This window comes from Bifidobacterium aerophilum, from assembly GCF_010667685.1.
In the GTDB taxonomy this organism is placed as follows: domain Bacteria; phylum Actinomycetota; class Actinomycetes; order Actinomycetales; family Bifidobacteriaceae; genus Bifidobacterium; species Bifidobacterium aerophilum.
In genome coordinates this window covers 1-57,671 of sequence record NZ_WHZW01000008.1, presented here as the reverse complement: position 1 = coordinate 57,671, position 57,671 = coordinate 1, and the positions used below count along the sequence as shown (strand labels likewise).

The following is a 57,671-nucleotide window of genomic DNA, read 5'->3' as shown; positions in this document are numbered from 1 at the left end:
GGTCGCCGTCGCCGGTGCGGATATACGATCCGTTATACGGCCCCTGTTCGGTCAGGAAACACGGTTTGTCACGGGGCAGCATCTCATCCACGCGGGCGAACACGAGATTCGTGCCCTCGAACGGGCATGTCACGATCGTCGGACGCACGACCGGCGTCATCTTTTCGCACGCCTGGCTGAGCGACTCCTGCATGGCGCGCGCGTTGAAGCCCTCGACCGGCGTGAACCCCGCCTTTTCGGACAATCCCAGGATGATCCAGCCGCCCGAGCCGTTCGAGAAGGCGGACAGCGTGTCGGTGATCGTCGACGATATGCGCCGTTTGCATTCCTTGACCTCGCACTGCTGCGTATCGTTGCCGATCAGACGCATCAGTTCGATCAGTTCGGTCATCTTCGCGGTGTAGTCGTCGGTCATGGCCAGCCTCCTTGACACCATTGTGCCGCAGCGCTGGCCGCCGGAACGGTGGTTCATGGAGAATTCACATACAGGAAAGGCTTCCCGTCATCAATCGGCGGGAAGCCCTTAGGTGGTGATCATGCCTTGCGGTGAGCGGTGAAGCGGTGCCGTTTATTCCTTCGCGGCGGTAGCGCTCAGGAAGTGGTCCTCGCTCGGAAGGACGGCGTTGAGGATGACGGCGACGACGAAGGCGACGGCGATGCAGTTCGAGGCGAAGATCTGCTGGAAGAGGGCCGGGAACTGGCTGAAGATGTCGCTCACCTGCGTGAAGCCGATGCCGATCGTCAGCGACAGCGCGGCGATCGTGATGTTGCGCTGCGAGAAGCCGGCCTCGGCGATCATCTGGAAGCCGGAGAGGATGATGTTGCCGAACATCATGATCGTGCAGCCGCCGAGCACGGCCTGCGGCAGCGAGTTGAACACCTCGGCGATGGCCGGCACGAAGCTCGCCAAAATCAAAATCAGACCGCCGGAGAGGATCACCTTGCGGTTGACGACCTTGGTCATGGCCACCAGGCCGATGTTCTGCGCGAACGAGGTCAACGGCAGGCAGCCGAACAGGCCGGACACGGAGGAGATCAGGCCGTCGCCGGCGATCGCGCCCGCGGTCTCGCGTTCGGTGGGCTGACGGTTCAGGCCGACCTTGGTCAGTGCGGCCGTGTCGCCCAGCACCTCGACCGAGGAGACGACGTAGAGCAGGCCGAGCGAGATGATCGAACCCCAGTCGAACGTCGGCTTGAACGGCATGAACTGCGGCAGGGAGACGATCGCAAGGTTCTGGAAGCCGGAGAAGTCGACCTTGCCCATGGCAATCGCGACCACATAGCCCACGACGAGGCCGAACAGCACGGACAGCTGCTTGGCGGTGCCCTTCATGAGCAGCTGGAACGCGAGGCAGGCCACGAGAGAGATCAGGCCGAGCGTGAGGTTCTGCCACGAACCGAAGTCCTTCGCGCCCGAACCGCCGCCGAACGAGGTCGCGCCGACGTTGAGCAGCGAGAAGCCGATCGACGTGACGACGATCGCGGAGACGATCGGCGGCACGAACCGGCGCCAGTACTTGGCCGTCAGACCCAGCACGAGTTCGAGCAGACCGCCGACGATCACCGCGCCGACGACCGCGCCATAGCCTTTGTCGGCCGCGATCGCGCAAGCGGCCGCGACGTACGTGAACGAAATGCCGGTGACCATCGGGAGCCTCGAACCGATCAGCCACGCGCCGTACAGCTGCAGGCAGGTGCCGAGGCCGGCGACCAGGAGACCGGCCTGGATGATCGCGGCGGACTGGGCGGCATCCATCTTCGCCGCCGACGCGACGATGAAGATCGGGGCGAGGTTCGCCACGAACATGGCCATGACGTGCTGCAGGCCGAACGGAATGCCCTTCCAGAACGAGACGGGCGCGTCAAGACTGCTCAACGCCTCGAACGAGACGGCTTCGGTTTGCTTCTTCTCAGACAATGGGGTCCTCTCTTTTCGTCTTCTTGTTCTTCTCTTAGGAATCAGTGACGGAATTCGATGTCGCCGGTCTTCGGGTCCATCGATTCGACTATCGCCAGCGAATCCACGTCGTAGCCTTCCTCGCGCAGCTGGTCGCCGCCGCCCTGGAAGCCCTTCTCCACGGCGATGCCGATGCCCTCGACGGTCGCGCCGGCATGCTTGCAGATGTCGATCAGGCCGTGCAGCGCCTTGCCGTTCGCCAGGAAATCATCGATAAGCAGCACGTGATCTTCGGGGCCGAGATACTTGCGCGAGACGATCACCGGGAATTCGCGCTGCTTGGTGAACGAATACACGGTCGTCACGTACTGGTCTCCGTCGAGGTTGATCGACTGCGCCTTCTTGGCGAACACGACCGGCACGTTGCCGAAATGCCGCGCGGCCACGCAGGCCATGCCGATGCCGGATGCCTCGATGGTGAGGATCTTCGTGATCTGCCTGCCGGCGAAATGCTCGGCCCAGGCCTTGCCCATGGCGTCGTAGAGCGCCACGTCGCACTGGTGGTTCAGAAAGGCGTCCACCTTCAGCACGTTGCCTTCCTTGACGGTTCCTTCCTTGCGGATGCGCTCCTCGAGTTCCTGCATGCCACTCCTTTAAACGGTACGGTGGATGAAATATGACGTAAGCCGCCAGTCTACGCCGTCCAGATGACCGTGCCGTCGGCATGGCGGGGCGGACGCCGCGTGCCGAGCCGGACGGTTCTGTCCGCTCGCGTCGTAACATTACGGGGTGATGGAAACGCAAGAACAATCAATGCGGCAGCATTCCGCGTCCCGATACCGTTGCATGGACGGCATCAAGGGATTCGCGCTGATCGGCATCATGTGGTATCACCTTTCGCAAAGCACGTTGTCGGGCGGTTTCGTCGGCGTCGACGTGTTCTTCACCGTTTCCGGATTCCTGCTGGGCACGAGCCTGCTGCGTGAAATCGACCGTGACGGCGGAATCGACATCGGATGGTTCTACCTGCGCCGTCTGGCCAGGCTCTGGCCGGCCATGGCATTCATGATCCTCACATCGGTCGGTCTGGGATGGCTGGTCGACCGCGATACGCTGGTGCATGCAGGCGGGGCGAGCCTGTCCTCGGCGCTGTTCGCGACGAACTGGTATGAGATCGCCACGGGCGGCAGCTATTTCGACTCGACGTCGCCGCAGCTGCTGCGCCATCTGTGGTTCGTGGCGCTGCTTGCGCAGTTCACCATCATCATGCCGCTGCTGGTGTTGCTGCTGCACCGCATCCGTCCCTGTGCGCCCCGCGTGTGCGTGACGGTCGCGCTGGCCGTGCTGTCGGCCGTCGGCATGGCGGTGCTGTTCCGTCCCGACGCCGATCCGACCAGGGTCTATTTCGGCACGGACACCCATTGTTTCGGACTGTTCATGGGCCTGGCCCTGGCGATGTGCGTGCACCGGCTGGAGGAAGGGCGGGATGCGCTCGCCGTCGGCGATGCCCCGGCCGTGCCCGGCAGGACCGTAATGCGGTGGGCGCGCATGTGCGCCCCGTGGCTGGCGACGGTCGCCCTGGTGACGTTGATCGGCCTGATGATGCACGTCGGTCAGGATGCATCCGCCTTCCGGGGCGGCCTGTTCGCGGCCTCGGTCCTGTCGCTGGTCCTGATCGGCGGCAGCATCGTCGACGGATCCTGGATGGACGGCCTGTTCGCATGGCGGCCGCTGGCGTTGCTCGGCAAGTACTCGTACGGCGTCTATCTGTGGCATTGGCCGCTGTTCCTGCTCATCCAACTGTTGCTGCCGGCATGGCGTGGCGACGGCATCTGGCTGATCTGGTTGCTGACGCTGGTCGCCAGCGGACTCATGGCGGCGCTGTCATGGTGGATGATCGAACGTCCGATCGCCGAAGGACTCGCCTCGCTGCGCCGGCGTCGCGCCGACAGGGCCGAAGCGCCTGCGCAGGCGCGCATCGTGACCAACGTCGTCCCCCAGTCTTACGACGCGCCGGCATATGCGCCGCCGATGTTCGTGCAGGAGTCGGTTCCCGCGCAGGAGGATGCCGGCGCGCGGGCGGAACGCCCGGTTTCCGTGGGGTGGCTCCGGGCGACGGCCACGGTCGTCATCGTTGTCCTGGCGGCGGTCGGTTTCCTGATGGGCGTGAAGGACGCTCCCGCGAAATCCCGCATCCAGATGGAACTGGAACGCAACCAGGGCGCGCTCAACGCTCAGGCGGACAAGCGGCAGAGCGACGCCGAGGCCGCCAAGGCGGCCGCGGAGGCGAAGAAGCGGGCCGAGGAGGCCGCGCGCAAACGCGAACAGGCCAAGCAGGAGGAGCTGAAGAACCTTGACGGCAAGGACGTCACCGTGATCGGCGATTCGGTCACGGTCGGCGCCTCGCCTGCTCTTAACGAGCTGCTGCCCGGCATCGTCATCGACGCGCAGGTGTCCCGGTCCGTGCTGAAGGGGCCCGGCATCGTGTCCACACTCAAATCGCAGGGTCAGCTGCGCAAGTACGTGGTGATCTCGCTCAATACAAATTCGCAGACCTCCGCGGAGGACCTGGACGCCATCGTGAACGCGGCCGGCGACGGACATGTGTTCGTGCTCGTCACCGCGCACGGCGACAGGGCATGGATCCCGCCGGCGAACCAGGCGACGTTCGACTATGCGAGCTCGCATGCCGCCAACGTGACCGTGGCCGACTGGAACGCCGCCATCGGCGAACATCCCGAGATGCTCGGCAGCGACGGCATCCATCCGGGACCCGAAGGGCAGAAGATCTACGCGCAGACGGTCAAGGACGCGATCGCCGGCTGGATCGTCGACCACTGACCGCCGCCTGTGGTAGACAAGTAGGGCCGCACACGATCTGCGGCGACCGTCATCGACAGGCAAGGGGAGCAGCGTGCAACAGGATCCGGACCTCATCGTGACCAGCGCGGACGAACTCGTCGGCGACCTCAACCCGCAACAGGCCCAGGCCGTGCAATACCGCGGGCCGGCCCTGCTCATCGGCGCGGGCGCCGGCTCCGGCAAGACTCGCGTGCTCACCCGTCGCATCGCGTACATCCTCAGCCAATTCGGCGCATGGCCGAGCCAGATCCTCGCCATCACGTTCACCAACAAGGCCGCCGCCGAAATGCGCGAGCGTCTCGCCACGCTCATCGGCCCGGTCGCCGAACGCATGTGGGTGTCCACGTTCCATTCGGCCTGCGTGCGCATCCTGCGCCGCGACGGCAAATCCATCGGCCTGGCCTCCGGTTTCTCGATCTACGACACGGCCGACTGCGAACGGCTCGTCAAACTCATCGCCGCCGATCTCAACGTGGACGTCAAACGCTATACGCCGCGCGCGATCCTGAGCCGCATCTCGGACTACAAGAACAATCTTGAAGGCTGGCAGAGCCGTCTCAGGCAGCACGCGCCCGACTACAAGCCCGGCCAGCGCGGCTACCGGATCGGCAACCCCGGTGACGTCGAAGCGCTGTATGCGGTCGTCTACGCCGAATACCAGCACCGGCTCGCCGCGGCGAACGCCGTCGACTTCGACGACCTGATCGGCCGCACCGTCGAACTGCTGCGTACCGATCCGGCCGTCGCGGACTACTACCGTCACAAGTTCCGCTACATTCTCGTCGACGAGTACCAGGACACGAACCACGCGCAGTACGTGCTCGTACGCGAGCTGGCCGGCGTCGACGCGGCCCGGCAGACCGCTCCCGCCGCGCAGCCGACGGTCGGCGGAACCGCTCCCTCCGTCGCTCAGCCCATGCCGTTCCTGCCGCCGGCAGCGCCGCAGGACGAATGGGACGATTGGGGCGGCTGGGAGGATCAGGCTGATCTGCCGATGATGCCGGCCGTCGGCGGCATGGCGAACACCGCGCCCGCTCCCGTGCCCGCCATCCGGCCGCAGGCCGCGACCGAACCGCGCAACGCCGGACGCGACGGCCAGGCATGGATCACCGTCGTCGGCGATTCCGACCAGTCGATCTACGCGTTCCGCGGCGCCGACATCCGCAACATCCAGGACTTCGAACAGGACTTCCCCAACGCGAAGACCATCATGCTCGAACAGAACTACCGTTCCACGCAGACCATTCTCGACGCGGCGAACGCGGTGATCGCCCGCAACGAGGGCCGCAAGCCGAAGAAGCTGTGGACCGCGCTCGGCAAAGGCGAGCCGATCGTTGGCTACGCCGCCGACAACGCGCAGCAGGAGGCCGGCTGGATCGCCAACGAGATCGCGCGGCTGCACGGCGAGGAAGGCATCGCGTATTCGGACATGGCGATCATGTACCGCGCCAACGCGCAGTCGCGCTCGCTGGAAGAGGGGCTGATCAACGCCGGACTGCCGTACCAGCTGGTCGGCGGCACGCGCTTCTACGAACGCCGCGAGATCAAGGACGCGATCGCCTACCTGCAGGCCATCGTCAACCCGGCCGACAACGTGAACATGCGGCGCATCCTCAACGTGCCCAAGCGAGGGCTTGGCGCACGGGCCGAAGCGGTCGTCGCCGGATATGCCGATGCGAACGCGATACCGTTCTACGGGGCGATCGAACGGCTCGACCGGATCGAGGGCGTGCCGACCCGCACCGCGAACCAGTTGCGTGCCTTCCGCGATCTGATGGACGGATTGCGCAAATTCGCGGCCGAGCCCGCCAACAAGCCGAGCGAGATCGTGGCCGAGGTGCTCGCGAAGTCCGGCTTGCTCGACGAGCTGCGCAAGTCAGAGGACCCGCAGGACGCCTCACGCGTCGAAAACCTGTCGCAGCTGCAGTCCGTGGCGGCGGAATTCGAACAGAACACGCCGGACGCGACGCTGGCCGGATTCCTCGAGACCACCGCGCTCGTCGCCGACTCCGACCAGTTGCCGTCTGAAGGCGAGGATTCCGGCAAGGTGACGCTGATGACCCTGCACACCGCGAAGGGACTGGAATACCCGGTGGTGTTCCTCACCGGCATGGAACAGGGCACGTTCCCTCATTCGCGTGCCCTGGAGGATACGAGCGAACTGGCCGAGGAACGACGCCTCGCCTATGTGGGCATCACGCGCGCCAAGCGACGGCTGTACGTGACGCGCGCCGCCGTACGCGCCCAGTGGGGACAGGCCAACGACATGATGCCGAGCCAGTTCCTCGACGAGATCCCGGCCGAACTGATCGACTGGAAACGCCGCGAGGCCGGCGTCGAGCGTATGCGCGGCGGATGGCAGGGCGGCTTCGGCGACGATGACGAGTTCGGCGGCTGGGGCGACGACGATTTCGGATCGGACACCACATTCGGCGGGTCGACGTTCGGTGGATCATCCCGCGGCGGGTCATCCTACGGCAGGGGCGGCTCGTCGTACGGTTCCCGCGGATACGGTTCGTCGGGACGCTCCACCTACGGCGGATCCTCGTATGGTTCGGGATCGTCCTACGGATCCGGATCGACCGGCCGGTACGGCTCGGGGAACGGTTCTCGCTCGTACGGTTCCGGCTCGTCGTACGGTTCCCGGTACGGTTCGTCGTCCGGGTCGTCCTCGTCTCGCGGCGGCAAGGTGACCACGCGTCGCGTCGCGCCGAAAACCGGCGGTTCGTCGTCGGCCGGCGTGCCGTCGTCGTCGCTGAACAAGGACAACCAGCTCAACATCGCCGATTTCCATGTCGGCGACCGTATCACGCACGACCAGTACGGCCTGGGCAAGATCGTCGACACGCAGGACAAGGGGCGCAACTCGATCATCACCGTCGACTTCGGCTCCGCCGGCGTCAAACGACTCATGCTGCGCGTTGCTCCGATTGAAAAGCTCTGACGAGCGTTTCAATCGGAGCCTTCGCGGCGATGCCGCTCACTTCGCCTACGGACAGTCCGCCGGACTGTCCGCTTGACGGCTCAGCCATTGAAAAGCTCTAGCGAGTTTTCAATCGGAGCCTTCGCGGCGAAAGACGTAGCAGAAAAAGCGGATAAGTCAAGTCTTGTTTTTCCGTTTCGTTGATGGAATAATCTGCACAGTTCGCAGAGCAACAACGAGAGGAAGACATGACCCGCAAACTGTTCGCAACCCTGCCCGCCATCGTGCTCGGAGCGCTGATCGCCATCGCCCCGCAGACCTTCGCCTACGTGTGCAAGGTGGAGGACGGCATGAAGATGGCCTGCCACTACACCGCGCAGGCCGCGCTCGGCCTCGGCGTCGTCATCGCGCTGCTCGGCATCCTCGGGCTGTTCGTCGCCCCTCAGGTCCGAGCCGGTCTCAACATCGCGGTCATCCTCAATGCCGCGCTCGTCGTCGCCGTGCCGACCGTGCTCATCGGCGTGTGCAAGGGCGCGATGATGCACTGCCACATGGTCACCCTGCCCACGCTCATCGTGCTCGGCGTCCTTTCGGTCGTTCTCGCCGCCATCGCGGTCTGGTTCGACATCCGCGACACCAAGACGGCGCGGTGATCATGCCTCGCATCACCCTTGGGCGGCTGCCCTTCGAGAATCTCAGACGCAAGCCGTTCCGCACGGCCGCGCTCGTCATCGTCGTCACCATGCTCACCGTCGCGTTCTACGGCGGCGCATTGCTTGCGACGAACCTGAAAACCGGGCTGAACAGCATGCAGGAGCGCATGGGCGCCGACCTCATGGTCGTGCCGCAGAACACCGGCTCCAAGGCCGAGGCGCTGCTCACCAGCGGCACCTCGAGCACGTTCTATTTCACCAACGACATCGTGAAGCTCGTCGCCGGGGCCGACGGCATAGGACAGGCCACCAGCCAGACGTACATCTCGTCGCTCGCCGCCGCCTGCTGCGACGAAAAGGTGCAGATCATAGGCTTCGACCCGGCCACCGACTTTGTCATCGAACCGTGGATCACCTCGCAATACGACGGCACGCTGAAGGACGGCGAGGTCGTCGCCGGCGCGAACATCAACGTGTCCGAAAACGGCGCCATCAGGCTGTACAACCATGATTTCCCGGTCGCCGCGCAGCTTGCGGCCACCGGAACCAGCCTCGACAATTCAGTGTTCGTCAACGAGAACACCATCCCCGCGGTCGTCTCGTATTCCGCCAAGGTCGGCCACGCCGCCATCCCGCAGGAATACGCCGACAAGGCCGTCTCCGCCGTGCTCATCAAAACCGCGGACGGCTACGATGCGCACACCGTGGCGGGCAACATCGCCAAGGCGAGCGGCATAAGCACGCTCGGATACGTATATCCGGGCGGCGTGACGGCCTCGACCCGCGCCAGCCTCAACGCGCTGGTCGGCTATGCGGGACTGTTCCTCGCCGTGTTCTGGACGATGGGGCTGGTCGTGCTGTTCGCCGTGTTCGCCTCATCCATGAACGAACGCAAACGTGAATTCGCCGCCTACCGCATCATGGGCGCGACGCGCGGCATGCTCGTCGGCCTGATCGTCAGGGAATCCGCGACGATCGGCCTCATCGGCGGCGTGATCGGCATCGCAGCCGCATCGCTGGCGATCCTGCCGTTCAACACGCTGATCGGCAAGCAACTGCAGCTGCCTTACCTGCAGACCGGAATCGTGACCGTGCTCGCACTGGTCGTCGCCGGACTGGCGTTCGCCGTGGCGACCGGCCTGATCGCCTCGATCGCGACCGCCGTGAAACTGTCCGCGCCGGAAACCTATCTGACCTTGCGAGAGGGGGAGTGAGCCGTGGCGGTATTGGAGATTCATGACCTGACGCGCGAATTCAAACGGCGGGGAACGCCCTTCGCGGCCGTCGACCATGTGAACCTGAGCGTCGATGCAGGCCGGTTCGTCGCGATCGTCGGGCGATCCGGCAACGGCAAAAGCACGCTGCTCAACCTCATCACCGGGCTGCTGAAACCGACCTCGGGCACGGTGAGCGTCGACGGACAGGTGGTCGGATCGCTCGGAGACAGGGACATGGCGCGGCTGCGCAACCGCACCATCGGCTTCGTCACCCAGTCGGCGACGCTGCTGGCGAACCTGACGGTGCTGGACAATGTGATCCTGCCCGCCGTGATGATGGGGGAGCCGCTCGCCGAGGAGTCGTCGGATGCCGGTCGGGACGACTGCCATCCGACGCGGAACGGGAACGAATCGGATCTCGACATGCCCGACGTGATCGCGCCGGCGGAAGAGGAACCGGCGCATGAGGACGGGTTGGCTCGCCGTGCCCGTATGCTGCTCGAATCGTTGCAGGTGTCCGATCTCGCCGACTGCTATCCCAAGGAGCTGTCCGGAGGGGAGATGCGCCGCGTGTCGATCGCCCGCGCGCTGATGAACCGTCCGAAGCTGCTCATCGCCGACGAGCCGACCGGCGACCTTGACGCCGACAGTACGGCGATCGTCATGCGACTGCTGCGAAAGACGGCCGATTCCGGTGCGGCCGTGCTCATGGTCACGCATGATCCCGACGCGCTCGATTACGTCGACCTTACCTGGCGTATGGACCGCGGCATACTGACTGCCGTTTAGCCTGTCCGTACCCTGTGTGTATAGTTGACGATTGGTGTGTGCCGCGAGGCCATGCCGTCTGGGAGCCTTAGCCCGTCAGCGGGTCGGCGACCGGGAACCGCAAGATTCCCTGCCGTTCGCGCGTCGCGCGAGACAAGCGCTGGAGAGGCCGGCTCAGCGTGGGCGTCACCCGATGCCCGCGTTCCGTTCAGACAACGACAGAACAACCAAAGGATTACATCAATGACGAACGTTCAGCGTTCCCGCCGTCAGGTGCGTCTTTCCCGCGCCCTCGGCATCGCACTGACCCCGAAGGCTCAGCGCATCTTCGAAAAGCGCCCGTATGCCCCGGGCGAGCACGGCCGCACCCGTCGCCGCACCGAGTCCGATTACGCGGTGCGTCTGCGCGAGAAGCAGCGTCTGCGCGCCCAGTACGGCGTGTCCGAGAAGCAGCTGCGCCGCGCCTACGAGCAGGCCACCCGCACCGCCGGCCAGACCGGCAACGCCATGCTGTCCGATCTCGAGACCCGTCTCGACAACCTGGTCCTGCGTGCCGGCATCGCCCGCACCACCGCTCAGGCCCGCCAGTATGTCGTGCACCGTCACATCCTCGTCGACGGCAACATCGTGGATCGCCCGTCCTACCGCGTCAAGCCGGGCCAGACCATCCAGGTGAAGGCCAAGAGCCAGACCATGGTTCCGTTCCAGATCGCCGCCGAAGGCGTGCACCGCGACGTGCTGCCGCAGGTCCCGGGCTACCTCGACGTGAACATCGCCTCCCTGAAGGCGACCCTGACCCGCAAGCCTGAGGCCGAGGAGATCCCGGTGCAGGTCAACATCCAGTACGTCGTCGAGTTCTACGCTCGCTGATCTGGATCCTCTTCACACTGTAACTATTTACAGCTTAAGGACATACATACGCACGAACGCCCCGTGGCCTACGCCCGGGGCGTTCGTGTATCCGCGGTGTCCCGTGCGAGCCGCGACCATGCGCGGTGCCATAATCGAACCATGATTCTGCATCTGCATCTCGTCCGCCATGGACAGACCACATTCAACCGATACAACCGGCTGCAGGGATGGTGCAACGCGCCGCTCACCGAATCCGGACTCGCCGACGCCGACAAGGCCGGGCACAAGCTCCAGAGCTATGATTTCGCGGCCGCCTACTGCTCCGATACGTCGCGCGCTCAGATCACCGCGGCGCGCATCCTCGACATCAACGAAGCCGCCGGACACGTCCGCCCCGAACTCGTCTCGGACATGCATTTCAGGGAACAGTGCTACGGCTATTTCGAGGGACAGGACATGTCGCTCGCATGGACCGCGGCCGGAGGCCCCCATGGCGCCAAGAACTACAACGACATCGTCGCCAAGTTCGGGCTCGCCGCCACGCGTGACTTCCTCAAGGAGGCCGATCCGTTCCATGATGCGGAATCCGACGCCGAATACTGGAGCCGTGTCGAAGGCGCGTTCGCGCTGATCGCGGCGAATCCACGCCTTGCGGACGGCGATGACGTGCTGCAGATCTCGCACGGCAACACGCTGCTCAGCCTCGCCCATCGCTTCGGAGGCGAAGGACTCGACCTGAGCGAGCGGCCCGCCAACGGATCGGTGACCGACGTCGATTTCGATACGACGCAGCCGTTCGACCGGGCGTTGACGATCGTACGCTACAACCAGTGACCGGACGGCGTCGCTTGCGCGCGTCGCGACCGTTGGTTAGGCTTGTGCGGGTATTGTGTACACGGCCCTGCGGCCGTGATGCAGGAAAGAGGTTCAGATGGGTGTTGGAGAAATCGCCGGGCTGATCGCCGCGATCGCGTTCGCCGTGCTTGCCGGATTCATGATCTACCCGCTGATCCGCCTCGGCAAGCTGTTCGATCAGATCTCCGAGACGGTCAGGGAATCGGGAGAGCATGCGATTCCGGCGATCGACGAGGGCGTGACCACCGTCAAGCAGGTGAACAAGTCCCTTGAGGACGTCAACCGCATTTCCGCCGCGGCCTCCACCACCGCCAACAACGTCGGCGCGCTCACCGACCTGTATGGATCGTTCCTCGGCAAGCCCATCATCAAGATCGTCTCCGCCACCTATGCGCTCAAATCCACCGCGCGGTCCTTCCTCGCGAAGCAGACGGCCGGCAAGACGACCAAGGGGGAGTGATGTTCAAGCGACTCTTCTGGATCGGCCTCGGGTTCGCGGCCGGCGTGATCGCCGTGTCCAAGGCGAACGCCTACGTGAAGGCGAACACGCCCGACGCGATGCGCCAGTTCGTGCTCGGCCCCGATCAGGATCATGTGACCATGCGCACGCTCGAAGGGCTGGTCAACGAATTCAACGCGACCCGCCGAGCCCGCGAGGCTGAGCTCAACCAGGCGTATACGGAGCGTGCGGGCCGGTAGCCGCGCGCGAACGAACCGCCATCAGCACAGCCTATCGGACGGCAACGCAACCATTCGGACGGGCCGCAAGGGTTCTCGTCCAACGACAAGGAGTTCAAACCACCAATGCGCACTTCAGAAATCGCGAAGCGCTATCTTGACTATTTCGGCAAGCACGACCATCTCATCGTGCCGTCGGCGTCCCTGATCTCGCCGAACCCGACCACTCTGTTCACCATCGCCGGCATGGTGCCGTTCATCCCGTACCTCATGGGCGAGCAGACCCCGCCGAAGCACCGCATGGCCTCCAACCAGAAGTGCGTGCGCACGCTCGACATCGACGAGGTCGGCAAAACCACCCGTCATGGCACCTTCTTCCAGATGCTCGGCAACTTCTCCTTCGGCGACTACTTCAAGGAGGAGGCCATCCACTACGCGTGGGAGCTGCTGACCACCCCGCGCGAGCAGGGCGGCTACGGCTTCGATCCGGAGAAGCTGTGGATGACCACGTTCACCGACGACGAGGAAGCCCGTTCGATGTGGAAGAACGAGGGCGTCGACCCCGAGCACATCCAGATCATGGGCATGGAGGACAACTTCTGGACCACCGGCGGCCCCGGCCCCGGCGGCCCGTGCTCCGAGATCTACGTCGACCGCGGCCCCGAATACGGCGTCGAGGGCGGCCCGATCGCCGACGAGAACCGCTACATCGAGATCTGGGACCTCGTGTTCGAGAACTACGAGGTCGACAACGTCAAGTCGAAGACCGACCTGCACATCGTCGGCGAGCTCGAGAACAAGAACATCGATACCGGTGCCGGCCTCGAGCGCCTCGCCTACCTGATGCAGGGCAAGCAGAACATCTACGAGACCGACGAGGTCTTCCCGGTCATCGAGGCCGCCGAACGCCTGTCGGGCCGCAAGTACGGCGAGGACGAGAAGGCCGACGTGAAGTTCCGCGTCGTGGCCGACCACGTGCGCTCCGCCCTCATGATCATGTCCGACGGCGTGCGTCCGTCCAACGTCGGCCGCGGCTACGTGCTGCGCCGTCTGCTGCGCCGCACCATCCAGGCCATGCGCGTGCTCGGCGTGACCGATCCGGTCATCCCCGAGCTGCTGCCGGTTTCCAAGGACGCGATGGTCGCCAGCTACCCGGAGCTCAACGACACCTTCCACGACGTGTCCGAAGCCGCCTACGGCGAGGAGGACGCGTTCCGCCGCACGCTCGACAACGGCATCCAGATCCTCGACGTGGCCGTCAAGAAGGCCAAGGAATCCGATGCCGACGCCACCGTCTCCGGTGCCGACGCGTTCACGCTGCACGACACCTACGGCTTCCCGATCGAGCTGACCCTCGAAATGGCCGCCGACCAGGGCGTGAAGGTGGACGAGGCGAAGTTCCGCGAGCTGATGAGCGAGCAGAAGTCCCGTGCCCGTGCCGACGCGCTCAAGAAGCGTCACAACGTGGACCTGTCCGTCTACGACGACTTCAAGAAGACTCTCGCCAAGCCGATCGACTTCCTCGGCTATACCGAATTCTCCGCCCGCGGCACCGTGCTCGGCATCATGCAGGAAGGCAAGGGCTCGGTTCCGGTCGTCATGGCTCCGGCGAACGTCGAGGTCATCCTCGACCGCACTCCGTTCTATGCCGAGGCCGGCGGACAGCTCGCCGATCAGGGCGAGATCCTCACCGACGACGGCGCCGTGCTCGAGGTGGACGACGTTCAGAAGCCGATCAAGGGCCTGACGGTCCATCAGTGCCGTCTGACCGAGGGTACGCTGCGTGTCGGCGCACCGGTCAGCGCCAGCATCGACCTCGACCGCCGCGGTGCGATCGCCCGTTCGCACACCGCCACGCACATGGTGCACAAGGCGCTGCGCGAGGAGCTCGGCCCGCAGGCGACCCAGCGCGGCTCCGAGGATGCCCCGAACCGTCTGCGCTTCGACTTCCAGTGGTCCAAGGCCCCGTCGAAGACCGTGATGAACGCGGTCGAGGCCCGTGTCAACGAGAAGCTGCGCGACAACCTCGCAGTCACCACCCGCGAAATGAAGTTCGACGATGCGATCGCGCTCGGCGCGATGCACCTGTTCGGCGAGAAGTACGGCGACATCGTGCGTGTCGTCTCCATCGGCGAGGACGGATGGAGCCGTGAGCTGTGCGGCGGCACCCACGTCGATCACGTCGGCAAGATCGGCATGGTCAACATCATGTCCGAGGCCTCCATCGGCTCCGGCGTGCGTCGCGTCGACGCGCTCGTCGGCGCGGGCGCGTACGACTTCAACGCCCGCGAGCACGCGCTCGTCTCCCAGCTGAGCGACAAGCTCAACGCCCGCCCGGACGAACTGGCCGATCGCGTCAACACGCTGCTCGCCAAGCTCAAGGAATCCGACCGCCGTCTCGCGGCAATGTACGAGAGCCAGCTGGCCGCGGCCATGCCGGCGCTGGTGGCCGAGACCCGTGCCTCCGCGGCCCCGGTCAAGGTCGCCGCGAAGAACGTCGGTCACTTCGGCTCGTTCGACGCCCTGCGCAAGACCGTGCTCGACGTGCGCGCCCAGCTGGGCGATGAGGCCCCGGTCGTCGTGGCCCTCGCCGGCGTGTCCGAGGACGACAAGCCGATGGTCGCCGTGGCGACCAATGAGGCCGCCCGCGAGGCCGGCATCAAGGCCGGCGACCTCGTGCGCGGCGCGTCCAAGATCCTCGGCGGCGGTGGCGGCGGCAAGCCGGACTTCGCCCAGGGCGGCGGCGCCGACGCCTCGAAGATCGACGAGGCCGTCGCGGCGCTGAAGAACGAGGCGCAGAAGGGCTGAGTCGCCTAGTGGTATGGCTCGGCGTTGATCTGGGTGATGCCCGGGTCGGACTTGCTTTGTCCGACCCGGAGCTCACCCTTGCGCACCCGGCGGGCAATGTGCGGGTGTACGGAGATTCTTTTCAGGCCCTCGACGAGGTCATCGACGTCATCGAAGACGAATCGGTGGAGCATGTCGTGATAGGGCTGCCGTTGATGTTGGACGGTACGGAAGGCAAAAGCGCCAAGAAGGCACGTCGTTGGGCGTCGAATCTGACGACACGCATTCAGCGTCTGATCGACGACGGCGAAATCGCCCTCGATCGGGTTCCCCGGGTAACATTGCTGGATGAGCGGCTGACGACGGTCAGCGCGCATCGGCAACTGCAAGAGGCGCAGATATCCGGCAGGAAACATCGTCCGATCGTCGATCAGCAATCGGCGGTCGTGATTCTGCAATCGGCGTTGGACGGCCGCGGCTGAGGCGGCGCATAGAGGAAGACAGAGGAACGGAAGTGGCTGAGGATTTCGACGAATTCTTCTCCGACAACACCCAATGGGTCGAGGACCATGGTTCGGCGGTCAGCGCCTCCGCGCCGCCCCGTCCCCCGAAATCGCGTAAGGAAATGCGTCGCAGGCGTGCGCAACGCCGTCGCAGATCGCTGATCTCCGTCATCGTGACGCTCGTCGTGCTGGCGCTGATCGCAGGCGGCGTTCTTTTCGGATATCACAGGCTCAAGGCATGGAGCGAGGCGCGCGACACGACCACCATCGTCGAAGACTATGCCGGACCGGGTACGGGGGACGTCGCGTTCACCGTCGAATCCGGACAGGGGCCGGCCGAAATCGGACAGAACCTCGTCGATCAGGACATCGTCAAATCCGTCATCGCCTTCACCAACGCGGTGGCGTCCTCCAACGCCACGCTGTATCCGGGCACCTATCAGCTCAAGCAGCAGATGAAGGCTTCGGACGTGGCCGCCATCCTGTCCGATCAGACCAAGGCGGGAGGCTTCCTGGAGATCAAGCCCGGCGAGCGTGTGAGCACCGTACTCGCCAACGTGGCGAAGATCGACGGAGCCAACGTCGACGATTTCACGACCGTGCTCAAAGGCAAGGGCGACGGCATCCTGCCGAGTGAGGCCGCGGGCAGCTTCGAAGGATGGCTGGAACCCGGCGTCTACACGGTGACCAACCGCAGCGCCTCGGACGTCGTCAAGGACATGGTCGACGCCCGCGTCGCCAAGCTGGATGATCTCGGCGTCGCCGCGTCCGATCGCAAGCGCGTGCTGACCATCGCCTCGATCGCCGAGGCCGAGGTCAACAAGGACGAATACTACGGCAAGGTCACACGCGTGATCGAAAACCGACTGGCGAAGGACATGACGCTTGGCATGGACTCGACCGTCGCCTATGGCAACGACGTCGAGCCGTCCATGATCACGCAGGCCATGTTGGACGATGCGAGCAACCCCTACAACACACGCCAGAACAAGGGATTGCCGCCCACTCCGATCAGCAATCCCGCGGACAAGGCCATTCAGGCCGCGATCAACCCCGAGGACGGCGACTGGCTGTATTTCGTCACCGTCAACCTGACGACGGGCGAAACGAAGTTCACCACCGGCACGGTGGACGAACAGAACGCGCAGTTCGAACAGTACGTCAACGAATACAAGACCGGAAACGAGAACGCGAATTAGACCATAGTCGTCAGAGGAGCGATCAGGCCCGCGGCCACGATCACCGGAGCGAACGGCACCTTGCCCGCATACGGCGTATCGGACTGCGGGTCGAATCGTATCCACCACGCCATCCACGCCAGGCCGATCAAGCCCATGGCCAGCCACCAGGCCACCATGGCCGTCAGACCGAGCAGACCGACGCCGAGGCCGGTCATCAACGTGCATGTCACGTCGCCGAACCCCAGCGCGCCCGGTTTCGCCACGGCCAACAGACATTGCAGCACGGCCGCGATAGCCGCGAACAGCAACGACTGCACGACCACGAACAGGCTGTTGATCGCCAGCCCATAAACGACGTTTGCCGCCAGTTGCGCTAGAACACCGACCGCGATCCACGCACGCGGCACGCGGCGACGACGCACGTCTTCGACACCGACCGCCAGTCCACAAAGCAGACTCGGCAACAACGCAAGGTAAGGCATACCGCTATGCTAGTGCGAAGTCAATGACGGTGAGCAACCAAAAGGAGAACGGCATGTTGCGCTGGCAGACGGCGGGCGAATCACACGGCGAGGCGCTGGTCGCCATGATCGAAGGACTTCCGGCAGGCGTGGAGGTGGCCAGCGGCGACATCGTGGACGCGCTGGCACGCCGTCGTCTCGGATATGGCCGCGGCGCGCGCATGAAATTCGAACAGGACAAGGTTCGCCTGCTCACCGGCGTGCGCCACGGCAGCACGCTCGGTTCCCCGGTGGCCATCGAGATCGCGAACACCGAATGGCCCAAATGGACCGAAGTGATGAGCGCCGACCCGCTCGACCACGACATTCCGCGCGAAGGACGCAACGCGCCGCTGAGCCGTCCGCGTCCGGGCCATGCCGACCTGACCGGCATGCGCAAGTATGGCTTCGACGATGCGCGCCCTGTGCTGGAACGTTCCAGCGCGCGCGAGACCGCGTCCCGTGTGGCGCTCGGCGCGGTGGCCGCGAAGTTCCTCGAGCAGACGCTCGGCATCCGCACCGTCGCGCATGTGCTGTCGATCGGAGGCGCCGGCGTGGACGAGACGGCCGCGGGCCGCGTGCTGCCGACGCCCGACGACGTCGCCGCTCTGGACGCGTCTCCCGTGCGCACGCTGGACAAGGAGGCCGAAGAGCGCATGATCGCGCGCATCGACGAGATCAAGGCGAACGCCGACACCGTCGGCGGCGTGATCGAGGTCATCGCCTACGGCGTGCCCGCCGGCCTGGGCACGTATGTCGAATCCGACCGCCGCCTTGACGCGGCCCTGGCCGCGGCCGTGATGGGCATCCAGGCCATCAAGGGCGTGGAGATCGGCGACGGCTTCCTGGAGGCCGTGCGTCCCGGCTCCGCCGCGCACGACGAAATGGTGCCGGGCGAAAACGGTCGCATCACCAGACTCACCAACCGTGCCGGCGGCATCGAAGGCGGCATGTCGAACGGCGAACCGATCCGCGTGCGCGCCGCGATGAAGCCGATCCCGTCGATCCCGCGCGCGCTGCGCACCGTCGACGTCGCTTCCGGCGACGCGTCGTCCGCCATCAACCAGCGTTCCGACTCGACCGCGGTCCCGGCCGCGTCCGTCGTGGCCGAGGCGATGGTGCGGCTCACGCTGGCGCAGTTCGTGATCGAGAAATTCGGCGGCGACAGCGTGGCCGAGATCCGACGCAACGCCGAAGGCTATCTCGCCTCGTGGCCGGAGCACATGCGATGAGCGATGAGAGCGGTCGTCCCATCGCCGTCATCATCGGCATGATGGGAGCGGGCAAGACCCGAGTCGGACGTGAGGTCTCGCAGATGATGGGCGTGCCGTTCAAGGACGCCGACATCGAAATCGAGCACGAGATCGGCATGGGCATCCCCGCGTATTTCGAACGGTACGGCGAACAGGCGTTCCGCGACGTCGAAAGCACGCTGATCCGCAGGACGCTGGAAGGATTCGACGGCATCTTCGCGCTTGGCGGCGGAGCACCCATGACGCCCTCCACGCAGGAGGCGCTGGCCGACTACATCGCCGACGGCGGACGCGTGATCTACCTGCAGGCCGATCCCAAGGAGGCCATGGAACGAGCCAACCGCGGCGGCGGCAGGCCGATGCTCAACGGCGGCGACGCGAACGAACGCTGGATGCGCCTGTACGAGCAGCGCGACCCGGTATTCGACCGGATCGCCAACGTGCACGTGCGCACGCATGGTTCGACACCGCAGATGGCGGCGAGAAAGGTGATGAACATGATCGAGGAGAGGGTCGTCCACGTCGACGTCGTCGCATCCGACGATTACGACGTGCGTATCGGCGAGGGCGCGCTGAACCATCTCGCCGGCATACTCGGTTCCAAGCCGGTGCGCATCGCGCTGATCCATACGCAGCCCGTGCAGCGCCACTCCGACCGTGCCCGCGCGCTGCTGCGTCAGGCCGGTTATCAGGTGTCCGACATCGTCATCCCCGACGCCGAGGCCGGCAAGACCATCACCGTGGCGAACGGCATCTGGGAGCGGCTCGGCAACGAGGGATTCACCCGGTCCGACGCCGTGGTCGGCGTGGGCGGGGGAGCGGCCACCGATCTGGCCGGATTCGTCGCCGCGACCTGGATGCGCGGCATCCGCTACGTGAACTGCCCGACCTCGCTGCTGGCCATGGTCGACGCCTCCACCGGCGGCAAGACCGGCATCAACACGAAGGTCGGCAAGAATCTCGTCGGCTCCTTCTACACGCCGGCCGGGGTGCTTGCAGACACGACCACGCTCGCGTCCCTGCCGAACGACATCTTCATCGAAGGCCTCGGCGAGGTCGCCAAATCCGGATTCATCTCGGATCCTGAAATCCTGCACATCCTCGAAGAGCATGCCGGCGAGCTGCGCGCGTTCGACGGGGCGACGCTCATCGGCTCGCCGCTCGAGGACGTGGTGTCCGAGCTCATCGAGCGCACCGTGAAGGTCAAGGCGCGCCACGTCTCCGCCGACCTCAAGGAAGCGGGCCTGCGCGAGTTCCTCAACTACGGGCACACGCTCGCGCATGCGATCGAAAAGCTCGAGCATTTCCGCTGGCGGCACGGCAACGCGGTCGCGGTCGGCATGGTGTACGCCGCCGAACTGGCGTCGCTGCTCGGCTACATCGACCGCGATCTGGTCGACTACCACCGTTCGCTGCTCGCCTCGCTCGGACTGCCTACCTCGTGGAACGGCGGCTCGTTCGAGGACGTGATCGCGCTCATGCACCGCGACAAGAAGGCGCGCGGCAACAAACTGCGCTTCGTCGTGCTCGACGGCGTTGGTCATCCCGTGCATCTCGACGATCCGCCGGCGGACGCCGTCGAAGAGGCTTTCCGCCGCATTCAGCACTGAACCGCCAGTAACCCGTAAAAGGAGTCATCATGACCAAAGTCATCGTCGTCAACGGGCCGAACCTCGGACGTCTCGGCGTCCGTCAGCCCGACGTCTACGGACGTCAGGACCTTGAGGAACTGCGTCGTCTGTGCACCGGGTGGGGTGCCGAACTCGGCCTTGACGTCGAGGTGCGCCAAACGGACGACGAGTCCGAAATGGTGCATTGGATGCATCAGGCAGCCGACGAAAAGACGCCGGTCGTCATGAACCCGGCGGCGTTCACGCATTACTCGTACGCGCTGTCCGACGCCGCCCACATGGTCGGCGACGCCGGCCTGCCACTGATGGAGGTGCATATCTCCAACCCGTCCGCCCGAGACGAGTTCCGCAAGCGCTCCGTCATCAGCCCGGTCGCCACCGGCACCATCACCGGACTCGGCTTCTTCGGATACAAGCTCGCCCTGGAGGCCATCGCGCATCTCATCGCCGAATAGCCGGTGCAACCGTCGGCCGGTGAATTTCGGCCGAACGTCCTCGAACGGGCCGGTCCACATGCGTGTCTGCATGCGGGCCGGCCCGTTTCCGGTAACACGCCGGGTCATACGCGGATGATACAATGAAATTCCATGGTTAGAAGACAACATGGCAATTCCCAAGAACACGTCACCAAGCACATCTTCGTCACCGGCGGCGTGGTTTCCTCCCTCGGCAAGGGCCTGACCGCATCCTCGCTCGGCCGCCTGCTGCGCAGCCGCGGCATCCATGTCCTCCAGCAGAAGCTCGATCCGTACATCAACGTGGACCCGGGCACCATGAACCCGTTCCAGCACGGCGAGGTCTACGTGACCGAGGACGGCGCCGAAACCGATCTCGACATCGGCCACTACGAGCGTTTCCTCGACGTCTTCCTGTCGCAGAAGGCGAACGTGACCACCGGCCAGATCTACCAGGAGGTGCTGCGCAAGGAACGTGCCGGCGAATACCTCGGCCAGTGCGTGCAGGTCATCCCGCACATCACCAACGAGATCAAGTCCCGCATGCGCGCGCAGGCATCCGACGACGTCGACGTGATCATCACTGAGATCGGCGGCACCGTCGGCGACATCGAATCCCAGCCGTTCCTTGAGGCCGCCCGCGAGGTGCGCCGCGATCTCGGCGCCGAGAACTGCATGTTCGTGCACGTCTCCCTCGTGCCGTACATCTCCGCCGCCCACGAGCTCAAGACCAAGCCGACCCAGCACTCCGTCATGATGCTGCGTCAGCTCGGCATCACCCCGGACGCGCTCGTGCTGCGTTCCGACCGTCCGCTCAACAAGTCCATCAAGGACAAGATCTCCCTGATGTGCGACGTGGACGAGGAGGGCGTGGTCAACTGCGTGGACGCGCCGAGCATCTACGACGTGCCGAAGATCCTGTTCAACGAAGGACTCGACGCGTACGTCGTGCGCGAGCTCGGACTGCCGTTCCACGACGTCGACTGGGACGAATGGGCCGACCTGCTCGAACGCGTGCATCACCCGAAGCATGAGGTCAACATCGCGATCGTCGGCAAGTACATCGATCTGCCGGATGCGTACCTGTCCGTCACCGAGGCCATCAAGGCCGGCGGCTTCGCCAACTGGGCCAAGGTCAACGTCAAGTGGGTCGCGGCCGACAAGTGCGAGACCGAGGAAGGCGCGGCGGCCGCGCTCGACCAGGTGGACGGCATCGTGATCCCCGGCGGTTTCGGCATCCGCGGCATCGATGGCAAGATCGGCGCGCTCAAGTACGCCCGCGAGCACAAGCTGCCGGCGCTCGGACTGTGCCTTGGCCTGCAGTCGATGGTCATCGAATACGCCCGTCACGTCCTCGGCATCGAGGACGCGAATTCCACCGAGTTCGAGCCGGAGTGCGCGAACCCGGTCATCGCCACGATGGAGGAGCAGAAGGACATCGTCGCGGGCCACGGAGACATGGGCCACACCATGCGACTGGGCAGCTATCCGGCCGTGCTTGAGGAGGGTTCGCTCGTAGCTGAACTGTACGGCACCACGCATGTGACCGAACGCCACCGTCACCGTTACGAGGTCAACGTGGCGTACAAGGACCGTCTGCGCGAGGCCGGTCTGCGCATCTCCGGCCAGAGCCCGGACGGCGAGCTCACCGAGTTCGTCGAGCTGCCGCAGGACGTGCACCCGTTCTATGTGGCCACGCAGGCCCACCCGGAGTTCAAGTCCCGCCCAACCAAGCCGCACCCGCTGTTCGCGGGCCTCGTCAAGGCGGCCCTCGACCACCAGGAGGCCGGTCGCGCCTGAGCATGGTGCGTGTACCGGACGTGACCGGAACACGATGTGATGGGATTCACATAGAGGCGCGCTGATCGCATGGCCATGGACTCGTTCGAGTTCATGGCCATGTTGCATAATGAGGGGCAACGCATAACGGGCCGGCGGCGTCCGGCGACAAAGGGAATGAACAGACAGCATGAACGAGAATAACGAGATGAACAGGGCAGGCGCCTTCGCCGATGGCGAGGCGACGGCGGTGTTCGCGCCGCTGGACATGAGCGCCTTCGCCACTCCGGCATTCGAGGAGGGCGGCAGGTCTGCGAGCAGACGACGCAAGCGCCATGCCGTATGGCCGTGGATCCTGCTTGCCGTGGTTGTGGTGCTGGGTGCCTTCGTCGGCGGGGGCATCTGGTTCTTCCAGTCGCATGCGTTGCCGGGCGTCACCCTGTGGGGTCATTCGGTGACCGGCAGCTCGTATGAACGGGTGGTGTCCCGGATCGATGCCGCCGTTGACGATGCCACGGTGACCGTGTCCTATGACGGCAAGACCGCAAAGGTCTCGCTCAAGGATCTCGGACTTTCCGTGGACTCCGAGTCCATCGCCCGTCAGGTCATGGACGCCAAGCGCGACGAAGCCTGGTGGCAGCGCTACGCCTTCTGGAACACCGCCGATATCACCGTCGAGCCGGCCAATGCCAAGGCGGCGGTTTCCGACACGCTCAGCCAGAAGCTGTCGATCGACGAGGTCAAGGCGACCGATGCCTCCCTGCGGCTCAACGAGGACGGCACCGGCTTCGACGTGGTGTCCGGACAGCAGGGCCAGGGCGCCGACCCCGCGCCGGTGGCCAAGGCCGCGATCGCAGCCGTGGAGACACTCGGTTCGGCACCGGCGAAAACCGTGACGGTCGAACTCAAGGCCATCGACCCGTCCGTGACCGACGACATCGCCGCGAAGGCCAAGGCCACGCTCGACGGACTGGCGAACAAACCCGTCGACATCAAGATCGGCGACCATACGATCGCGACGCTCGGCGCCCAGGCACTGGCCGCATCCACGCGCATCGACGCCAACGAGAACGGCAAGCTGGCCGACAATGAGACGCGTAACGGCTATGTCGTGTTCGACGCGGACAAGTTGCAGAAGTATTATGACGACTCCGTCAAGCCCAACCTGCAGTCCGGCCGCGAGGACCGGGAGGTCATCGTCAACGGAGTGGGCGAGGAACTGAAGGTGCTCAAGGAGGGCCATGACGGCGTGACCGTGGCCGCCGGAGCGGATTCCTCGGTCGGCGCCGACGCCGTTCAGGCCTTCGCCAAGGGCGGCGGATCCGTGACCGTCGAAGGCACGGTCGACCCGATGAAGACCAAGTCCACCAAGCGCACCGTCGTCATCGACCTGTCCGATCACACGGTCACCGCATACGAAAACGGCAAGGCCATCATGAAGTTCAATGCCGGCATCGGCCGCGGCAACGATCCGACCACCGGCGAATGCACCGGCGAACTGTGCACGCCCACCTACTGCGATCCCAACACCTACGACAACTGCACCGAAAACGGCGACTTCAAGATCTGGCTCAAATACCAGAGCCAGAACATGAGCGGCAACCTGACGCTCAGCGACGGCAGCAACGAGACCTGGGACGCCAAGAACGTCGGCTTCGTCAACTACTTCTCGAAGACCGGATGCGCCATCCACCGCGTCGCCACCCAGACGGCCATGAACAATTCGCAGCTGGTCAAGGGCGGCGGATTGTGGTCCCATGGATGCGTCGGCATCGGCTGGGACGTCGCCCAGCAGTTCTACGAATGGGCGCTGATGGGCACCACCGTGCACGTGCAGGCATGACGGATAGGTTCCGATCCGTCGAACCATTATCATCGCAAACCCCGCTTCAGGCGGGGTTTGTTCGTAGAAGTCGCTGTTCGACGGCATGCTATCCCGCCATCTGCCGGCCGGTATTCGGTGTCGCGCGCATCACGTTTGCGCTGAGCCAATATTCGGCGCGGATACTAAAGTCGGACCCCGGTATCTGTTAGGTTTACGTAGGAACGTTGTGAAGTCGATTGGAGGGAAGCGTACGGTGAGCGAAAACCAAGCGCCAAACGCCGCGGCTGACGTGGAGATGAGCCAGTATGTGGCCGATCGCGCCCGCGTCAACGAGGAGAAAATCAAACAGGATGACGAGATCATCCAGCAGTTCGGAGACTACAGCTACGGTTGGCATGATTCCGACGCGGCCGGCGAGGCTGCGAAACGAGGCATCGACGAGAACGTCGTGAGAGCCATCAGCGCCGACAAGGGCGAGCCGGAATGGATGCTCGATATGCGTCTGCGCGGCTTCAAGGCGTTTCTCGACAAGCCGATGCCCGACTGGGGCGTCGATCTGTCCGGATTCAACGCCGATGACTTCAAGTACTACGTCAAGCCGATCGACAAGCAGGCCAAGACGTGGGAGGAGCTGCCGGACGACATCCGCTCCACCTATGACCGTCTCGGCATCCCCGAAGCCGAAAAGAAGCGTCTCGTCTCCGGAGTCGCCGCGCAGTACGAGTCCGAGGTCATCTACAACTCCATCCAGGAGGATCTCAAGAAGCAGGGCGTGATCTTCGTCGACACGGACACCGCCGTGCGCGAGTACCCCGATCTCGTCCGCAAGTACTTCGGCACCGTCGTCTCCCCGGAGGACAACAAGTTCGGCGCGCTCAACACCGCCGCGTGGTCGGGCGGCTCGTTCGTGTACGTTCCCAAGGGCGTGCACGTCGACATCCCGCTGCAGGCCTACTTCCGCATCAACACGCCGGCCATGGGCCAGTTCGAACGCACGCTCATCATCGCCGACGAAGGCTCCTACGTGCACTATGTCGAAGGCTGCACCGCACCGATCTGGTCCGAGGACTCACTGCACGCCGCCATCGTCGAGATCATCGTCGAAAAGCACGCCCGCGTGCGCTACACCACCGTGCAGAACTGGTCGAACAACGTGTACAACCTCGTCACCCAGCGCGCCTACGTGCGCGAGGGCGGCACGATGGAATGGGTCGACGGCAACATCGGATCCAAGGCCACGATGAAGTATCCGGCCTGCATTCTGGCCGAGCCGTATGCCACCGCGTCCACGATGTCGCTCGGCTTCGCCGGCAAGGGCCAGTACCAGGATACCGGCGCGAAGATGATCCACCTCGCTCCGCACACCAAGTCCACGATCGTCGCCAAGTCGATCTCGCGCGGCGGCGGCCGTTCCGCCTACCGCGGCCTCGTCAAGATCGTCGACGGCGCGTACGGCTCGTCGAACTCGACCGTGTGCGACGCGCTGCTCGTCGACGACTTCAGCCGTTCCGACACGTACCCGCATGTGGATGTGCGCGAGGACGATGTGACGATGGCGCACGAGGCGACCGTATCCAAGGTCTCCGAGGACCAGCTGTTCTACCTGATGAGCCGTGGTCTTGAGGAGAAGGAGGCCATGGGCATGATCGTTCGCGGCTTCGTCGAGCCGATCAGCCGCGAGTTGCCGATGGAATACGCGCTCGAACTGAACCGTTTGGTCGAATTGCAGATGGAAGGATCGGTGGGCTGATTCCCATGGCATCGAATACTGCTGAACTCAACATTCCCGTTGCGGATCCGAACGACCCGTATGCGATCCCGGCGGCCATGCCGTCGAGTGCCGACAAGGAGCCGCGCTCGTTCGACGTGGCCGATTTCCCGATGCCGACCCGCAAGCAGGAGGACTGGCGGTACACGCCGCTCGATCGCATCGAGGAATTCTTCGACGTGTTCAAGCCGAGCGGCGAGACCACGCTGGTGATCTCCAACGTCGACGGCACGCCCGTCGATCCGGAGCATGTGACCGTCAGCCAGACCAAGCTCGGCGAAGGCGGTTCCGGCACCGTGTCCAAGCCGAACGACCGCGCTTCCGTGGTCGAATGGAACTCGGGCCACACCGCCACCGTCGTCAACCTGACCGGCGAACTCGCCCAGCCCGTGCTCGTCCGCGTGATCGGCGGCGGCGAGGACCTCGACGCGCTGCATCTGGTCATCGCCGCGGCAGACGGCACGCACGGCGACGTCGTCGTCGAGCACAACGGCACCGCGCGACTCGCGGAAGGCGTCGAAATCACCACCGGCAAGAACTCCCACGTCTCCGCCACGTTCATCCAGGAATGGGACAAGGGATCCAAGCACGTCGGCAACCATCGCATCCATGTCGGCGAGAACGCCTCGCTGCGCCACTCCGTCGTCACCCTTGGCGGCGATGTCGTGCGCATCCGCATGGATCAGGACTTCGGCGGCCCGCAAGGCGACCTCAACATGCTCGGCATCTACTTCGTGGATCCGGGCGAGCACATCGAACACCGCACGATGGTGGTGCACAACCATCCCGAATGCAAGTCGCGTGTGGTCTACAAGGGGGCGCTCGACGGCAAGGACGCGCACTCCACATGGGTCGGCAACGCGCTGATCGCGCCCACCGCGCCCGGCACCGATTCCTACGAACTCAACCGCAACCTCGTGCTCACCCCGGGTGCCATCGCCGATTCCGAGCCGAACCTCGAAATCGAGAACGGCAACATCATCGGCGCCGGCCACGCCAGCTCCGTCGGCCGTTTCGACGACGAGGAACTGTTCTACCTGCAGTCGCGCGGCATCCCCGAAACCGAGGCCCGCAAGCTCGTCGTGCGCGGTTTCTTCGGCGAACTCGTCGAAGAGATCGGCGTGCCCTCCGTCGCCCAGCACCTCATGGACGTGATCGACCGCCGCCTCGCACGCGGCGAGGACGCGGCCATGCAGGCGGTGCTCGAAGACAAGTAACCCAATCACAGACTTTTCATCCGTAAGTAACAGGAGAATTCAATGTCCACTCTGGAAATCAAGGACCTGTACGCCTCCGTCGAAACCAAGGAAGGCCGCAAGCAGATCCTCAAGGGCGTGAACCTGACCGTCAACTCCGGTGAAACGCACGCCATCATGGGCCCCAACGGCTCCGGCAAGTCCACGCTCGCCTACACGCTCGCCGGCCACCCCAAGTACGAGGTCGACTCGGGCGAAGTGCTGCTCGACGGCGTCGACATCCTCAAGCAGACCCCGGACGAGCGCGCCAAGGAGGGCCTGTTCCTCGCCATGCAGTATCCGGTCGAGGTGCCGGGCGTGTCGATGACCAACTTCCTGCGCACCGCCAAGACCGAGGTCGACGGCAAGGCGCCGGCCATCCGCACGTGGACCAAGGAACTGTCCGAAGCCATGAAGCGCCTGCGCATGGATCCGAAGTTCGCCACGCGTTCCGTCAACGAAGGCTTCTCCGGCGGCGAGAAGAAGCGCGCCGAAGTGCTTCAGCTCGAACTCCTCAAGCCCAAGTTCGCGATCCTCGACGAAACCGACTCCGGCCTTGACGTCGACGCGCTGCGCATCGTGTCCGAAGGCGTGAACCGCGCCAAGGAGGCCAACAACTTCGGCATTCTCATGGTCACGCACTACACGCGCATCCTCAAGTACATCAAGCCGGACATCGTGCACGTCTTCGCGGACGGCCACTTCGTCAAGACCGGCGGCCCGGAGCTGGCCGACGAACTCGAGGAGCACGGCTACGACGCGTACCTGCCCGAAGGCGCCGATTCCGAATCCGCGCTGGCGTAAGTCGTGACCACGATTGCTTCGCGGTTTTGCTCGGAGCATATCGATAGGTTTCGACGATGACCGCGTGGGGCTGGGATGTTCTATTCCCGACACGCTCCGGGCCGCTCGGCCGAGTCATACGGTCGTGAACAGAACATCCCAGCCCCACGCTCGTGAGCGTGTATACGTTGCGTGATACAAGCGCAAGTTCTGCACGACGTAACGATGATACGCGAGGTAGCGTGGGGTGGCGGGATGCATGTTGAGACCGTAAAGACTTGGCCAGAGCGGCCCGGAGCGTGTCACAATATGCATCCCGCCACCCCACGCGGCAACGCTGGAACTCGTAGTGAAACGGAAAGCGCATAAATAAAAGGGGAATAATGGTTGATTTCAAGGTGATTCGGGAGCAGTTCCCGATTCTGGATCAGGAGGTGCACGGGCATCCGCTCGTGTATCTCGATTCGGCGGCGACATCGCAGAAGCCGCAGTGCGTGATCGACACGGAGGCGGACTTCTACCGCACGATCAACGCGGGCGTGCATCGCGGTGCGCATGAGCTGGCGGCCCGTTCGACCATGGCGTTCGAGGATGCGCGCGCCAAGGTCGCGCGTCTGGTCGGCGCGAACGCGGAGGAAGGACAGGAGGAGGTCGTCGTCACCGGTGGCGCGACCGCCGGCCTGAACCTTCTGGCAACCGCATTCGGCAACGCGAGCCTCGGACGCGGGGGAGAGGCGGCCAAGCGGTTCGCGTTGAAGCCCGGCGACGAGATCGTCGTGTCCAAGGCCGAACACCATTCGGTGCTGCTGCCGTTCCAGGAGCTTGCCTACCGCACGGGGGCGACGCTCAAATGGTTCGACCTGACCGAGGACGGACGCGTCCGCTCCGATACGGCCGATGAGGTCATCACCGAGCGCACCAGGGTCGTGGCGGTCACGCATGTGGGCAACACCACCGGCGCGATCACCGACATCGCGCCCATCGTGCGCCGAGCCCATGAGGTGGGCGCCGTGTTCATCCTTGACGCATGCCAGTCGGTGCCGCATCTCAAGGTCGATTTCCATGCGATGGACGTCGACTTCGCCGCATGGAGCGCGCATAAGATGTACGGTCCTACCGGCGTCGGGTTCCTGTACGGCAAGCGCGAACTGCTGGAGGCGTTGCCTCCGGCGAACTTCGGCGGATCGATGGTCGAACTGGCCTGGATGGATCAGCCGGCGCAGTACATGGAGCCGCCGGCACGCTTCGAGGCCGGTACGCAGCCCGTCGCGCAGGTCGTCGCCGCCGGCGTCGCCGCCGAATGGATGATGGGCATCGGCTTGGAGAACATCGAGGCGCATGAGAGGACGATCGCCGCCGAACTTCTGAAGCTCGGCGACATCGACGGCGTGCGCATCCTCGGCCCGCGCGAGAACGTGGACCGTATCGGTACCGTCGCATTCGACGTGGCCGGCGTGCACCCGCATGATGTCGGCCAGTTCATCGACGCGCAGGGCATCGCCATCCGTGTCGGCCATCATTGCGCCCAGCCGGTGCATCGTCATTTCGGCTTGTATGCGTCCAACCGCGCGTCCAGCGGCGTGTACAACAGCGTCGATGACGCGGCGGCCCTGGTCGAGGCCGTGGCGAAAGTCCGTCCGTTTTTTAAGGTGTGATGTATGAACGATTTTGGCATGAGTGGCGACGATCTGGAACAGATGTATCAGGAGGTCATTCTGGAGGCCGCGCGCGATCCGCACGGCAAGGAATCCTTCGCTCCGGATCTTGCATCGGAAGACAGTGCGGCGGCGGAGACGACGATTCGTGCGTCGCATGAGTATTGCACTCCGGGCGAATCCCACCAGTTCAACCCGACCTGCGGCGACGAGGCCACCGTCCATGTGGAGGTGTCCGACGCCGAACCGCATCGCATCGAACGTCTCGTGTGGGACGGGCATGGCTGCTCCATCTCGCAGGCGAGCCTGTCGGTTATGGTCGACCTGTGCGCCGGCAAGACCGTGGACGAGGCGATGGATCTGTTCCGTGACTTCCATGAGCTGATGGAGTCCCGCGGCGCCGGCCTGAACGACGACGCCAAGGAGGAGAAGCTCGAAGACGCGGTCGTGTTCCAAGGCGTCTCCAAGTATCCGATGCGCATCAAGTGCGCCCTGCTCGGCTGGGAGGGCATGCGCGACTCGGTGGCCAAGGCTCTGGCCGCGAAGTAATGGTCCGGCTCTCCCGCGGGAGAGCCGGGAGTATATTGGAAACCGATCTTTCAACGACGTTTGGAGTGATATGAGCGACAATCTGGTTCCCGAACCCGCGCCGTCGGTGTTCGATGCGGTGAACAAGGTGCTGGGAGATGAGGAAGCCGCACGTCGCGTGATGGCCAACCCGAATCTGGCCGCGGGATTCCCGGGCGGTCGTCCCGCGCCGGCCGCCGCGGACGGAGACACCGAGATGTGCGCGTGCGGCCGTCATCCGAAGAGCGAATGCGGCCATGAAGGCGAGCACAGCAGCGAGGACGACATTCCGCTCAAGGCCGTGGACGACATCGGCCGCGCCACTGCGGAGGACGTCAAGGAGGCTTTGCATCAGGTCATCGATCCCGAGCTCGGCATCGACGTCATCGATCTGGGCTTGGTCTACGGCATCGAAATCGACGAGCTGGGCCGTGCGATCATCACGATGACGCTCACCACGCCGGCTTGCCCTCTGACGGATCTCATCGAGGACGAATGCGCGAGCACGCTGGCCGGTCTGGTCGAGGAGTTCCGCATCGACTGGACATGGCAGCCGCGCTGGACGATGGACAAGATCACGCCGGAAGGCCGCGACCAGCTGGCCGCGCTCGGCTTCAACTTCGATAACCTGCCGAAGTACTGAGAATCTATCGCCCTGAACCGGATTCGGCGGTGTGACGGATGCGTATGTCCGTTACGCCGCCGTTTTTCATATCGAGTATCGGCGCAACAGGAAAGCCCCGACCTTACGCGGTCGGGGCTTTCCTGTTCGTTGGGATCTGTTTTCCGATCAGTCGTCGACGATCGTGCCCTTCGGCACGACGGTGATGCCTTCCGGAGTCACGGTGAAGCCGCGGGCGAGATCATGCTCGGTGTCGATGCCGACGGTCGAGTTCTCGGTGAGCACGACGTTCTTGTCGAGGATCGCCTTGTACACGCGGGCGCGACGGTTGACGATCACGCCGTCGAACAGCACCGAATCGACGACCTGCGCCCACGAGTGGATGCGCACGTTCGGGGAAAGCACCGAGTGGTGCACTTCGCCGCCGGAGACGATCACGCCGGGGGAGACGATGGAATCGGTCGCGTGGCCCAGACGGTCGCGGCCTGCGTGCACGAACTTGGCCGGCGGCAGGGTGCCGGAATCGGTGTAGATCGGCCACGCCTGGTTGTACAGGTTGAACTCGGGCACATAGGCGATCAGATCCATGTGCGCATCGTAGAACTGCTTGATGGTACCCACGTCACGCCAGTAGGCGTGATCGGTTTCCGTGGCGCCCGGAATGACGTTCGTGTTGAAGTCGTACACGCCGGCCTCGCCGCGCGCCGCGAAGTACGGGGCGATGTCGCCGCCCATGTCGTGCTTCGTGTCCTCGGCCTTCTCGTCCTTGGCCAGCGCGTCGAACAGCGCGTCCGTGTTGGCCACATAGTTGCCCATCGAAGCGAGGAACGAGTTCGGATCGTCCGGCAGGCCCTCGGTCGTGGCCGGCTTCTCCTGGAATTCGCGGATCTGGTTGGGGTGATCCGGGTCAACGCTGATCACGCCGAACTGGTTCGACTGGGCGATCGGCTGGCGGATGCCGGCCACCGTGAACTCGGCGCCGGATTCGATGTGCTGCTCGACCATCTGGCCGAAGTCCATGCGGTAGACGTGATCGGCGCCGACGATCACGACGATGTCGGGCTGCACGTCCTCGATGATGTTGATGGTCTGGTAGATGGCGTCCGCGGAGCCGAGGTACCAGTGCTTGCCGAGACGCTGCTGCGCCGGGACAGGGGAGACGTAGTTGCCCAGCAGGGAGGAGAAGCGCCACATCTGCGAGATATGGCGATCAAGCGAGTGGGACTTGTACTGCGTGAGCACGATGATGTGACGGTAATCCGAATTCACCAGGTTGCTCAGCGGAAAATCGATCAGACGGAACACGCCTCCGAACGGGACTGCGGGCTTCGCGCGATCACGGGTCAACGGCATCAGACGAGTTCCCTCACCGCCTGCAAGGACGATGGACAGGATCTTCTGCTTGTTTTTCGCCATCCGATGTTCCTCTCTTCCGGTCATCCACAGCGTCTTGCGACACCGAACTGCTTGCGCCCGCGCATCCTCGCGCGGGGACACTGTCAATACTCGCACAAATTCGGCGACACGCAAGGCAGCCGCGTGGGCATGTCGCCCGACTTTCGTGACTTTTCAGCGAATCCTGGTCGAATAGAATGCGACGGCGCTCGATGCGGCCACGTTGAGCGAGTCGACGCCGTGGCTCATCGGGATCTTCACCGTCAGATCGGCGTTGGCGATGGTGTGCCGGCTCAGACCGTCCCCCTCGGTGCCGAAGATCAGGGCAAGCTTGTCGATATGGTCGGGGTCGGCCGCGCCGTTGTTCAGTCGACGTACCAGTTCATCCAGGCTGATCGAATCGTCGGTCAACGCCATCGCCACGGTGGTGAAGCCCAGGTCATGCAGTTCCTTCAGACCGTCGAACGGCCATGCGTGCTTCGATTCCATCCCGATGCGCGTCCACGGGATCTGGAAGACGGTGCCCATGGACACGCGTGCGGCACGTCGGTACAGCGGATCGCCGCATGACGGGGTGACGAGTACGGCATCCACGTCAAGCGCCGCGGCGGAGCGCATGAGCGCGCCCACGTTCGTGTGGTCGACGATGTTCTCCATGACGGCGACGCGTCGGGCTCCGGCGCACACCTCTGCCACGGACGGCAGCGGCCATCGGCGCATGGCGGACAGGGCGCCGCGATGCAGACGGTACCCGGTCAGCTGTTTCAGCTGTTCCGGGGAAGCGACGTAGACGGGGATGTCGGGACCCCAATGGTCGTCCACGAACGCGAACGTATCGGCCATGCCTTCGATCCACGGCTCCTCGACGAGCAGCGAGATCGGTTCGCGGCCTGCGGCCAGCGCCCGGTCGATGACTTTGGGGGATTCCGCGATGAACAGTCCCTTGGCGGGTTCCAGCCGGTTGCGCAACTGGATTTCGGTTAGGTTCGTGTACGCCGCGACGCGATCGTCGTCGATGGAATCGATGGTGATGAACCGCAAGGAAGCCTCCGCCGGTCGTCGCCGGACATGCGCCGGCGGTGTATGGATGTGCAGATACAAGAAAACCCCGTGTTTCCACGGGGTTTCGCTCGTGTCCGAGATGGGACTTGAACCCACACGCCTGTATAAAATAGGCACTAGCACCTCAAGCTAGCGCGTCTACCATTCCGCCACCCGGACGAGTGCGTTGTTCAGACAACGATTGATTACTATACTCATTCGGGCTCAGACGTCAAATCAATGATGCTATACGGCGTGTTGCAAGTGTTTTCAATGGTTCGTTACTCGTTGCGGGGTTTGTGTAGCCTAGTGCCCATGACGAATCCTCTGTTTCTTCTCGACCCCGAACGCGATGACGTGCCGGTCAACAGCGACGAGCTCAATACGGGATGGAAGCTCACGCTGCCGTCCTCCGTGCGCAGGCATGCCATTCAGGCCATGAGGCTCGGCGACGGCGACGAGCTCGATCTGTCGGACGGCGAAGGTCTTCGCGTCAGGGCGGTGATCTGCGATGCGGCCAACGGTCTGGCCCAAGTGCGTGAGGTGGGGCGCGAACCCCGGCCGGTGACGCGTCTGGCGCTGATCCAGGCGCTGGCGAAGACGGGGCATGACGAACAGGCCATCGACATGGCCACTCAGATCGGCGTCGACCAGGTGATCCCTTGGCAGGCGGACCGTTCCATCGCCAAATGGAAGGCCGGCCGCACCGACCGCAAATGGCATCAGGTGCTCGCGGCGGCCACCGAACAGTCCCGGCGCAGCTGGATGCCGGAACTGTCCGACTGCATCACCAGCAAGCAGATGCTCGCCGTCTGCAGAAGGGCCTGCGTGCATGGCGATCTGGTCATCGTGCTCCATCAGGACGCGACCGATACCTGGGACGGCATCGAGCGGCAGGTCCGGGAACTCGCCGACCGTTGTCTTGAGGACGGGCGCCCTCGCACCATCAACGTGATGGTCGGCCCCGAAGGGGGCATCAGCGACGCCGAGGTGGAGGCGTTCCGTGATGCCGGAGCCCACGTATGCGTGCTGGGTTCCACCATTCTGAGGGCCTCCGCGGCGGGTCCCGTGGCGCTGACCCTGCTGTCGCGTGCGCTGGGACGCATCTGACGGGAGTGCGCGTTCCGCGCCGCCGGTTCCGTCCTGCGCATGACGGGACGCGAATTCGGCCCATGGCGCAACGGCCGTCGCACGTGAGCCGAATCCGGCGCCAATGCCGGCAAATGACAAGCCTGCGCAATAGCATGGGCGTAGTCGGACAATGTAATGAAGGAGCGATATGAGCGAGTCGACGGACTGCCTGTTCTGCAAGATCATCAAGGGGGAGATCCCCAGCGCGAAGGTGTACGAGGACGAGACCACCTACGCGTTCAAGGACATCAATCCGAAGGCCAAGGTGCATGTGCTGGTCGTGCCTCGTCGTCATTACGCGAACGTGGCCGAGCTCGCCAAGGATGATCCGGCCGAGCTCGCCCACATCGTCGAGGTGGCCCAATCCATCGCCGACAAGGAGTTCCACGGCGCGTACCGCCTGGTTTTCAACACCGGCCTCGACGCCGGCCAGACCGTGTTCCACGTGCACGCTCACGTGCTCACCGGCGAGACCCTGGACGAGTAGCCCGTGGCGACGACGACACGAACCATCGCCATCCCGACCGAACTTGACCCGGTCGCCGTTCTCGGTCCGGTCGACGAGGTATTGCGCGAGGTGGAACGCGCGTTCCCCGATCTGACCATCATCGTGCGGGGCAACCGCATCGCGATCGTATCCCACGGCAAACAGACCGAATCCCAGGCGGCGCAGGCCGCGGACGTGATCGACACGATCATCCGGACCGCCTACAGCGCGCCGATGGACGCCGACACCGTGCGCCGCATGCTCGATCAGCAGGTGCTGCCGAACCGCGTGCGTCATGAGCGTTTCGGACAGCATGCGGCGTCCGGACAGCCCGTGAAGGCCCGTCGCGCCGATGACGCGGAGACCCACGATGCCGATCGCCGTGCGTCCGCGCGCGACGGCGCGGGATCCACGCAACGCAAGCCGCGCATCCCCGGCGTGATCACCTATGCGCTCGGCGTTCCTGTCCGCGCGAAGACCGCGGGCCAGATCTCCTATGTCAACGCCATCGAATCGCATACGATCACGTTCGCGATCGGCCCGGCCGGCACCGGCAAGACGTATCTTGCGGTCGCCAAGGCCGTGCAGGCGTTCCAGGAGAGGAAGATCAGGCGCATCATCCTGACGCGTCCGGCCGTCGAGGCGGGGGAGAACCTCGGCTTCCTGCCCGGCACGCTCAACGAGAAGGTGGATCCGTACCTGCGCCCGCTGTACGACGCATTGTCGGACATGCTCGGTTCCGACCAGCTGCGCCGGTACATGGACGACGGCACGATCGAGGTCGCCCCGCTCGCGTACATGCGCGGCCGGACGCTCAACGACGCGTTCGTGATCCTCGACGAGGCGCAGAACACGACCGAACAGCAGATGAAGATGTTCCTCACCCGCCTCGGATTCAACACGACGATGGTCATCACCGGAGACATCACGCAGGTGGACCTGACCGTGCCCCGGTCCGGTCTCGCCACGATCGAACATATCCTCGGAGGCATCGACGACATCGCGTTCGCCCATCTCGAAGCGGCGGACGTGGTACGCCATCGGCTCGTCGGACAGATCGTCGCCGCGTACGAGCGGCATTCGGCGATCGCCGGGGACCACAGCACGAAGGCTCGCCGCGAACACGGGGAAATGAAGCAGCACCGCGCATATGCCGTATCGGACGTGCTCGGTGACGACGGAAAGGATGAGCGCCGATGAGCGTGGACGTCACCAACGAAACCCAGTGGACCATCGACCCGAAGGTCTTCTCCGATCTCGGCGTGTGGGTGATGGACCAGATGCGCGTGAGCACGCAGTCCGACCTGACCGTCATGTTCGTGGATCCCGAGCCGATCGCCGAGCTTCACGAACGCTGGATGAACCTAGAAGGGCCGACCGACGTGATGAGCTTCCCGATGGACGAGCTGCGTCCCGGTGACGGCAAAACCGTCATGGAGGGCGTGCTCGGAGACATCGTCATCTGCCCGTGGGTCGCCGCCCAGCAGGCCGCCGCGGCCGGTCACAGCACCCTTGAGGAGATGCTGCTGCTCACCATCCACGGCATCCTCCATCTGCTCGGCTACGACCATGTCGGCCCCGAACAGGAACGTCAGATGTTCGGACTGCAACGGCAGCTGCTGCTCACGTTCATCGCGGTGCGCCACACCATCGGCGCGCCGGTGACCCTGCCGTCCGGGACCCCGGACGTCCTTGCCGAATACGACCGGGTTCACGGGGCCAACCGCCAGCTCGGCCACTGACCCGGCCCCACGCCGGGCCGTCCGCACGTCATAATCAGATCCGCAACGACCGTTTTCATTCACGCAAAGGAACCCACGATGTCCTCCGATACGTCGGCGATAGCGCTGACCGTTATCCTCATCCTCGTAGCCGGCCTGCTGGTGTGGCTGTCACTGTCGCTGGCAGCCGCCGAAGGGGCCGTGTCCCGTGTGACGCGGGCCAGCCTGAACAATCTCATCCTCGAGGTACAGACGGATTCGGAAACCTCGCAGTTCCTGAAGATGAAGAAGATCGATCGGATCCACAAGGTCCAGCATCTGATTTCCGACCGATACGCGACGGCCGGCTCCTGCGCGTTCTTCCGAATCACCTGCAACGTGCTCGACGGCGTGCTCGTCGCCTGCATCGCCGCTCTGTTCGAGGCTCCGATATGGGCGCAATTGCTGGCCGGATTCGTGGTGGCGATCATCGTCGGCGTCGTGTCCATCCTCGTGCGTCCGCGTTCGGCCGGAGCGCTTAAGCCGGTCGACATCATGCTTGGCCGTGCCACGCTCGTGTCGGTCGCCGCATGGCTGACCCCGTTCGCCCGAATCGGAGGGCAGCGAGATCCGAAGAAGCGCGATCGCGACTCCGATCTGTCTGATGACGAGGAATTGGAGAAGATCCAGCTCGAACAGGGACGCGCGACCATCGACCGGCTCGTCGAGGCGAATGACTTCGACCCCGAAGTCTCGGAAATGCTGCGCAACGTGCTCACGTTGTCGGAGACGCTCACCCGCGAGATCATGGTGCCCCGCACCGACATGATCTGCATCGAACGCACCGAGACGCTGGAAAGCATGCTCAAGCTCTGCTCGCGTTCCGGATTCTCCCGCGTGCCGGTCATCGGCGACGACGTGGATGACCTGATCGGCGTCGCCTATCTCAAGGACGCGGTGCGCGCCACCGCGTTCAACCCCGCGGCCATCAGCCGCAAGGTCGAATCGATCATCCGCGAGCCGATGCTCGTGCCTGAATCCAAGCCGGTGGACGACCTGTTCCATGAAATGCAGCGCACGAGGCAGCACGTGGCGGTCGTCGTGGACGAATACGGCGGCATCGCCGGACTGGTCACCATCGAGGACGCGATCGAACAGATCGTCGGCGAGCTGGAGGACGAGCACGACCGCACCCAACGCGCGGAGCCGGAACGGATCGGCGACCACAAGTGGAGCATGCCGGCGCGTACCCCGATCGCCGACTTGGAGGAGATCTTCGAGATCGACATCGACGAGGACGACGTGGACACGGTGTACGGTCTGCTGACCAAGCTGATCGGAAGGGTGCCGATCGTCGGCGCGTCCGCGGTGACCAGAGGCCTGCGCCTGACCGCCGTGGACTCCGCCGGGCGACGCAAGAAGGTGTCCACGATCGTCGTGGAACCCGCACACGTCGAGGGCGTCGGGGAAGATGGCGATTCAACGGATGAAGACGACAACGCCCGGGGAACCTCCGCGGACGACAAGGGTCGCGCGGGCCGTGACGACGACAAGGAGTGACATGAGCGACGAACAGCAACGCATCGATGACGCGGACGAGGCGGCGGATCTCGCACCGAAGCCATATCGGTCCGGATTCGTGGCCGTGGTGGGCCGTCCGAACGTCGGCAAGTCCACGCTCATCAACGCCCTGATCGGCAAGCAGATCGCCATCGCGTCATCCCGGCCGGAAACCACGCGCAAGGCGATCCGAGGCATCCTCACCACCGACAACGCGCAGCTCGTGCTCGTCGATACCCCCGGTATCCATCGTCCGCGCACGTTGCTCGGCCAGCGTCTCAACGACATCGTCGAGGAATCGCTGTCCGACGTGGATGTCGTCGCGTTCCTGCTGCCCGCCGATCAGGAGATCGGACCGGGCGACCGCCGCATTCTGAGCAGGCTTCGTACCGATTTCGCGACCAAGCGCGACGACGGCACGTTCAAATGGAAGGTGCCGCTCATCGCGATTGTCACCAAAATCGACGAGCTGAATCGCGAACAACTCATCAACAAGCTCATCGAGGTCAACGAGTTCGCCGATTTCTCCGACATCGTGCCGGTGAGCGCGCTCGAGCACGACAATCTGAACGAAGTGAAGAACGTGCTCATCGACCACACGCCCGAAGGCCCGCAGATGTACCCGGAAGACCAGATCAGCGAGGAGCGTCCGGCGGAGACGATCGCCGAACTCGTGCGTGGCGCGTTCCTGGAGGAACTGGACGACGAACTGCCGCATTCGCTGGCCGTGGTCGTCGACTCGATCGAATACCCGCAGGACAACGAGTCCGGGGCATCCTATGACGGCAAGATCCAGGTGATGGTGTCCGTGTACGTGGAACGCGACTCGCAGAAGCCCATCATCATCGGCAAGGGAGCGGAGCATCTCGTGCGCGTCAAGAAGAAGCTGCGCACGCCCGTCAACCGCATCGTCGGCGGCAAGGCCAAGCTCGACCTGCACGTCAAGGTCGCCAAGGGCTGGCAGTCCGATCCTAAGCAGTTGGAGAAATTAGGATTCTAATTTCTCCAACTGCTTAGGATCGCTTCGCGGCGCGCTACTGCGGCCGCTCACTTCGCCTACGGACAGTCCACTGGACTGTCCGCTTAACGGCTCGCCTTCGGCCCTGCAATTTAGGACGCGCTACGCGCGCGTATATATTGCTCGCTTTGCTCGCCTTCGCCTACGGACAGTCCACTGGACTGTCCGCTTAACGGCTCAGCCAAGCAGTTGGAGAAACCGGGATTCTAGTTTTTTCGACTGCTTAGGATCGCTTCGCGGCGCGCTATTTCGGCGTATATGAGAAAAGCTCCCGATCGGGAGCTTTTCTCATATACGGAACCGAACGCTACTTGCGCTTGGTGTACATCTGCGTGTTGAGCAGGGTGGAATAGCGCTTGATGACCTTCGGGCGAATCACCTTGAGGGAAGCGGTCAGCAGGCCGTTCTCCTGGGTGAAGTCTTCGGGCAGGATGATGAACTTGCGCACGGACTCGGCGCGGGAGACACCCTCGTTGGCCTGATCGACCCACTTCTGCACTTCGGCGCGCACGGCCGCGTTGGCCGCCGCATCCTCCAGCGACATGTCACGGTCGAGGCCCTTCGCCTCAAGCCACGGACGCAACGTCTCCTCATCCAGCGTGATGAGCGCCGAGATGAACGGACGCTTGTCGCCGAGCACCAGCGCATGCGAGACGAACTCGCACCGCTGGATCACCTCTTCGATCGGGCCGGGGGCCACGTTCTTGCCGCCTGCGGTGATGATGAGGTCCTTCTTGCGGCCGGTGATGTACAGGAAGCCGTCATCATCCAACCGTCCCAGATCGCCGGTCGCATGCCAGCCGTCCGTCGTGAACGCGTTCTCGGTCGCCTCGTCGTTCTTGTGATAGCGGTGGAACACGACCGGACCGCCGACCTGAATCTCGCCGTCCTCGGCGATGCGAATCTTGAAGCTCGGGAACGGCACGCCGACCGAGCCCTCGTGGAACGGCACGCCGAGCGGGTTGAACGCGCACGGCGCGGTCGTTTCCGTCAGGCCGTAACCCTCGTAGACCGGGATGTTCGCGCCGCGGAAGAAGTTCATCAGCTCCGGGTCGAGCGGGGCGCCGCCCGAAACGATCCACTTGGCGCGTCCGCCCAGCGCCTCGCGCAGCGACTGGTAGACGATCGGGTCGAACGAGGCGCGGCGCATGGCGGTCAACGTCTTGGCCTTGCCGAACTCGCTGACCTCCTTCATGTACTGCTGAGCCGCGGTGACCGCGGCCGCGAACACGACGCCTTTCGCGCCGTGGCCGGCCTTCTGAGAGGCCGCGTTGTACACCTTCTCCAGCACGCGCGGCACCACGATCATCACGGTCGGGCGAGCCACCTGCAGGTCGGCGAGCAGCGTCTTGATGCCGGTCGCGATGTAGATGCGCATGTTGCTGGCCACGCAGATGTAGTTGATCGCACGTGCGAACGTGTGCGCCTGCGGCAGGAACAGTAGGATGGAACCGGACTTGTCATGCTGGAGCAGGTCGGGCATGTAATCGCGCAGGTTGAACGCGTCCGTGCAGTAGTTCTCGTGCGTCATCTCGACGCCCTTCGGCGCGGACGTCGAACCGGACGTGTAGATGATTGAGCACAGGTCGGTCTTCTTGAGCGAGTTGATGCGTTCGTCGAGCTGTTCGTCGCTCACCGAACTGCCGTATGCGGCGATCTCGTCCAGACCGCCCGTCTCGATGCAGATGATGTGCTCGAGCGACGGGCATTCCTCGATCGCGCCGTCCGCCTTCTCGCGCATGGCGGTATCCTGCACGATCAGCAGGCGCGCGTCGGAGTTGTTCACGATGTTGCGGATCTGTTCGGCCGAATCGGTGTCATAGATCGACGCGAGCACGCCGCCGCAGGCCATGATGGCGGCGTCGGCCAGATCCCATTCGTACGACGTGCGACACATGAACGCGACCGCATCGCCCTTCTTCAGCCCGTAATGGATCAGTCCCTTGGCGACTTTGCGCACCTCGACGAGGAACTCGTTGGCGGTCTTGGTCACCCATTCGCCGTTCGACTTGAACGTGTAGAGCGGATCGTCACCCATGCGCCGGGCGCGGTCCTCGTACACGCTGTAGATGGTCGTATGCTCGTCCAGCGGCGGGTTGCCGGCGGTTTCCGCGGTCAGCAGGCCGGTCGCCGGGTCGATGAACGTGGTGGTCGGGTATCCCGGTCCCCATTCGTCGGTGTGCGGCAGGGACCGGTTCTCGTCGACGATGTCGTCGGGGGAGACGTAGTCGGGCGCGTCGGACGAATCGTCGCTGATCGGGTGAACGAAATCACCCCCCAGCCGCAGTGCCTTCTGCACAAGACCGGCCGCTTGCTTGTTCAATGAGGTGATGACGGACACGAAAATTCTCCTTGGGTTGCGTGAACCACCGCTGATGGTCTTCTCAATCCTTGAATACTAATCGTTGTTTGCCGTCTCGTCACCTTACGGTAGCGTAGGAAACCTTGTCATATGTCGGCCGTTCCCGACGATGCGGTGGTCGTCGGGGGATTCGTCTGATGGGACGAGCCGCGCCGAGATTCGGCTGTTCGGCTAGACTGTGGCGATGCAAGCAATGACTGCTTGGTCATGGATGGAAAGAAAGGGCTCTCATGGCTGAAACCCAGGAAGCCGCCGTGGTTTTCGGTGTTCTCAACGAATCATCGGCGCACGAGTCCCGCGTCGCGTTGACGCCGGACATCGTCACACGGTTGCGCAAGGCGGGCGTGTCCTGCCTGATCGAACGCGGCGCGGGACTTGCCGCACAATACACGGATGACGATTACGTCAAGGCGGGAGCGCAGGTGCTGTCCGCGGACGAGGTGATTGCCGGGGCGGACGTGCTCGGATTCGTCGACAGGCCGTCCTCCTCGCTGGTGGGCCGGCTCAAAGCAGGTACGTGGGTGATCGGTATGCTCGGCTCGTTCACTGATGCCGATTACGTGGCATCGCTTGACAAGGCCGGACTCGTCGGCGTGGCCATGGAGAGACTGCCGCGTCAGCTCAGCTCCGCGCAGTCGATGGACGAGATGACCTCGCAGAACTCCGTCATGGGTTACAAGGCCGCGCTCGTCGCCGCCAACGCCTACGGATCGTTCTTCCCGATGATGACGACCGCCGCCGGCACGATCCGACCGGCCAAGGTGCTCATCCTCGGCGCCGGCATCGCCGGTCTGCAGGCCATCGGCACGGCGCGTCGTCTCGGCGCGGTCGTCACCGCGTACGATGTGCGCCCGGCCTCGCGTGGCGAGGTCGAATCCCTCGGCGCGAAGTTCCTCGATCTCGGACTCGACTTCTCCGCGGGGCAGGGCGAGGGCGGCTACGCCCGTGCGCTGACGGCCGAGGAACAGGCCGCACAGCAGGCCGCGGTCGACGAGAAGGCCGCCGGCTTCGACGTCATCATCACCACGGCAAAGGTGCCCGGCCGCAAACCGCCGGTGCTGCTCACCAAGGCCGGCGTGGACGGTCTCAAGCGAGGCGCGGTGATCGTCGACTGCGCGGCCAGCGAGCTCGGCGGCAACGTCGAAGGCTCCGCGGTCGGCACGAGCGTCACCGACGGCGGCGTGACCATCATCGGCGCGCCCTATCTGGCCAGCGAGGTGTCCAACACGGCCGCCAACCTGCTCGCCCGCAACGTCGCCGACGTGCTCGCCCACTTCGTGCGCGACGGGAAGCTGTCCATCGATCTTGGCGAGGAACTCGACGACGCGCTCGTCGTCGCCGGACGCCCGGCCAAATCCGTCGCGTCCGCAGAGGCATAAGGGAAAGGGGAACGACATGGATATCGTAGTCGCGATCACGCTGTTCGTCCTGGCGCTGCTCATCGGCGTCGAAGTCATCGGCAAGGTGCCCGCCACCCTGCACACGCCGCTCATGTCCGGCGCGAACTCCATCCACGGCATCGTCATCGTCGGCGTGGTCATCGTCGCCGCTCACGCCACCAGCCCGCTCGCATGGGTGTTCATCTTCCTGGCCGCCGTGCTGGGCACGATGAACGTCGTCGGCGGCTATGTGGTCACCGACCGCATGCTCGAGATGTTCAAGTCCGACAAGACGAAGAAGAAGGATTCCGAGAAGAACGGGGAGGCCAAGTAAATGGGTACTCTGGCACAGACGCTGGGCACGCCGCTCGGCGTCGTCGAATGGTTCGTCTATCTGCTGGCCGCCGTCATGTTCGTGATCGGCCTGCACCTCATGAACTCGCCCAAGACCGCGCGCCGCGGCAACCTGATCTCCGCCGCCGGCATGGTCATGGCCTGCGCCATGGCGTTCATCGTGCTGTTCGTCGGCGAGATCGGCAACGGGTTCCGTCACGGCGTCGCCGTCGCGCTGCTCATCGCCGGCATCGCGATCGGCGCGGTGGCCGGAGTGTGGAGCGCCAAGAAGGTCAAGATGACCGACATGCCGCAGCTCGTCTCCGTGTTCAACACGGTCGGCGGCGGCGCCGCGGCCCTCGTCGCGCTCAACGACATCCTCAACTCCGAGGACGCCGCCGGTCCGGGCCTGGTCGTGCTCATCACGGCGGGCCTCGGCATCATGATCGGCTCTGTCACGTTCACCGGCTCTCTCGTCGCCGCCGGCAAGCTGCAGGGCGTCAGGTTCCTGCGCAAGCTCACCTTGCCGGCCAAGGGTGTGTGGAACGTCGCGTTCATCGTGCTGACGATCGCCGCGTTCGTCATGCTGTGCGTGCAGCCGGCCAACGCCGTGCTGTGGTGCGTGCTGACCACGCTGTTCGCCCTGTGCTACGGCCTGGTGTTCGTCATCCCGATCGGCGGCGCCGACATGCCGGTCGTCATTTCCGTGCTCAACGCGTGCACGGGCACCGCCGTCGCCATGAGCGGCCTGGCGATCAACAACATCGCGCTGATCGTCGCCGGCGCCCTCGTCGGCGCGGCCGGCGTGACCCTGTCCATCGACATGTCCAAGGCCATGAATCGCCCGCTCATGAGCGTGCTGGCCGGCGGCTTCGGCGGCGGCTCCGCCTCCGGCGCGGACGCGGAAGGCCCCGAAGGCACGATGAAGGAGACCACCGCGGACGACGTGGCCGTCCAGCTCGTCTACGCCGACAAGGTCATCTTCGTGCCCGGCTTCGGCCTGGCGCAGGCGCAGGCGCAACGTGAGCTCGCCGATCTCGGCGAACTGCTCAAGGGCCATGGCGTCGAGGTCTCCTATGCGATCCACCCGGTCGCCGGCCGAATGCCCGGCCACATGAACGTGCTGCTCGCCGAGGCCAACGTGCCGTACGAGGAACTCGTCGACCTCGACGACATCAACCCGCAGTTCCCGACCGCCAACGTCGCGCTCGTCGTCGGCGCCAACGACGTGACCAACCCGGCGGCGCGTCGCCAGGGCACCCCCGTGTCCGGCATGCCGATCCTCGACGTCGACAAGGCGCAGAACGTCGTCGTCATGAAGCGCGGCCGCGGCAAGGGATACGCCGGCATCGAGAACGAGCTGTACTTCAAGGACAACACGCAGATGCTCTTCGGCGACGCGAAGGCCGGTCTGCAGGCCGTCATCGCCGCGGTGAAGGAGCTCATCGCGTAACGTGAGCCGGTGTGACGGTGGTTCCCCTCCGAGAAGGGGAGCCACCGTTTTTGTATTACGTCACACCACGTATCGCGGTATTGCGAGCTTTGTAATTAGTCGTTTACAGCGCGAACACGTCACGGACGAAGCCGGTGACTTTGCGCCAGTATGTGTTCGGGGAAGTGCTGGCGCTCATCGCATGTCCGGCTCCGGCAATAAGCAGCCGATCCCTATGCAGGCTCGCGCATGCCTGGTAGTTGCGGTCAAGGAACGACGGATCGACGAAGGTGTCGGCCGAGCCGTGAATGAACAGCATCGGGATCGTGGCATGTCTAAGCGACGACACGCTCGACGCCTCCTTGAACCCGTATCCCGCCGCCCGACGGCATGCGGCGCTCATCGCCTCGACCACCGGCACGGCAAGCCATTTGTTCGGCAGCCGGTACATCCCCTTCGCGTTGAACAGGAACTGATCCCACACGGACGAATACCCGCAGTCCTCGATCGCCGCGACCACGTTGCGCGGCAGATCGGGCTCGCCGACCGTCATCATCACGCACGCCGCGCCCATCGACAGGCCGTCCAGCAGAATCCGCGCGTCGGGATCGCTCTCGACGATCAACCGTATCCATGCCATCAGATCGCGTCGTTCCAGCCAGCCCATGCCGGTATACCGCCCCTCGCTCAGTTCGTGGCCTCGCATCGCCGGTGTGAGCGCCGTGAACCCGAGACGTGCGAACCGGTGCGCATACTTCGCCATCTCGGACGGGGTCCCCGTGTAGCCGTGCATGCAGATCGCATATAGGTGCGGTTTCGGCGCCGCGCAGTCGGGATCGAGCAGCCATCCATGCAGCCGCAACCCGTCCTCGCTGAACGTGACGACCGGTTGTTTCGACTCGTCGAACCATCTCGCCGCTTCGGCCTCCTCGTCGGCGTCCCGGTGCACGCCCTCCAAATCCGCGCCCTTGACCTTGCCGGACCTGACGAGTTTCATCATCGACCACGGAAACCGCGTGTCGATCGTGAACCGAAACATGAACTCGCCCGCCCCGCACAACAGGCCGGCCGTTGCCGCGGCGACCCCGGTGCCGATCAGAACATTGCGCGTGACCCGCCTCATCGCATCCTCGATTCCGTATACGGGGCCGAACGACCCTGTCTCGCTCCCGGCGTGGCGGTTTTCGCTCGCCGACATGGGTGTCGGCGAGCGAAAACCCCCACGGCTCAACTGCCGTATTCCATTGTAGATCCGCATGTCCGGCATCCGTGTATACTGGTGAGCTGTTGCTTTGGCAGGCCGAGCCGTTAAGCAAACAGTCCAGTGGACTGTTTGCAGGCGAGGGGAGCGCGGCATCCGCGCGACCAGACCGAGCCGAAGCGTGTTGCTTTGGCGAGGGAAGATGCAGTCTCGTAAGAGTCCGTGCCTTCCGTAATCGACTCGGCGTATGGATCACCTCCTTGGTGCGTTCTGCGGCGCGTCGTGGCGTCAAACAGACAGAACGACAAGTAACACAACCAAGGAGACCAATCATGGCTACCACCATCAAGCTCGAGGGCGAAGTCCGCGACGAGTTCGGCAAGGGCGCTGCCCGCCGTATGCGCGTCGCCAAGCAGATCCCGGCGACCATCTACGCCGGCGGCGAGGCCCCGGTGTTCGTCAAGCTCCCGATGAAGGAGACCACCCTGTCCCTGCGTCACACCAACGCGCTGTTCTCCATCGCGTTCGGTGACCAGACCAAGATGGCCGTCGTCAAGGACGTGCAGCGCAACCCCGTCAAGCGCATCGTCGAGCACATCGACTTCTACGAGGTCAAGGCCGGCGAGAAGATCGACGTCGAGGTGCCGGTGTTCGTCGAGGGCACCCCGAAGGGCGTCGCCGTCGCGTTCGTCGACGTGCAGGAGCTCAAGGTCCGCGCCGATGTCGCGAACCTGCCGGAGAAGATCGTCGTGAACGTGGACGGCCTGACCGACGGCACCAAGATCCTGCTCAAGGACGTCGTCCTGCCGGAAGGCGCCGAGCTCGACATGGATGACCTCGAGGAGTCCGTCGTCACCGTCGAGGTGCCGGAGGATGCCACCGAGTCCACCGCCGCTCCGGAAGCCGCCGCCGATGCCGCTCCGGCTGACGCTGCCGCCCCGGCCGCCGACGCCAAGTGATCGTCGCCGGATAGCCGGCTTGTGATCGAATAGGGGAGAAGTCCGTACGAGACGATCTTGTACGGACTTTTCCATATCCGCTCCCGGTGTCCCCGGCATATTCTCGCATAATTCATAATGTGAAATCCCGCACGTCCGCATCACCGGGTGTGTGAGAAAGTATCAACCAGAACCGGTGCCAGAAGCGCCGGCTGCACCTACCAGCACATGCCGGTCATGGCGTACGCAGCATAACGACGGCCACGACGGGCATTTGTCAAAAAGAAGTTAGCAATGACTGAACAATCACATCACGATCCCGCGGCACTCGACAAGCTCACCGAGCCCTTCACCGTCCTGCCGAACGACAATCCGGCCTCCGACGAGAAGCGCCAGTCCCTTATCGACAAGCCGGCCTTCGGACAGGTGTTCTCCGACAACATGGCCCACATGACCTGGACCAAGGGCGAAGGCTGGGGCGATCGCCGTATCGAGCCGTACGCGCCGCTGAAGATGGACCCGGGCGCATCCGTGCTGCACTATGCGCAGGAATGCTTCGAGGGCCTCAAGGCCTACCGCCACGCCGACGGTTCCACTTGGCTGTTCCGTCCGGACGCGAACGCCGAGCGTTTCCAGAACTCCGCCAAGCGCCTGTACCTGCCGGAACTGCCGATCGACGACTTCCTCGGTTCCGTGGCCGCGCTCGTCAAGCGCGACGCCAACTGGGTGCCGTCCCGTCGTGAGTACACGCTGTACATGCGTCCGTTCATGTTCGCGTCCGAGCCGTTCCTCGGCGTGCGCGCGCCGCAGGAGGTCGACTACTGCGTGATTGCCTCCCCATCCGGCCCGTACTTCCCGGGCGGCGTCAAGCCGGTGAGCATCTGGGTCGAGGACAAGTGGTTCCGCACCGGCCCCGGCGGCACCGGTTTCGCCAAGTGCGGCGGCAACTACGCCGCCTCCCTGCTCGGCGAGTACACGGGCATCGCCAACGGCTGCCAGCAGGTGTGCTTCGTGGACGCCGCCACCAAGACCTACCTTGAGGAGCTCGGCGGCATGAACATGATGGTCGTGCACAAGGACGGCCACGTCGAGACCCCGTCGCTGACCGGCAACATCCTGCCGGGCGTGACCCGCCGCTCGCTGATCCAGCTGCTGCAGGACAAGGGCCACGACGTCGTCGAGACGATGATCGCGCTCGACCAGCTGCTCGAGGACATCAAGTCCGGCGAGGTCACCGAGGTGTTCGCGTGCGGCACCGCCGCCATCATCACCCCGATCGGCCGCTTCAAGTCCGAGAAGTTCGACGTGACCGTCGCTGACGGCGGTTCCGGCGAACTGACGCTGGCGCTGCGCAACGAACTGCTCGGCATCCAGCTCGGTGAGATCGACGATCCGCACAACTGGATGTGGAAGGTTTGCTGAGATTGATTCTCAGTATTAATTAGATGAAGACCCTCACGGACGCTCATCGCCCGTGAGGGTCTTGTCGTATATGCGCGGCGCACGTTCCTGCGGCATGGTCGATCGTTACTTTTTTTTTTAACATAGACTTCCTATGCTGGCCGATCGTGTGTGAGAACAACGGTGAGAAGAGGAATGACGGCAACCGGTTGCGGCCGTTTCGTGACGCGGTGGTGACGTCGTGGCGCACGAGCGCGTACGCGTTGCGCAAGCGGCCGGTGCGTACGGTGGTGATGTGGCTGTCGATGCTGGTGATGATGGCGATGCCGTCGTTGCAGGTGTGGATGATCGGTTGGGCATGCGGTCCGGATGGGCTCGGCATGGGATCGGCTCTTGGCACGGGCCGGTTCGCGCTGATCCTGGTGGTGCTGACGGTGGGCGCGGTGCTGATGTCGGTATCGTCGTCGCTGGCGCAGGACATGCGTGATCTGCTTCAGGAACCGTTGATGGCCGAGTACCAGTCCGATCTGACCGATGCGCTGGCCAACCTGACGCCGGCGCAGACATTGGATGACGAGGTGACCGCGCAGGTGCGCGCGGCGCGTGACGCGATCCCATACAACGTGGCCTCGCAGGCGGCGGACGCCACGTCGGTGGTGGGCGCGCTGGCATCGATGGTCATGCTGGCCGGGTCCCTGTGGCACATGCATCCGTTGGCGGCGGTCATGATCGCGGTGGCGATGATCCCGGAACTGTTGGCTCAGTTCGGCGTGGAAAAGCTGGCGAACGAGCTGTGGCCGAAGCGCGGCAAGGAGTCACGCCGCGCAAACTATTTCGAACGGCTGCTGGATTATCCTCCGTCGAGCACGGAGATCGCGGCCACGGCCGGTTCGTTCGGCATCCCGGCACAGGCGCGTGTCCGGTATTTCACCATGGCAGGCATGTGGGAGCGCGTCTCATGGCGCAGGGTGCAGCTGACCGGGGTGAGTTCGTTGGCGTTCGCACTGCTGACCGGAGGTGCGTTCTGGCTGATCCTGACGTCCGGTCATGCGGCGGCCACCAGCATACCGGCGGCCCTGGTCGGCATCATGACGGGACTGTCGGTGACGCGCACCACGGGTGAGGCGTTCGGCAACCTCATGGCGTCCACGCCGATGATCCTTGCCTTTGACCGGCTCATGGACATGCTGCACGCGAATCATGCGATCCCTGAGACGGCCGGTCCGGTCGGCGTGCACGTGGAACATCTGACGTACGCGTATCCGGTCGCGGTCAAAAGCGACGGCGAGGACGATGACGCGGATGATGCGCATAAGTCGGTCACGGCCGTTCGCGGTCCGGCATTGGACGACGTATCGCTGGATATCGCGCCGGGGTCGATCGTCGCTCTCGTCGGGGAGAACGGGTCGGGCAAAACCACGCTCGTCAAACTCATCGCAGGCATCCTCGACGCGCCGGACGGCGCGGTCGGCCTGACGTCGGGGAAGTCCGGTGACGGGCATTGCCTGGATTCATGGGCGGAACGATTGGGTGCGTCGAGCATGGTGTTCCAGGACTTCACGCACATCGAGGTGACCGTGCGCGAATTCATCGATCCCGCATCCCGTCACACCGACGAGGAACTGCGTGACGGATTGCGCCGCGCCCGCGCGCTCGACATCGTGAACGCGCTTCCGGACGGACTCGACACGCAGCTCGGTCAGGAATGGGGCGGCGTGGGATTGTCCGGCGGACAATGGCAGCGCCTCGCGCTGGCCTGCACGTTCCTGTCCGGCAAGCCGTTGTGGATTCTGGACGAGCCGACCGCCGCGGTGGATGCGACCGCCGAGGCCGCGATCTGCTATGACCTGATCGCCAACCGCCCCGCAGACACCACCGTGATCGTCATCAGCCACAGGCCGCGAGTCCTGACCGACATGGACCGGATCATCGTCCTCGATCACGGCCGCATCGGCGAAACCGGCACCTATCGGCAGCTGGTCGATCGCAACGGCGCCTTCGCCCGACTCACGCGCGACAGCCTCGAATAGGGTGATCGGCAGCCACTGGCCTGGCTATGCCCGTTACGTCACAGGTCCAAGGTGTCGGCGTCAACGGCGACGCGGACACGGGCGACGGTACATGGAGCCGTCGCGCAAGATTTGACAAAGGCGGAAAACACGTTCTATGGTGATCCCGTTATGGATTGCCGTGATATGTTCGAGCGCGTACGGATCGTCAGCCGTACCAAGCGTTGGCAGAATGTGCTGCCGACGTCGCTTGAACATGCCCTCAAACGGCTTGCGTCCGTGAAGACGATGCCGGCGCCGTTCCGACGGTATTTATGCCGGATCGCCGGAACCATATCCAAGCCGGTAAACGCATAATTCGAAATCGGGCCATGTCCTGACCGCATTACCGTCATCGTGACGGCCGGCAGAGGATACCCCGCATCAATCATCCCTTCCTCCTGAAGTCCTATGCGCCGTGATGGCGGTTTGCCATTGTATATGGGCGCTCCACGCAGGACGGCCGCATACGGCAGCCTGATGCGCGTCGGTTCAGGAAAAACGGCAGGGGAGCAACGGACGATCTTCCGTATCGGAGACAAAACAGACAAAGCAACAATGGAAAAGAGACGACGATGAAGTACTTCACCACAGACACGCATTTCGGCCATCCGCTCGTCAGCGTACTGCGCGGATTCACCACGTTCGATCCCGGTCGTGTGCAATACGGGCGCATCCTTGCCGAACAGGGCCGCAAGGCCGCCGAAGACTGGGCCAAGGGCATCGTGCTGGATGACTCCCGACTCAATTTCCGCAAGGCCGCCGACACCGACGCGCACGACGCGGCGATCGTCGCCAACATCAACGAGATCGTCGGTCCGGACGACGAACTGTGGATCCTCGGCGACATCGGATACCGCACATCCGTAAACCATCTCAAGGACTGCCTGCGCCAGCTTGTGTGCCGTCACCTGCACGCGGTCATCGGCAACCACGACGACTGGTGGCTGGACGACAAGCCGGCCCGCAACCTGTTCGAAAGCATCGAGGCGAACGATACGGTCGAACTGAGCGGATTCGGCGGAGAGGACTCGTCTGCCGCAACCGAAATCGTCAACCTGTCGCACTTTCCATATCGCGAGGATCTCGCGTACGGCTGGCCCGACGACGCCGTGCGATTCCACGATCAGGCGTTGCCGTTCGACGGTCGCAAGCTGCTGTACGGACACACGCATCAGCTGTCGCCGGCCGGTGCGCGTCCGCAAGCCCTCAACGTCGGCCTCGACGCATGGAACCTGACGCCGGTATCGCGCACGCAGATCATCGGCTGGTTCCGCGGCCTTCGGAACAGCGAGGGCGATGGTGATGGTGAGCGAAATGAAGGAGACAACGGTATTCAAGAAACGAACAGTATCCGAGAAACGAAGGACGGTGAAACATGGCAAAGCTGATCATCCTGCGCGGACTGCCGGCCTCCGGCAAATCGACGTGGGCGCGGCAATGGGCGGATGACCCGGTCAACACATGGCCGCACTGCGTGATCTCGCTCGACTCGATCCGGCTGATGGTCGCCGGTTCCGTGGCGAACCGCGACCGCATGCGATTCGGGTACGGACGCGGATTCGAAAGCATGGTGGTGGCGATGGGTCGGCATATGATCGCCGATGCACTCGACGCCGGTTGGGACGTGGTGGCCGACGCCCAGCATGCGAATCCTCGGTATGCGAACGAATTGGCGAGACTGGCGACCGAACGCGGCGCGTTGTGGGAGACGAAGGACTTCGATGTGCCGTTGGATGAGCTGTTGCGGCGCAACGCGGAACGACCGGATGAGGACCGTGTGCCGGAGGAGTATATCCGGGCATCGTGGAAGCGGTTTCATGCCGTGCTGTTCCGTCCGCTGGAACCGGGCGACCCGAACGGCAACCTGCTTGATCGCATGCGGGCCGATCCCGATGTCCGTGTCGTGCCGGTGCGTGGCGAGCACGGTATATACGCATGCAACTTCACGCCGGAGGCGTTTCGCGAAGGACGGTGGAACGTGCGTATGATCAATGCGCGCGGCCTGTTTGTGGACTCGGACGGACGCGTGGTGCAGCGCGGCTTCGAGAAGTTCTTCGCCGTGGACGAGACGACGGCGACCTCGCTCGACAAGGTGACCGGCTACGGCGACATGCATCCGGGAGCCTTTCCGGTTCGTGTGGAACGCAAGGAGAACGGTTTCCTGGGATTGGTCGGCGCCGCCGAGGAACCGGGACGATTCCGTTTCTGGTCGAAGTCCGGGCAGACCGATTATTCGGTGCTGATCGAACGGCTGTTTCCAGCCGACGAATCCGTGCGCGACCGGCTGTGGAGGCGGTTGCGTGAATGGAATGACACGGCGGCGTTCGAGGTGGTCGACGTGGAATCGGACCGGCATATCGTCGGCTACGACCGGTCCGGTCTGCGACTGCTGCATCTGATCCGCAATCAGGAGTCGTTCGCCATCGACTACGGGCATGAAGCGGAATTCGCCGGGATCGGTGATTTTACAAGGCCTGACGTGGTCGCGGTCTGCGATTCGTCGGCGGGCGTGGCGCAAGCCATTGACGACGCCCGGCGAACCGACCGCGAAGGCGCCGTGCTGTATTTTGCGGACGGCTGGATGGTGAAGGTCAAGTCCGACCGTTACAAGCTGGTCAAGTCGTTGCGGCCGCTTCTGCAGCGCGCCATCCTGCGTGGCAGGCCGATCAACAAGAACAACGCAACGGCCGATCTGGCCCGTCGCGTCCTCGACTACGCCACGGCCAACGGCATTGACTTGACTTACCGCCGTCAGGCCTTCGACGAGCGTGACGTCGATATGACCAAGGTTGGCGGAATATTGGACCTGATCAGCTCCGACTGACCAGGTCCGGGCCGCGTTCCTTTTCCTCGCCCAGCCGTGCCCGTCATATGAATTCATATGACGGGCACGGCAGCATATGTGAAATTCATAGGTTGTGCGTCAGCGTGACGACCCGTACAGTTCGAATCATGATGAATGATGATGTGACATTTCAGCATGACGACGTTTGTGATAAGCCAAAAGGCGTGGATGATATCCATACTCAGATACGTCGTCTTATATTGAAACAATTGGAGCCGGAGAGTGGACGTTCCCAGATGAAAAGACATATCGGCAAAGCCGGTGAGACGCACGGCGGAACGCGGCGCTGCACATGTTTCGACGAGTTGAATGATCTGTTTGCCGGTTCGTTTCCGGAAGGAGAGGGCGTCGCCAGAATCGCGCAGGTGGCGCGTGACCTGAAAGCCGAGGATGCGATGCCGGTTCCCGATGCGGAACAGAATGCGCAGTATGCGGATACGATCGATTGGCTTCGCGACGGAGAGGCGTTCGGCGATGAAAGCTCTGTTGCCGTGACGGCCTTGTCTCAGGTAATCAGGGTGCAGGCCGAGGCCCTGTTGAGAGGGAGCCTTGACTATTGGGCGTATATGCTGGTCAAATTCGCCAAAAGTCGGGGATTCCTATTGGATGAGCGACTTGCCTGCGTGTGGCTGTGCAATAGCATGATGGGCGTGGTGAAGGATATGTTGGAGGAGCAGGCCGGCGTTGCGTTCGGGGTCGGTCATACGCTGACGAACATCGCAAGGGCCGGCGGCACGTCTCAGTCGAACGTGCGTACCAAGTGGCCGAATATCCGTGAATACGCCGATGCGTATCGGGCGATGAAAGAAGATGGCGGCGAACATGATGTCGTGATCGGTGATCGTCGTGTGACGTTTGGTCCGTCGGATGACAAGGAGTATATGGAACGAGCCGAACGGATCGTGAACGAGCATATGAAGGTGCGGATGTTTCCGGATGATGACAGGCGATCGGAAGATGGTTCCTATGTCGATACGCCACCGGTCCAGCATATGAGCGTCGGATTGAAGGCGCTGTCCGATTCGACGGATCCTGAGTCGCCGCTGCGTGTGGATCAATCCGTCATCGATGACCTGATGAAGCCGGGCGATTGCCTGTGGACTCGGTCCGTAGACGGCTGCGGTGAGGGTGCGGTCCGGCGCGCCATAAACCGTACGGTGAAGGGGCTGGTCATGGACACGAATCTGGGCGAGGTGCATGGAGCGTTCATGGCTATCTCAGTTCCGTCTGAAATGCTGGACATGGAACAGATGAATGAGGCTCTGAACGTGGTGAGAGACACATGGCCCAAGATGACACTGGTCTGGCAGGTAGGCATGAACGAGGACGAATCCGACAAGGCCGTGCACGTCGTAATGCTCGCCGCAGGCAACAAGGCTTGAGAGACGCCCTTCAGTCCTTTGGCGGAACATAACCGTGACATGTACCAGGCGGTATGCCGCCGCATGATCGAAATGCGTGAGCAGGCCGGACTGGATCTTGATGAGATGGAGCGGCGTACCGGCGTCTCGTCTTCCGAATTGTGGAAGGCGGAGAATGGGTACAGCCGCAATCGCCTGTTCGACTATCTCGCGGATTACTGCACCGCTCTCGGCAAGACCTTCACCGTCACCATTGATGATGCGGAAGGGCGACGGTGAATGGGAATGGCGGCCCGGTACCGTTACAGCTAGGTGCAGTCTCTAAGGGCACTGGTTCAGTGTTGTGTTGGCTGCGCGTACGGCAATAAGTACAGCCAACACAACAAGCACACGCACCTTACGCCTAATGCCATATAGTAGTCAGTTATCGCTGCATGGTGCCATGCGGCCGCGGGCATCGTTTCTGGCTCGGCAATCCTCGATGGCCTGATGTATCTCCTCATCAGTGAACCCCATCGCGGCCATGAGATTGACTGTCGCCTGAATCACGTCGGCACATTCGTCAATCAGGTCATGTCGTTGCTTGGCTGTCTGCCCGTGCTTGTTCCAGTCCTTGAATGCTTCTACCGCTTCGGCGGCTTCTTCAAGCACTTTCAGTGCCTGTGTCTTATCTTGATGCAGCAGTTCTATGCGGAATGGTTCCACGTCTCCGATATGAATATGCTTCATCCGCTAGCTCCCATCTCTTCAATACCGTGATATGTTGCTGGGTCTCAGCTCGCGTAACGATGGTACTCTTGATTGACTATGAATCCAGTTGGCTGCTTTTGGATCGATGGAACGGGCTATCCAGTCGAGATTGGCGTACTGCTCATCCAGATAGTGGTTCTCGTCGGCAAAAGCATCAAGTACGATATGTTCCTGATGCGATAGACGGTTACGCAGGTCGCGCATCATCTTGACGTGGCTCTCGAATATGGCCCGCTTGCGCGGTTGATAGTTTGGCATGCCGCCATTCGCCGGATCTCGTAACGATTTCCACACGTATAAATCAATCGTGTCACAGTCGGTGGCTTGGGCCGAGCGCACATAGGTGTCCATGCGTTCGGCCGAGAATCATCGTTGCATGTCGATCAGCGTAACTGGTTGACTTTTTGAGACTCATGACAGTTATACTGCCGACGAATGCCCCGGAACGTCACTCATGCGAAATATCATGAAACCCCGGGGATTTTTCTTTTCGGTATTGTTCGATCCTGTCGATGAGGGACTGCGCGTAGACGGGATCTGGATATCCGTTTTTGTCTAGTGGGATGTCTTCGGCTGGTGTGCGTGCGGCACGCGCTTCATGCTCCGCACGTCTCTGCTTTGCCTGCTCGTTAAGTTCGTCCATTGTCTTATTGAACGGACTGAGCCGGCGCTGCTTGTCGATGTACATGAGTCGGTCGCTGCGTTCTTCCATGCAGTCGTCGCAGATCAGTGCGGCCACTTGCGTGCCGTCGTCGCAAGGATCGAAGAACGCGGTGCCGTAATGACCGTATGACGTCATTTCGATGGCGCCGAGGGGGAGCAGGTCACTGTCGTCGTGGCCTTCCTCCGGCAGCTGATCGATTGTGCAGATGCGATGGTCGATGCAGACTTCCGCCGTTATTGCTTTGCCGCAGATCAGGCAGCGGAACTTGAATGGTTCTGTGTTGTCGTTGTGCATGGTCGTTCTCCGGTTGAAGATGTTCAGGTCGTCAATGGCCCGCTCAAGCCGTCGGCTTGGGAGAACCGCATCAGATTGCAACATACGCGATTTGGACACGGCGATAGCTGACGATATTCTTGATCGTCAGGCAGCGATGCCAATGAAAAATGGCGAGATAACGCCAATCACGATGGGGAGTCCAATTATGGGAGGTTAACCAATGAGATACATGGCACAATACAAGGGAGAAAAGTTTCCGGTGGAAGAGTTCCGTGCATGGCTTGTCGCTGATCCGGTACGGGCGGAGACGATATTGAGCGGGTTGCGGCTCATGGACGAAGCGGAAGCAGCACGGCGAATGCAGGACAGCCGTACCCGGCTATTATGCGCGCGCCCGTCATATTGATGTACTTGTGGCGGCGATGGAGCAGGGCATTATTCCGAATGATTGGGTCGTTTGCCGCACGCCTGAAGAATCGGATGCGTTCATGCGGGACATCCTTGACAATTCGGATGATGAACCGGGTCATCAAGAAAGCGTGTCGGATGTGCTGAGCGAAATGCTGGGATGGGAGCCCGCATACACGCCGGCCGATAAAGCGAAAGCGCTAAGAGATGCAGAATTCCTGAAACTCAAGAATCTTGGAACATACTGGACTATCTGCAAGCAAATGAAAAAGATGCGAGAAGATGCCGGCATGAGCTACGACGAAATGGCACGTCGTACCGGGCTGAGTGCGGTCGCGCTGTGGAACGCTGAGCACGATCTCCATCGCACGGGACTGCTTGATCTGCTGCCTGACTACTGTGCTGCTCTTGGTAAGACTTTCACCATCACCATTTATGATGCAGAGCGCGATGCGGACTGAAACCGGGGTCCGATGCCGAGCCGTATGACTGTACACAGTATGAAAACTGCTATTAAGTGTGCCTCTTGTTGTGCTTAGCTACACTTATCGTGATAAGTGTAGCTAAGCACTTACAGTCCGCGCAATATTCGATGACTGAGTAGCCCCTTGCTAGGGTGTGTTTACTCTAAGGGTCGTTTGAGGTGGATGGCGATGAGCGCGAGGTGAACATCGGAGAGGTAGGTCTCC

At 63.5% G+C, this 57,671-nt stretch carries 52 protein-coding genes and 1 tRNA gene (1 of these 53 running past the window's edge); 41 read left to right on the top strand and 12 right to left on the bottom strand.

Annotated features, from left to right (window positions below; genetic code table 11):
• The 3 genes from GFD25_RS04880 to GFD25_RS04870 form a co-directional block, all read right to left on the bottom strand.
• Nucleotides 1–415, bottom strand: partial view of an ATP-binding protein gene (locus GFD25_RS04880; RefSeq protein WP_163230511.1) — the 5' portion only. Its footprint begins 1,076 nt before the window's first position; 415 of the gene's 1,491 nt are visible here — the first part of the coding sequence; its start codon is at nt 413–415; the stop codon falls past the left edge of the window.
• Nucleotides 416–568: 153 nt separating this feature from the next.
• Complete coding sequence (locus GFD25_RS04875) at nt 569–1,918, bottom strand: nucleobase:cation symporter-2 family protein (protein ID WP_163230509.1); 1,350 nt, start codon at nt 1,916–1,918, stop codon at nt 569–571.
• A gap of 41 nt (nt 1,919–1,959) precedes the next feature.
• On the bottom strand, nt 1,960–2,541 hold the full coding sequence (locus GFD25_RS04870) for a xanthine phosphoribosyltransferase (RefSeq protein WP_163230507.1): 582 nt from the start codon (nt 2,539–2,541) through the stop codon (nt 1,960–1,962).
• Nucleotides 2,542–2,710: 169 nt separating this feature from the next.
• On the opposite strand from GFD25_RS04870, the gene GFD25_RS04865 reads away from it, so the two are divergent.
• From GFD25_RS04865 to mltG, 12 genes are all read left to right on the top strand, one after another.
• Entirely contained in the window at nt 2,711–4,738 is a 2,028-nt protein-coding gene (locus GFD25_RS04865; RefSeq protein WP_239512410.1) for an acyltransferase family protein, read from the top strand.
• A 73-nt stretch (nt 4,739–4,811) separates the two neighbouring features.
• A complete protein-coding gene (locus tag GFD25_RS12170) occupies nt 4,812–7,703 on the top strand; it encodes an ATP-dependent helicase (RefSeq protein ID WP_338024626.1) in 2,892 nt (963 codons plus the stop codon).
• A 227-nt stretch (nt 7,704–7,930) separates the two neighbouring features.
• Nucleotides 7,931–8,335, top strand: coding sequence for a DUF4418 family protein (locus GFD25_RS04850; RefSeq protein WP_163230505.1), 405 nt, complete (start codon nt 7,931–7,933; stop codon nt 8,333–8,335).
• 2 nt (nt 8,336–8,337) lie between these two features.
• On the top strand, nt 8,338–9,549 hold the full coding sequence (locus GFD25_RS04845; RefSeq protein WP_163230503.1) for an FtsX-like permease family protein: 1,212 nt from the start codon (nt 8,338–8,340) through the stop codon (nt 9,547–9,549).
• A 3-nt stretch (nt 9,550–9,552) separates the two neighbouring features.
• Complete coding sequence (locus GFD25_RS04840) at nt 9,553–10,341, top strand: ATP-binding cassette domain-containing protein (protein ID WP_163230501.1); 789 nt, start codon at nt 9,553–9,555, stop codon at nt 10,339–10,341.
• A gap of 222 nt (nt 10,342–10,563) precedes the next feature.
• Nucleotides 10,564–11,190, top strand: a complete 627-nt coding sequence (gene rpsD / locus GFD25_RS04835; RefSeq protein ID WP_163230499.1) for a 30S ribosomal protein S4 — start codon at nt 10,564–10,566, stop codon at nt 11,188–11,190.
• Between the two features lie 141 nt (nt 11,191–11,331).
• Nucleotides 11,332–12,006, top strand: a complete 675-nt coding sequence (locus GFD25_RS04830) for a histidine phosphatase family protein (protein ID WP_163230497.1) — start codon at nt 11,332–11,334, stop codon at nt 12,004–12,006.
• Between the two features lie 97 nt (nt 12,007–12,103).
• Nucleotides 12,104–12,487 carry a DUF948 domain-containing protein gene (locus GFD25_RS04825; RefSeq protein ID WP_163230494.1) on the top strand — a complete coding sequence of 128 codons (384 nt, stop codon included), beginning with the start codon at nt 12,104–12,106 and terminating at the stop codon, nt 12,485–12,487.
• Complete coding sequence (locus GFD25_RS04820; protein ID WP_163230492.1) at nt 12,487–12,726, top strand: hypothetical protein; 240 nt, start codon at nt 12,487–12,489, stop codon at nt 12,724–12,726. The genes GFD25_RS04825 and GFD25_RS04820 overlap by 1 nt, the downstream gene beginning before the upstream one ends.
• Before the next feature lie 105 nt (nt 12,727–12,831).
• Nucleotides 12,832–15,513, top strand: coding sequence for an alanine--tRNA ligase (gene alaS / locus GFD25_RS04815; RefSeq protein WP_163230490.1), 2,682 nt, complete (start codon nt 12,832–12,834; stop codon nt 15,511–15,513).
• Between the two features lie 8 nt (nt 15,514–15,521).
• Nucleotides 15,522–15,974: a Holliday junction resolvase RuvX gene (gene ruvX / locus GFD25_RS04810; RefSeq protein ID WP_163230488.1), complete on the top strand. Its 453-nt coding sequence runs from the start codon at nt 15,522–15,524 to the stop codon at nt 15,972–15,974.
• Nucleotides 15,975–16,006: 32 nt separating this feature from the next.
• Nucleotides 16,007–17,194 carry an endolytic transglycosylase MltG gene (gene mltG, locus GFD25_RS04805; RefSeq protein WP_163230486.1) on the top strand — a complete coding sequence of 396 codons (1,188 nt, stop codon included), beginning with the start codon at nt 16,007–16,009 and terminating at the stop codon, nt 17,192–17,194.
• Here mltG and GFD25_RS04800 read toward each other — a convergent pair.
• Nucleotides 17,191–17,658, bottom strand: coding sequence for a peptidase A24 (locus GFD25_RS04800; RefSeq protein ID WP_163230484.1), 468 nt, complete (start codon nt 17,656–17,658; stop codon nt 17,191–17,193). The genes mltG and GFD25_RS04800 overlap by 4 nt on opposite strands.
• A gap of 53 nt (nt 17,659–17,711) precedes the next feature.
• On the opposite strand from GFD25_RS04800, the gene aroC reads away from it, so the two are divergent.
• The 11 genes from aroC (at nt 17,712) to GFD25_RS04745 (ending at nt 31,270) form a co-directional block, all read left to right on the top strand.
• Nucleotides 17,712–18,908: a chorismate synthase gene (gene aroC / locus GFD25_RS04795; RefSeq protein WP_163230482.1), complete on the top strand. Its 1,197-nt coding sequence runs from the start codon at nt 17,712–17,714 to the stop codon at nt 18,906–18,908.
• Nucleotides 18,905–20,539 (top strand): bifunctional shikimate kinase/3-dehydroquinate synthase, encoded by a 1,635-nt coding sequence (locus GFD25_RS04790; protein ID WP_163230480.1) that lies wholly within the window; start codon nt 18,905–18,907, stop codon nt 20,537–20,539. Before aroC ends, GFD25_RS04790 begins: the two co-directional genes overlap by 4 nt.
• Before the next feature lie 29 nt (nt 20,540–20,568).
• Nucleotides 20,569–21,015 (top strand): type II 3-dehydroquinate dehydratase, encoded by a 447-nt coding sequence (gene aroQ / locus GFD25_RS04785; RefSeq protein ID WP_163230478.1) that lies wholly within the window; start codon nt 20,569–20,571, stop codon nt 21,013–21,015.
• A 132-nt stretch (nt 21,016–21,147) separates the two neighbouring features.
• Nucleotides 21,148–22,815: a CTP synthase gene (locus GFD25_RS04780; protein WP_163230476.1), complete on the top strand. Its 1,668-nt coding sequence runs from the start codon at nt 21,148–21,150 to the stop codon at nt 22,813–22,815.
• A 169-nt stretch (nt 22,816–22,984) separates the two neighbouring features.
• Nucleotides 22,985–24,637 (top strand): L,D-transpeptidase, encoded by a 1,653-nt coding sequence (locus GFD25_RS04775; RefSeq protein WP_163230474.1) that lies wholly within the window; start codon nt 22,985–22,987, stop codon nt 24,635–24,637.
• A 277-nt stretch (nt 24,638–24,914) separates the two neighbouring features.
• The gene (gene sufB / locus GFD25_RS04770) at nt 24,915–26,369 is read left to right on the top strand and encodes a Fe-S cluster assembly protein SufB (RefSeq protein ID WP_163230638.1); all 1,455 of its coding nucleotides are present in this window, start codon (nt 24,915–24,917) and stop codon (nt 26,367–26,369) included.
• A gap of 5 nt (nt 26,370–26,374) precedes the next feature.
• The gene (sufD, locus tag GFD25_RS04765; RefSeq protein ID WP_163230472.1) at nt 26,375–27,604 is read left to right on the top strand and encodes a Fe-S cluster assembly protein SufD; all 1,230 of its coding nucleotides are present in this window, start codon (nt 26,375–26,377) and stop codon (nt 27,602–27,604) included.
• A 42-nt stretch (nt 27,605–27,646) separates the two neighbouring features.
• A complete protein-coding gene (gene sufC / locus GFD25_RS04760; RefSeq protein ID WP_152358532.1) occupies nt 27,647–28,426 on the top strand; it encodes a Fe-S cluster assembly ATPase SufC in 780 nt (259 codons plus the stop codon).
• A gap of 362 nt (nt 28,427–28,788) precedes the next feature.
• Nucleotides 28,789–30,060, top strand: a complete 1,272-nt coding sequence (locus tag GFD25_RS04755) for a cysteine desulfurase (RefSeq protein ID WP_163230470.1) — start codon at nt 28,789–28,791, stop codon at nt 30,058–30,060.
• Between the two features lie 3 nt (nt 30,061–30,063).
• Nucleotides 30,064–30,609, top strand: a complete 546-nt coding sequence (sufU, locus tag GFD25_RS04750) for a Fe-S cluster assembly sulfur transfer protein SufU (RefSeq protein WP_163230469.1) — start codon at nt 30,064–30,066, stop codon at nt 30,607–30,609.
• Nucleotides 30,610–30,679: 70 nt separating this feature from the next.
• Nucleotides 30,680–31,270, top strand: coding sequence for a metal-sulfur cluster assembly factor (locus GFD25_RS04745; RefSeq protein WP_163230467.1), 591 nt, complete (start codon nt 30,680–30,682; stop codon nt 31,268–31,270).
• 147 nt (nt 31,271–31,417) lie between these two features.
• On the opposite strand, the gene glgC is transcribed toward GFD25_RS04745, so the two are convergent.
• From glgC to GFD25_RS04730, 3 genes are all read right to left on the bottom strand, one after another.
• Nucleotides 31,418–32,665 carry a glucose-1-phosphate adenylyltransferase gene (gene glgC, locus GFD25_RS04740; protein WP_163230465.1) on the bottom strand — a complete coding sequence of 416 codons (1,248 nt, stop codon included), beginning with the start codon at nt 32,663–32,665 and terminating at the stop codon, nt 31,418–31,420.
• A gap of 153 nt (nt 32,666–32,818) precedes the next feature.
• Complete coding sequence (locus tag GFD25_RS04735) at nt 32,819–33,685, bottom strand: TrmH family RNA methyltransferase (RefSeq protein WP_163230463.1); 867 nt, start codon at nt 33,683–33,685, stop codon at nt 32,819–32,821.
• Between the two features lie 92 nt (nt 33,686–33,777).
• Nucleotides 33,778–33,865, bottom strand: a tRNA-Leu gene (locus tag GFD25_RS04730).
• Between the two features lie 135 nt (nt 33,866–34,000).
• Here GFD25_RS04730 and GFD25_RS04725 point away from each other — a divergent pair.
• From GFD25_RS04725 to era, 6 genes are all read left to right on the top strand, one after another.
• Nucleotides 34,001–34,795: a 16S rRNA (uracil(1498)-N(3))-methyltransferase gene (locus GFD25_RS04725; protein ID WP_163230461.1), complete on the top strand. Its 795-nt coding sequence runs from the start codon at nt 34,001–34,003 to the stop codon at nt 34,793–34,795.
• A 169-nt stretch (nt 34,796–34,964) separates the two neighbouring features.
• Nucleotides 34,965–35,303: a histidine triad nucleotide-binding protein gene (locus GFD25_RS04720; protein WP_163230459.1), complete on the top strand. Its 339-nt coding sequence runs from the start codon at nt 34,965–34,967 to the stop codon at nt 35,301–35,303.
• 3 nt (nt 35,304–35,306) lie between these two features.
• Nucleotides 35,307–36,503, top strand: a complete 1,197-nt coding sequence (locus GFD25_RS04715) for a PhoH family protein (RefSeq protein WP_163230457.1) — start codon at nt 35,307–35,309, stop codon at nt 36,501–36,503.
• Nucleotides 36,500–37,045: an rRNA maturation RNase YbeY gene (ybeY, locus tag GFD25_RS04710; RefSeq protein ID WP_163230455.1), complete on the top strand. Its 546-nt coding sequence runs from the start codon at nt 36,500–36,502 to the stop codon at nt 37,043–37,045. Before GFD25_RS04715 ends, ybeY begins: the two co-directional genes overlap by 4 nt.
• Nucleotides 37,046–37,123: 78 nt before the next feature.
• On the top strand, nt 37,124–38,563 hold the full coding sequence (locus GFD25_RS04705; RefSeq protein WP_163230453.1) for a hemolysin family protein: 1,440 nt from the start codon (nt 37,124–37,126) through the stop codon (nt 38,561–38,563).
• 1 nt (nt 38,564) lies between these two features.
• Nucleotides 38,565–39,563 (top strand): GTPase Era, encoded by a 999-nt coding sequence (era, locus tag GFD25_RS04700; protein WP_163230451.1) that lies wholly within the window; start codon nt 38,565–38,567, stop codon nt 39,561–39,563.
• Between the two features lie 325 nt (nt 39,564–39,888).
• Here era and GFD25_RS04695 read toward each other — a convergent pair whose 3' ends face one another.
• Nucleotides 39,889–41,922 (bottom strand): AMP-binding protein, encoded by a 2,034-nt coding sequence (locus GFD25_RS04695; RefSeq protein ID WP_163230449.1) that lies wholly within the window; start codon nt 41,920–41,922, stop codon nt 39,889–39,891.
• A gap of 251 nt (nt 41,923–42,173) precedes the next feature.
• Here GFD25_RS04695 and GFD25_RS04690 point away from each other — a divergent pair, with 251 nt between their 5' ends.
• Genes GFD25_RS04690 through GFD25_RS04680 form a run of 3 tightly spaced genes read left to right on the top strand, consistent with a single transcriptional unit; the run spans nt 42,174 to nt 45,108 of the window.
• Nucleotides 42,174–43,322: an NAD(P) transhydrogenase subunit alpha gene (locus GFD25_RS04690; protein WP_163230447.1), complete on the top strand. Its 1,149-nt coding sequence runs from the start codon at nt 42,174–42,176 to the stop codon at nt 43,320–43,322.
• A gap of 16 nt (nt 43,323–43,338) precedes the next feature.
• Nucleotides 43,339–43,656, top strand: coding sequence for an NAD(P) transhydrogenase subunit alpha part 2 (locus tag GFD25_RS04685; RefSeq protein WP_163230445.1), 318 nt, complete (start codon nt 43,339–43,341; stop codon nt 43,654–43,656).
• Entirely contained in the window at nt 43,657–45,108 is a 1,452-nt protein-coding gene (locus GFD25_RS04680) for an NAD(P)(+) transhydrogenase (Re/Si-specific) subunit beta (protein WP_163230443.1), read from the top strand.
• A gap of 103 nt (nt 45,109–45,211) precedes the next feature.
• Here GFD25_RS04680 and GFD25_RS04675 read toward each other — a convergent pair whose 3' ends face one another.
• Nucleotides 45,212–46,210: an alpha/beta hydrolase gene (locus tag GFD25_RS04675; RefSeq protein WP_163230441.1), complete on the bottom strand. Its 999-nt coding sequence runs from the start codon at nt 46,208–46,210 to the stop codon at nt 45,212–45,214.
• A 410-nt stretch (nt 46,211–46,620) separates the two neighbouring features.
• On the opposite strand from GFD25_RS04675, the gene GFD25_RS04670 reads away from it, so the two are divergent.
• From GFD25_RS04670 to GFD25_RS04640, 7 genes are all read left to right on the top strand, one after another.
• Nucleotides 46,621–47,247 (top strand): 50S ribosomal protein L25/general stress protein Ctc, encoded by a 627-nt coding sequence (locus GFD25_RS04670; protein WP_163230439.1) that lies wholly within the window; start codon nt 46,621–46,623, stop codon nt 47,245–47,247.
• A 273-nt stretch (nt 47,248–47,520) separates the two neighbouring features.
• Nucleotides 47,521–48,648 (top strand): branched-chain amino acid aminotransferase, encoded by a 1,128-nt coding sequence (locus GFD25_RS04665; RefSeq protein ID WP_163230437.1) that lies wholly within the window; start codon nt 47,521–47,523, stop codon nt 48,646–48,648.
• A 146-nt stretch (nt 48,649–48,794) separates the two neighbouring features.
• Entirely contained in the window at nt 48,795–50,657 is a 1,863-nt protein-coding gene (locus tag GFD25_RS04660) for an ATP-binding cassette domain-containing protein (RefSeq protein WP_338024625.1), read from the top strand.
• A 593-nt stretch (nt 50,658–51,250) separates the two neighbouring features.
• On the top strand, nt 51,251–52,066 hold the full coding sequence (locus GFD25_RS04655) for a metallophosphoesterase family protein (protein WP_338024624.1): 816 nt from the start codon (nt 51,251–51,253) through the stop codon (nt 52,064–52,066).
• Nucleotides 52,054–53,502, top strand: a complete 1,449-nt coding sequence (locus GFD25_RS04650; protein ID WP_163230435.1) for an RNA ligase — start codon at nt 52,054–52,056, stop codon at nt 53,500–53,502. The genes GFD25_RS04655 and GFD25_RS04650 overlap by 13 nt, the downstream gene beginning before the upstream one ends.
• Before the next feature lie 128 nt (nt 53,503–53,630).
• A complete protein-coding gene (locus GFD25_RS04645) occupies nt 53,631–54,905 on the top strand; it encodes a hypothetical protein (RefSeq protein WP_163230433.1) in 1,275 nt (424 codons plus the stop codon).
• A 39-nt stretch (nt 54,906–54,944) separates the two neighbouring features.
• Nucleotides 54,945–55,163 carry a helix-turn-helix domain-containing protein gene (locus tag GFD25_RS04640; protein ID WP_163230431.1) on the top strand — a complete coding sequence of 73 codons (219 nt, stop codon included), beginning with the start codon at nt 54,945–54,947 and terminating at the stop codon, nt 55,161–55,163.
• A 141-nt stretch (nt 55,164–55,304) separates the two neighbouring features.
• Here GFD25_RS04640 and GFD25_RS04635 read toward each other — a convergent pair whose 3' ends face one another.
• The 3 genes from GFD25_RS04635 to GFD25_RS04625 all read right to left on the bottom strand — a co-directional run bounded on the left by GFD25_RS04635 (nt 55,305) and on the right by GFD25_RS04625 (nt 56,676).
• Entirely contained in the window at nt 55,305–55,613 is a 309-nt protein-coding gene (locus GFD25_RS04635; protein ID WP_163230429.1) for a pyrophosphohydrolase domain-containing protein, read from the bottom strand.
• Nucleotides 55,614–55,631: 18 nt separating this feature from the next.
• The gene (locus tag GFD25_RS04630; protein WP_163230427.1) at nt 55,632–55,985 is read right to left on the bottom strand and encodes a hypothetical protein; all 354 of its coding nucleotides are present in this window, start codon (nt 55,983–55,985) and stop codon (nt 55,632–55,634) included.
• A 97-nt stretch (nt 55,986–56,082) separates the two neighbouring features.
• Nucleotides 56,083–56,676 (bottom strand): hypothetical protein, encoded by a 594-nt coding sequence (locus tag GFD25_RS04625; RefSeq protein WP_163230425.1) that lies wholly within the window; start codon nt 56,674–56,676, stop codon nt 56,083–56,085.
• A gap of 127 nt (nt 56,677–56,803) precedes the next feature.
• On the opposite strand from GFD25_RS04625, the gene GFD25_RS04620 reads away from it, so the two are divergent.
• Nucleotides 56,804–56,980, top strand: coding sequence for a hypothetical protein (locus GFD25_RS04620; protein ID WP_163230423.1), 177 nt, complete (start codon nt 56,804–56,806; stop codon nt 56,978–56,980).
• A gap of 16 nt (nt 56,981–56,996) precedes the next feature.
• Nucleotides 56,997–57,443 carry a helix-turn-helix domain-containing protein gene (locus GFD25_RS04615; protein ID WP_163230421.1) on the top strand — a complete coding sequence of 149 codons (447 nt, stop codon included), beginning with the start codon at nt 56,997–56,999 and terminating at the stop codon, nt 57,441–57,443.
• Nucleotides 57,444–57,671: the final 228 nt, after the last annotated feature.

Coding starts and splice junctions, on each gene's coding strand:
- GFD25_RS04870 (WP_163230507.1), bottom strand. CDS start 2,541: ATGCAGGAACTCGAGGAGCGCATCCGCAAGGAAGGAACCGTCAAGGAA.
- GFD25_RS04865 (WP_239512410.1), top strand. CDS start 2,711: ATGCGGCAGCATTCCGCGTCCCGATACCGTTGCATGGACGGCATCAAG.
- GFD25_RS04850 (WP_163230505.1), top strand. CDS start 7,931: ATGACCCGCAAACTGTTCGCAACCCTGCCCGCCATCGTGCTCGGAGCG.
- GFD25_RS04845 (WP_163230503.1), top strand. CDS start 8,338: ATGCCTCGCATCACCCTTGGGCGGCTGCCCTTCGAGAATCTCAGACGC.
- rpsD (WP_163230499.1), top strand. CDS start 10,564: ATGACGAACGTTCAGCGTTCCCGCCGTCAGGTGCGTCTTTCCCGCGCC.
- GFD25_RS04830 (WP_163230497.1), top strand. CDS start 11,332: ATGATTCTGCATCTGCATCTCGTCCGCCATGGACAGACCACATTCAAC.
- GFD25_RS04825 (WP_163230494.1), top strand. CDS start 12,104: ATGGGTGTTGGAGAAATCGCCGGGCTGATCGCCGCGATCGCGTTCGCC.
- GFD25_RS04820 (WP_163230492.1), top strand. CDS start 12,487: ATGTTCAAGCGACTCTTCTGGATCGGCCTCGGGTTCGCGGCCGGCGTG.
- alaS (WP_163230490.1), top strand. CDS start 12,832: ATGCGCACTTCAGAAATCGCGAAGCGCTATCTTGACTATTTCGGCAAG.
- GFD25_RS04800 (WP_163230484.1), bottom strand. CDS start 17,658: ATGCCTTACCTTGCGTTGTTGCCGAGTCTGCTTTGTGGACTGGCGGTC.
- aroC (WP_163230482.1), top strand. CDS start 17,712: ATGTTGCGCTGGCAGACGGCGGGCGAATCACACGGCGAGGCGCTGGTC.
- GFD25_RS04790 (WP_163230480.1), top strand. CDS start 18,905: ATGAGCGATGAGAGCGGTCGTCCCATCGCCGTCATCATCGGCATGATG.
- aroQ (WP_163230478.1), top strand. CDS start 20,569: ATGACCAAAGTCATCGTCGTCAACGGGCCGAACCTCGGACGTCTCGGC.
- GFD25_RS04780 (WP_163230476.1), top strand. CDS start 21,148: ATGGTTAGAAGACAACATGGCAATTCCCAAGAACACGTCACCAAGCAC.
- GFD25_RS04775 (WP_163230474.1), top strand. CDS start 22,985: ATGAACGAGAATAACGAGATGAACAGGGCAGGCGCCTTCGCCGATGGC.
- sufB (WP_163230638.1), top strand. CDS start 24,915: ATGAGCCAGTATGTGGCCGATCGCGCCCGCGTCAACGAGGAGAAAATC.
- sufD (WP_163230472.1), top strand. CDS start 26,375: ATGGCATCGAATACTGCTGAACTCAACATTCCCGTTGCGGATCCGAAC.
- sufC (WP_152358532.1), top strand. CDS start 27,647: ATGTCCACTCTGGAAATCAAGGACCTGTACGCCTCCGTCGAAACCAAG.
- GFD25_RS04755 (WP_163230470.1), top strand. CDS start 28,789: ATGGTTGATTTCAAGGTGATTCGGGAGCAGTTCCCGATTCTGGATCAG.
- sufU (WP_163230469.1), top strand. CDS start 30,064: ATGAACGATTTTGGCATGAGTGGCGACGATCTGGAACAGATGTATCAG.
- GFD25_RS04745 (WP_163230467.1), top strand. CDS start 30,680: ATGAGCGACAATCTGGTTCCCGAACCCGCGCCGTCGGTGTTCGATGCG.
- glgC (WP_163230465.1), bottom strand. CDS start 32,665: ATGGCGAAAAACAAGCAGAAGATCCTGTCCATCGTCCTTGCAGGCGGT.
- GFD25_RS04725 (WP_163230461.1), top strand. CDS start 34,001: ATGACGAATCCTCTGTTTCTTCTCGACCCCGAACGCGATGACGTGCCG.
- GFD25_RS04720 (WP_163230459.1), top strand. CDS start 34,965: ATGAGCGAGTCGACGGACTGCCTGTTCTGCAAGATCATCAAGGGGGAG.
- ybeY (WP_163230455.1), top strand. CDS start 36,500: ATGAGCGTGGACGTCACCAACGAAACCCAGTGGACCATCGACCCGAAG.
- GFD25_RS04705 (WP_163230453.1), top strand. CDS start 37,124: ATGTCCTCCGATACGTCGGCGATAGCGCTGACCGTTATCCTCATCCTC.
- era (WP_163230451.1), top strand. CDS start 38,565: ATGAGCGACGAACAGCAACGCATCGATGACGCGGACGAGGCGGCGGAT.
- GFD25_RS04690 (WP_163230447.1), top strand. CDS start 42,174: ATGGCTGAAACCCAGGAAGCCGCCGTGGTTTTCGGTGTTCTCAACGAA.
- GFD25_RS04685 (WP_163230445.1), top strand. CDS start 43,339: ATGGATATCGTAGTCGCGATCACGCTGTTCGTCCTGGCGCTGCTCATC.
- GFD25_RS04680 (WP_163230443.1), top strand. CDS start 43,657: ATGGGTACTCTGGCACAGACGCTGGGCACGCCGCTCGGCGTCGTCGAA.
- GFD25_RS04675 (WP_163230441.1), bottom strand. CDS start 46,210: ATGAGGCGGGTCACGCGCAATGTTCTGATCGGCACCGGGGTCGCCGCG.
- GFD25_RS04670 (WP_163230439.1), top strand. CDS start 46,621: ATGGCTACCACCATCAAGCTCGAGGGCGAAGTCCGCGACGAGTTCGGC.
- GFD25_RS04665 (WP_163230437.1), top strand. CDS start 47,521: ATGACTGAACAATCACATCACGATCCCGCGGCACTCGACAAGCTCACC.
- GFD25_RS04655 (WP_338024624.1), top strand. CDS start 51,251: ATGAAGTACTTCACCACAGACACGCATTTCGGCCATCCGCTCGTCAGC.
- GFD25_RS04650 (WP_163230435.1), top strand. CDS start 52,054: ATGGCAAAGCTGATCATCCTGCGCGGACTGCCGGCCTCCGGCAAATCG.
- GFD25_RS04645 (WP_163230433.1), top strand. CDS start 53,631: ATGATGAATGATGATGTGACATTTCAGCATGACGACGTTTGTGATAAG.
- GFD25_RS04640 (WP_163230431.1), top strand. CDS start 54,945: ATGTACCAGGCGGTATGCCGCCGCATGATCGAAATGCGTGAGCAGGCC.
- GFD25_RS04635 (WP_163230429.1), bottom strand. CDS start 55,613: ATGAAGCATATTCATATCGGAGACGTGGAACCATTCCGCATAGAACTG.
- GFD25_RS04630 (WP_163230427.1), bottom strand. CDS start 55,985: ATGGACACCTATGTGCGCTCGGCCCAAGCCACCGACTGTGACACGATT.
- GFD25_RS04625 (WP_163230425.1), bottom strand. CDS start 56,676: ATGTTGCAATCTGATGCGGTTCTCCCAAGCCGACGGCTTGAGCGGGCC.
- GFD25_RS04620 (WP_163230423.1), top strand. CDS start 56,804: ATGGCACAATACAAGGGAGAAAAGTTTCCGGTGGAAGAGTTCCGTGCA.
- GFD25_RS04615 (WP_163230421.1), top strand. CDS start 56,997: ATGGAGCAGGGCATTATTCCGAATGATTGGGTCGTTTGCCGCACGCCT.